Here is a 56,989-nt window from a genome sequence, read left to right as displayed (position 1 = left end):
ACCGGCCGCGAGCAGCGCGCGATGCGCGAGTTCGGCCATGCGCTGGCTGGTGGCCGGATGCAACGGATGCGCTTTGGCGATGACCGGGTTGCGCGCGGCAATCGCCGAGGCGAAATCGCTGCCGGCAATCGCATTGAACGCGAACGGGAAATTGTTCGGGCCGAACACCACTACCGGCTTGCCCAGCGGCGCCAGGTGCGAACGCAGATTGGCCGCGCTATCGATGATGGGATGGGTCCAGCTGTAGCTGCGCACCGCCTGTGCAGCCTGACGCAATTGCCCGCTGGTGCGCGGCAGTTCGTTGCCGCGCAAGCGCGTGGGCGCCGGCAACGCCGTCTCGGCATGCGCCAATGCAACCAGGGTGTCGGCATCGGCGTCCAGCGCGTCGGCGTAGCCTTCCAGAAATGCAGCGATGCGCTCGACCGGCGCAGCCGCGAGTTCCGCTGCCACTGCCTGGGCCGCAACCACTGCCGCCTCCACATCGTCCGCACTACTGATCGGAAAGTGCGGTCCGATCGGCTCGCCGGTGGCCGGGTTGGCGGCGCGGAAGCTGCCGGCGGCGGCAAGGCTGGGTTGCCATTGGCCACCCAGAAGGATCTCGGCAGTGGTCAGTGCACTGGAATGGTTCGTGTCGTTCATTACGGCACCTTCGGTGAAAGGGATGCAGTGCCTGCGCGCTGTGCGCCAGCGGCCGACCAAAAAAACGATAAGGATGCAGCATTGGATGCCACATCCACAGCGGCCAACGCAACGCACCACGCGCAGGCACGGCGCGTGGTGCGAATTCGCGCACACCGCAGGCTGCGCTCATCCGCAGGCGCAGCGTGCGATGGCAGCGTCATTGCGCCATCAAGACAGCTTGGGCGCGGTGGCGATGGCATGGTCGATCACCTTCAACGCGGCATCGCGCTCGGCTCCGGCCACGACCAGCCGCGGCGCACGCACCTGCTCGCTGCCCATGCCCACCTTCGCCTGCACCAGTTTGATCAGCTGCACGAAGGTGGGCACGGTATCCAGGCGCAGCAGCGGCAGGAACCAGTTATACAGCTCCTTGGCCGCCGGGTAGCCGCCGTCGCGCGCCAGTTCGAACAGGCGCACCGATTCTTTCGGGTAGGCATTGACCAGGCCGGCGATCCAGCCCTTGGCGCCCATGCTCAGGCCCTCGACGATGGCGTCGTCCATGCCCACCAGCAGCGCCAGGCGCTCCCCCAGCAATTCCTGCAGCGCGGCGAAGCGGCGCACATCGCCGGAGGATTCCTTCACTGCCTGCAGGTTCGGGAATTCGGCGGCCAGCTCGGCGATCTGCGCCGGGCCGAAATCGGTCTTGTAGGCCACCGGGTTGTTGTACAGGATCACCGGCAGATCGGTTGCGGCGATCACCGCGCGCACATGCGCGCCCATTTCGCGCCAGTCGGTGGAATACACGTAGGGCGGCAGCACCATCAAGCCGCCGCAACCGATGTCCTTTGCCGCCTTGGCCAGCGCGACCGCTTCGCCGGTCGCCAGGCTGGCGATGCCCGGCACCACCGGCACGCGACCGTTCAAGGCGGTGACCAGGGTGCGCAGGACCGCCAGCTTGTCTTCCACGCTCAAGGTGGCCGCTTCGCCCAACGAACCCAGCGGCACGATCGCGGTGCAACCGGCATCCACCAGCTGATTGGCGTGCTTGCCGAGGAAGTCGTGGTCGATCTCGCCGTTGGCGGTGAACGGGGTGGTGATGGCCGGCAACACGCCGTGCCAGAACGCAGCAATACTCATGGATGATTCCCTTGCGAGTCGGAAGTGAACGAGTCGGCCAGCGCCGCGAGGCGGACCGGGAACAACGGCGGCCGGCGGCCGGCGTCTGTGGAAAGATCGGGCGGGCAACGGCCCAACTCGGTCAGCGCAGTGCCGCAGATGCGGCCCTGACAGGCGCCCATGCCGCAGCGCGACACGAGCTTGGCGTCGCGTGCATCGCTGAAGTTGTCCAGTGCGCCCAGCGGTACGTCTTCGCAGCGGCAGATCAGCGTGTCCGGCTGCGCCAGCGTGCGGATGCGTGGATCTAGCGCAAAGTGCTGCAGCAGCAGCGCGGCAAACGCACGTGCGGCGTGACGCCGTGGGTGCAGGCGCAGCGCCGCGTCCGGCGCATCGGCGGCCATATGCCCGGCCATGGCACCTTCGATCAGGGCGCAATCACGCCCGCCGATGCCGCAGGCTTCGCCGGCGGCAAATATCTGGGTAACGCTGGTGCGCAACAGCGCATCCACCTTCACCTGCTGGTGCGCACCGTATGCCTGCAACTGGCAACCCAGCAATTGCGCAAGCTCGGTGTTGGGCACCAGGCCATAGCCCACCGCCAGTTGATCGCAGGCAATCCGCGTGCGGCCGGTGGGTCCTTCGAGTTCGACTTCGCGCAGCTGCGTGTCGCCATGCGCGGCAATCACCATACTGCCGGCGCGATACGCCACTGCATGCAACTGCAGGCGCAACGCCACGGCTTGTGCGGCCTTGCCCGGCCAGCGCCACAGTTGCAGCGCGAACTGGCGCAACGCGGCCGGCGAGGTTTGTTCGTGGATGCCGAGCACCCGCGCGCCATGCCGTTGCAACGTCGCCGCACTGGCCAGCAACAACGGGCCACTGCCGGCCACCAGCACGCGCTTGCCAACCAGCGGCCAGCCTTGTTTGGCCAATGCCTGCGCCGCGCCGGCACCGGTGACGCCAGGCAAGGTCCATCCCGGGAAGGGCAGCAGCAATTCGCGCGCGCCGGTGGCCAGCACCAACGCGGCGTAATGCAGCTGCAGCGTGCCGTCCGGGCCATCGGCCAGGAGCCAGCCCGGTTGCGCCAGCAGAATCTGCGTGCGTGTCAGCACGGTGATCGCTGCATGACCCGCCACCTGCTGCAGCAGTGCGCGCGCATCGGCCGGCGCACCGTGTTGCACATCGCTGCGCCACACCTGCCCGCCGGCACGCGGCTGCATGTCCACCACGCCCACCCGCACGCCCTGACTGGCCGCGGCCTGCGCCGCCGCCAGCCCGGCCGGGCCGGCGCCGATCACCAACACATCGAAATGCAGCACACGCTCAGCCATCGGTGCGCACCTGCATGCCATCGCGCGCGTCCACCAGGCATGCGCGTTGCTGTCCGATGCCATCGATGCGCACGCGACATTCGAAACACACCCCCATCCCGCACAACGGCGCGCGCGCCTGCCCGCTGCTCGACTGCCGGAACTGCAGCGTGGCCTGCGCCACGGCCGCCGCTACGCTGGCGCCGGCCGACACCTCGACCACCTGCGCATCTACGTGCAGACGCACCGTCGCGCTCATGCGGGCGCACCTTGCACGGCACGCGCCGGGGCGTACGGCGTCGGATCGATGGCCGGGGTGCGCCCGAGCAGGCTATCCACGATCACCCGTGCGCTCCCCAGCGCCGTGGTGACACCCAGCCCCTCGTGCCCTGCCGCCACCCATACATCGCGCCGGCCCGGCACCGCCCCCAGATACGGGCGCCCGTCCGGCGTGGTTGGACGCAGGCCTGTCCACACGCGAATGGCCTGCAGCTCGCGCAGCACCGGCAGGTACGCGAACGCGCGCTGCAACATCTGCTGCAGCACCGGAAGCGACGATACGCGGTCGTGCTCGCCGAACTGCCGCGACGAGCCGATCAGAATCTGCCCGGTTGGCCGCGGCTGTACATTGAAGGCCACGCTGGTGTCCTCGGCCCCATGTGCCGAATCCGCATAGCCCAGTTCCAGCAACTGATGCCGGATCAACCCCGGATGCCGGTCGGTGATGACCAAGTGGCCCTTGCGCGGGCGCAATGCCAGTTCGGGCAGCAACTGCGGCAACGCCACACCGCTGGCCACCAGCACCGGCCCCGAGAGCACCTGCCCATCGTCCAGACGCACCGCCTGTTCCTGCAGCTGCGCCACGCGGCGGCCTGCAAACAGACGCGCGCCAGACTTGCAGGCCAGGCTCACCAGGTGCCGTGCCACCCGCGGCGGATACACCACCGCTTCATCGGGCACGCGCATGCCACCAGCCAGCCCGGGCATCAGCTGTGGTTCCAGCGCGTACAGTTGCGGTGCATCGATCGCGTCGGCATGCAGACCGGCAGCGGCCAACCGCGCGATCTTGGCCGGCACCGCCGCCAGCTCGCGCGCGTCGCGGGCCACCCACAGCGTGCCGCAGCGGCTGAATTCGGCTTCGCTCAGCGTGGCGAAGCGCTCCCACAGCCGCAGCGAATACGCCGATAACGCCAGCTCGGCCGGGTCGTCGTCCATCGCGACCAGATGTCCCATCGCCGCTGCGGTGGAGCCGCCGCCGATCGGCCCCGGCTCGACGATCGCCACGCGTAGGCCCTCGCCCGCCGCGGCTTCGGCACAGGCCGCGCCGACGATGCCGGCGCCGATCACGATCAGGTCGTAACTGCGCCGCGCAGAGGGAGCGGACACTACGGATTTGGATGCGGCAGCCAATCCAGGCGCCGATGCCGACGCGGGCATCGGTGCAGATGTCCTGGCCATCGCCGCAGGCATCGCAGCGGCCGACGGCGTGGCCGACGCAACCATCGGCGCGGGCCGCTGGGATTCCATCAGGCCACGATGCCCCAGGCGAACGGATCGGCCGGGTCGATCACCAGTTGCGAGCGCGCCGTGATAGACGCCTGCCCGCTGATGCGCGGTGCAATGCCGCGCCCGCTCAGCCGATAACTGCCCTCGAAGGCGCTGCCCAGGATGCCTTGCTGCACCCAGCGCTCGCCTTCAGCCAGCTTGCCGTCGGCCGCCAGGCAGGCCAGCTTGGCGCTGGTGCCGGTGCCGCACGGCGAGCGGTCGTAGGCCAGCCCAGGGCACAGCACGAAATTGCGCGCCACGCCGCTACCGTCGGGCGCAGCGCCATTGACTTCGATATGGTCGATCTCGCCACCGGCCTCGCCGGTGATACCCGCCGCTTCCAGGGCCAGCCGGATCGCCTCGGTGTAGGCCGTCAGCTCGCGCTGATGCGCCAGATCCAGCGCACACGGCGCTTGCTCGGTGATGAAGAACCAATTGCCGCCCCAGGCCACATCGCCGCGCACTCGTCCATAGCCCGGCACGTCCACTTCCACGCCGGCAGCGGCGCGATAACTCTCGACGTTGTCGATCGACACCGTGCCGTCGTCGGCCAGCGCCACACCCACGGTGCCGACCGGAGTCTCGATACGGTGCTGGCCCGGCGCGATGCGCCCCAGCTCGGCCAGCGTACGTACCACCCCGATGGTGCCGTGCCCGCACATGCCCAGGTAGCCGACGTTATTGAAGAAGATCACCCCGGTACAGGCGCTCGGGTCGCGCGCTGGCAGCAACAGGGCGCCCACCATGGTGTCCGACCCACGCGGTTCGCAGGCGATGGCGCTGCGCCAGTGGTCGAACTCGCTGCGAAAGCGCTCGCGGCAGTGCGCCAGGTCGCCATCGCCCAGCTCGGGAAAACCGGACAGGACGACGCGGGTCGGCTCGCCGGCCGTATGGGAGTCGATGACGTCGATGGTGTGCATGTCGCATGCTCCCACTGCCGGCCTGCGCACGACTAGCGTCCAATGCGAAGTGAAAATGCGGAAATCCGCACAATCGTCAACCCGAATCACAGCCGCGCGTTTAAGCTAGGATCATTGCTGGGCTGCACCGTCGTGCAACCGTCTAATCGTGACCGCTACCATGACCCTGATGGACCTCAACCTGCCCGCCCTGGAAATGCAGACGCTGTTCGATGCGCTGCCGGACGTGGTGTTCTTCATCAAGGACAGCGAAGGCCGCTACACCCATTGCAACCTGACCCTGGTGCGCCGGCTGGGGCGCAAGCTGCGCAGCGAGATCATCGGCCGCTCGCCGCTGGAGGTCTTCCCATTGCCGCTTGGCGGCAGTTACATGATGCAGGACCGCCGCGTGCTATGTGGCGAGCTCATCGACAACCAGCTCGAAGTGCATCTGTATCCCAACCGCCTGCCCGGCTGGTGCCTGACCTTCAAACGCCCGCTGTGCGAGGCAAATGAGGTGATCGGCGTGGTTGGCATCTCGCGCGATCTGGGCCAGCCCGACAGCCGTCACTCCGCTTACGAACGCCTGAGCCAGGTGATGGAACACATGCAGGCCAACTTCGGCGACAACCTGCGCGTGCAGAGCCTGGCCGACCTGGCCGGGCTGTCGGTGGCGCAGTTGGAACGGCATTTCCGTCGCGTGTTCCAGGTCACCCCACAGCAATTGCTGACCAAGTTGCGCATCGAATCGGCGATGCGGCTGCTGTACGGTGACGACAGCATCGCCAGCATCGGGCAACGCTGCGGCTTTGCCGACCAGAGCGCCTTTGCGCGCCAGTTCAAGGCCACCGTCGGCATGACGCCACGCGATTACCGAGCGCTCAAAGGGCAGTTATAAGCACAGAATTTCGCGCTGACACATCGCTGCTGAAAATGCCGAATTCGGCAGGATTTATCGGGCATCGGCACGCCCTGACACGTTGCGATGCACGTGGCGCGGCGGGCCATGCGATGCGCTCGCTCGACGCGCTGCGCTGAAGGTCGCGTCAAGGCAGCGAAGGGGCCGGATGATAGAATTTCGGGTTTCCCCTACTGCGTTGCCAATGGCCAGCTTTTTTCGCCGCAACAAGCCAACCACGCCCGACAGCTCGCGCACTTCGCGTTACAGCCTGGAAGAACTGGCAGCCGCATTTCCCACCGCGCCGTCTGCCGCCACCCCGGCATCGCCGGTCGAGACGATGCCCACGGCCGAGCCAGGGATAGACACCGCGGCAGCACCGATTGTCGCCCCAATCACGCCTGCTCCGGCGCGCACCGAACCTGCGGCGCCCGCACCGGTCGCTGCGCCGACACCGCCGCCCACTGCCGCCACGCCAGCCGAGCAGCTTGCGCAGGAGAGCGCTGCACGCACCGGCCAAGCGCAGAGTATTGCGGCCGTCCCCAGCGCACCTGCCACCCCGGCAGCGTCAGCGCCAACGGCGTTGCAGGCGCTGCCCGACCCGATTCCCGCCAGCGCGCCAGGCACACCGGGCACCGGGGTGGTGACGCCGGTCGTGGCGCAGCCGCAGACTACGCCAACACCGTCAGCCCCGGCGCCCGCACAGCCGCTCATGCCATCGCAGAGCGCGGCTCCTGCCGTGGTCGCACCGCCGGTCGTCGCGCCGCCAGACGCACCGCCTGCATCGGTCGCTGCACCGGCCGGGGCAGCTCCAGACAGCGCTGCCCCGGCAAGCGCCGCGCCGACGGTCACCGTGCCCGCTATCGTCAGTGCGCCTCTGCCGAGCGCGCAGGACAGCGCTGGCATCGTCGGCCAGTACGACGCGCTACCGGCTGCGCCGGCAGGCAAGCCCGGCTGGCGCGAGCGGCTGCGCAACAGCACCTTCGCACGCAGCTTCGGCGGCCTGTTTTCGCGCAATCCCAAGCTCGACGACGACCTGCTGGATGAAATCGAAACCGCATTGATCACCGCCGACGTCGGCATTGGCGCCACCACCGCGCTGATCGAAGGCCTGCGCAAGCGCATGAAGTCGCGCGAATTCATCGACGCACAGGCCATGTTCAAGGCCCTGCGTGCCGATCTCATCGCGTTGCTGCAGCCGGTGTCCAAACCGCTGGTCATCGACCGCTCGGTCAAACCGTTCGTGGTACTCACCGTCGGCGTCAACGGCGTCGGCAAGACCACCACCATCGGCAAGCTGGCCAAGCGCTTCAAGGACGACGGCAACAGCCTGATGCTGGCCGCCGGCGACACCTTCCGCGCCGCTGCGGTGGCACAGCTGCAGGCCTGGGGCGACCGCAACGGCGTGGCCGTGATCGCGCAGGGGCAGAATGCCGATGCCGCCTCGGTGGCGTTCGACGCGCTGCAGGCCGCCAAGGCGCGCGGTACGGATGTGTTGATCGCCGACACCGCCGGCCGCCTGCACACCCAGACCGGCCTGATGAACGAGCTGGGCAAGATCCGCCGTGTGCTCGGCAAGATCGACGCCGCCGCGCCGCACGAAGTGTTGATGGTGATCGACGGCACCACCGGCCAGAACGCCATCTCGCAGTTGCGTCAGTTCCATGCGGCAGTCGGCGTCACCGGTCTGGTCGTGACCAAGCTCGATGGCACCGCCAAGGGTGGCGTGGTGTTCGCATTGGCGCGCGAATTCAATATTCCGATCCGGTTTGCCGGCATCGGCGAACGCCCGGAAGATCTGCGCGTGTTCGACCCGGTCGCTTTCGTCGACGCCTTGCTGCCGGACGCATTGGGCAGCTGAGTGGCCGACGCCAGCCCGCACCTTGCAGCCGCTGGATGCAAGCGCGGTGCAGGCCGGCTGCACGGTGCAGCAGGTGTCGCACGGCTGATCGCGTGCCAAACGCGTCCTGGAGTTTGCGCGCCCCATGCCCGCTGCGCTGCGCGCAACGCAGTGCGGCGATGCTGCGGTGTCTTACTACTACGCACCTCAGACGCCGCATTGGCCTGGCGATGAAGGCTTCTTCTGCAAGCAGTGCCTGGTCGGCATGGCATTTCCACTGCACTGAGGTCACCACCGCAACACTGCGCTTGTGTCCAGCACCGCCCTTCTTCACCGCCAGCAGACCTCATGCCCGCAGATCTCGCCGCTTCATCCGCTGACGCTTTCGTCGCTCCATTGCTGCACTGGTTCGACGGCCACGGGCGTCACGATCTGCCCTGGCAACATCCACGCGCGCCGTATCGTGTCTGGCTGTCGGAAATCATGCTGCAGCAGACCCAGGTTGCGGTGGTCATTCCGTACTTCCAGAAATTCGTCGCACGTTTCCCGGCACTTGCCGACCTGGCGGCAGCCGACAACGACACGGTCATGGCCCACTGGGCAGGACTGGGCTACTACGCACGGGCGCGCAACCTGCATGCCGCTGCCAAACAGTGCGTCGCCCTGCATGCGGGCGAGCTGCCACGCGACTTCGATGCCTTGCTCGCGCTACCCGGCATCGGCCGCAGCACCGCCGGCGCGATCCTGAGCCAGGCATGGAACGACCGTTTTCCCATCATGGATGGCAACGTCAAACGCGTCATGACGCGCTTCCATGGCGTTGCCGGTTACCCCGGCCTGCCGGTCGTCGAAAAGCAGTTATGGCAGCTGGCGACGACGCATGTGGCACATGTACCCGACGGCCGCCTGGCCGACTACACGCAGGCGCAGATGGATTTCGGCGCCACGCTGTGCACGCGCGCCAAACCGGCCTGCGTGTTGTGCCCGTTGCAGGATGCCTGCGTTGCCCGCAGCGAGGGTCTGGTGGAGGCGTTGCCCACACCCAAACCGGGCAAGGTCCTGCCCGAGCGCGAAGCGACCGCCCTGCTGCTGGAAAACGCACACGGCGAGATCCTGCTGCAGCGCCGCCCGCCCACCGGCATCTGGGCCTCGTTGTGGACGCTGCCGCAGGCCGAGACCGACAACGGCATGCGCGACTGGTTCGCCACGCATCTGGATGGCGACTACGAGCGCGCCGACGAGATGGCGCCGGTCGTGCACAGCTTCAGCCATTACCGCCTGCATCTGCAGCCGTTGCGCTTGCGCAAGGTCGCACTGCGCGCGGCGGTGCGCGACAATGACGACCTGCGTTGGGTCGCCCGCGCCGATCTCGGGACGCTGGGCTTGCCGGCGCCGATCCGCAAGTTGCTCGACACGCTTTAAACACGCTCCAGAGGAAACCGCATGTCACGCACCGTGTTCTGCCAGTACCAACAAAGCGACGCCGAAGGTCTGGATTTCGTGCCGTATCCCGGCGAACTCGGCCAGCGCATCTTCGCGCAGATCGGCAAGACCGCCTGGCAGGCGTGGCTGGCGCACCAGACCATGCTGATCAACGAAAACCGGCTATCGCCGCGCGACCCGAAGCACCGCGCCCTTCTCGAAGCCGAACTGCAGAAGTTCCTGTTCGAGCGCAATGCCGACAAGCCCGAGGGATATGTGGCACCGCTCGGTGAGGAATAGGTTGAAGGTGGGCCGTTGGGATTCGCAAAGGCGGTTTGCGGCTCGCGGAAGCGTTTTTGCGCATAGCAATTGCCATGCGATGCCGCTTGCAGCAACGACATCGCACGTTTTAGCGCATTAGCGCGACGCCTCACCCCACACCGGTCGGTCCATCCAGCAGCATGCGCATACGCTTGAGCAACTCTTTCTGCGTATACGGTTTGTTGACCACATCGAACTCGGCACCACCCACATCGGTGCGCTGGATGCTGGCGTCGGCATAGCCGGTGGTGAGCAGAATCTTGATCTTCGGCAACATGCGCCGCGCCTCGCGGGCGAGCATGACACCGTTGATGCCGCCGGGCATGATCAGGTCGGTGAACAGCGCATCCACCTCCGGGGTCTTTACCAACAGCTCGACCGCCTCGCGTCCGCTGGACGCGGAAAGCACACGGTAACCGGCATTTTCCAGAAACATCCGCGCGATCACGGCGACGTCCTGTTTGTCTTCCACCACCAGGATCGTCTCGTTTCCGCCCTTGTCGATTGCGCGGCTCTTGACTGTCTGCAAGTCGTTTTCGAATTCGCTGGATGCGGGAAAATACAGCCGCACCGTGGTGCCTTCACCCACCTCGCTGTACACGCGCACGGTGCCGCCAGACTGCTTGACGAAGCCGTACACCATCGACAACCCCAGGCCGGTGCCCTGCCCTTCGTCCTTGGTGGTGAAGAACGGCTCCATCACCCGGCTGACCACCTCCGGCGGCATGCCCGCACCGGTGTCGCTCACGGCGATGCTGACGTAGCGGCCGGGCGCCAGCTGGTGATACATCGCCAGATCGTGGTCGGTGATTTCCACGTTCTGGGTCTGCACGGTGACTTCCTTGCGCTCGGCCTGCGCCATCGCATCGCGCGCATTGATCAACACGTTCAACAGCGCCACCTCGGCCTGGGTGGTGTCGATCTGGCAATTCCACAGCCCTTCTTCCAGCGACTGGCGCAAGGTGATGCCTCCGCCCAGCGCGCGTCCAGCCATGTTGTTCATGCCGGCCACCAGTCCGTTGAGGTTGACCACCCGCCCACGTAACTTCTGCTTGCGCGAAAACGCCAGCAATTGCTGGGTCAAGGTGGCCGCCTTGGCAGCGGCCGCCGCCGCGTGCTCGGCACTGAAGGCGATGCGTTCGGCATTTCCGCCACCGCCGCTGGCCAACATCTGAATCATTTCCAGATGTCCGGACAGCACTTGCAGCAGATTATTGAAATCGTGCGCGATACCGCCGGTCAGCTGGCCCAGCGCTTCCATCTTCTGCGCCTGACGCAGCGCGTCTTCCGCATCGCGGCGGCGGCTCACATCCAGCTGCGAGCCGAAGAAATACACCAGGTTGCCCTTGTCGTCGAACACCGGCGAGACAAACAGCGCATTCCAGAACGACGAGCCGTCCTTGCGGTAATTCAGCACCTCGGTGGCGAACTCACACCGGCTTTCAATCGATTCGCGCACATCGCTGATGCTGGCGGGGTCGGTTTCTGGCCCCTGCAGGAAGCGGCAGTTGTTGCCGATGACTTCCTCGGCCGAATAGCCTGTCATTTCCAGGAACGCACGGTTGGCGAAGACGATGGGGTTATCCGGAAGATGCGGGTCGGTCACCGTCATCGGCATGCGGGTGGTTTCCACCGCAGCAAAAAAGATGTCCGAACGATACTTCTCGCCAGGCAGGCTGAGAGATGCGCTGATATGAGGCGCCCGTAGCTCTCCGTGACCGGGATCGTTCAAGTGATGTTCTCCGCGAGGCCATTCCCGTGTCGACAGTTTAGTTGGGCCCGGTGAGGCGTTTCGTCACATCCATGAGCCTTTCCCGTACGGGAGCTCGCGCCATCGCAACCCGATGCGGTGCGCCCTTGCAAGACGGGTTGATCCCTGCCGCAATGGCCACGATCAGCGCCATGCGCAGCATCAACTGCGCATCGGGCGCTGTCCATAAATGACGCACGCCGCCAGCGAAATCGCCATGAGGCCGGCGCCCCACAACAGGGCATAAATAAGCCAAGACCGACGGGAATGACCTGCAGCGTCGCCCCGTGGAAGAGGACCGAAATGCCGTCACCCACAGCATGCGTAGCGATGATCACATTCGCGTAACACCATCGCTGGCGTTGGGCGCTGCGGTCGCGGTGACGTCGGCACAGATGGCGACCGCCAGATAAATCCAGTTCTTCACCGATGCCACCGCGGCAACCAAGAGTCGGCGACCATCAGGCAAGAGTGGGTTCTTGCCGACATGCCGACAGCGTTGCGCCATTGCCGCCGATTGCTTGCTGAAAAGGTCACCAAGCGCGCGTGACACGCATGCGTACACAGGGTTTTGCCGTAGCATGCGCGGGCAATACGCAGCTCTTGCGCATCACGGTCGGTTCCGGCTGTGCCAGCGCGCGTTCTTTTCACGCCAGCGCCGTCGTCTGGCGACCATGCGATGTCACCATGTCCGGCTACCAGACCCAGATCCACGAGCTGACCTTCGGGCAGCTGACCTATGTCATCCGCGCACTGGCCGACAAGCAGCAATACGCCGATCCGGACCAGACCGCTGCCGCGGCCGGCATTTCATCGGCGCAATGGAGTCTGTTCGGTCAAGTCTGGCCCGCCGGCCAGTTGCTGGCCGAAGCCATGGCCGCGCGCCCCATCGAAGGCAAGCGCATCCTCGAGCTCGGCTGCGGTCTGGGCCTGGCGAGCCTGGTGTTGCGCAGACGCGGCGCCGATGTGGTCGCCAGCGACCACCATCCCCTGGCGGAAGTGTTCCTGGCCTACAACGCAGCGCTCAACGCCCTGGACTCGGTGCCGTATCGTCGCCTCGACTGGGACACCGGCGTGCCGAACATGGGCCAGTTCGACATGATCATTGCCAGCGACGTGCTCTACGAAACCCGCCACGCCACCATGCTGGCAAAACTGATCCCGGGGCTGGCCAAACCCTCCTGCGAGATCGTTATCAGCGACCCCGGCCGCGGTAATGCCAACGCGCTGTCGCGCATGCTGGCCGATATCGGCTTTTCGTTGATCACCGGCGAACGCCAGACGTCGGCACATGTGGCCAAGGCGCCACGCCTGTTCGTCTATCGGCGCAACATGGACAACGAGTGACCGTCAGGCAGCTGATCGCGCGGCGGCGTCATCACGGCGCGGGTACATCGGCCGACAGCAGCACGGGCTTACGCGGGTCGGCAGCAATTCCTTGTGCTCGCTCTGGCGCAGCGCATCGGCATCGGGCGTGTCCTGGGTGTTCATTTGCCACGCTTGGATCACGCGCTTGTCGACCACCAAGGCGCGCCGGATGCGGTCGTAGCGAAAGCTGATGTCGTCGGTCCAGTGCTGGCCGCACGCCGTACCGTTTTGCACGGTGAAATATGCGCCTTGCGCGACCAGACCCTGGTCGCTGTCCAGAAACGGATCGCACTGTGCGCTCTCATCGGCTTTGAAGATCACCCGCGTGTTGCGTGCGGCGTCGACAAAGCCACCGTCGGTGTTTGCAACCAGGACGCGCAAGGTGCGCGGCGGCGCCACGCGGCCATTGCTATGCAGCGCATCTTCTGCAGATGCGCACAACGCAACGAGATAATCCTGCCGACCATCGCCGGTCAGAGTTGCGCCAGCGACACACATCGCCGATTACCCGGGAGGCAGTAATTGGCGGCGCCTGCGGGCAGCATGGTGGTGTCGGCTGACATGGTCATGGTCATCGCGATTGCCATCGCTGCCGCTCACCAGCCGCTTCGTGTCGTCATCGCTCTGTGTTGGTTTGGATCGACGCTGCCAGCATAGGAGGTGTTGCTTTAGGCCAAGCACGCGATGAAGTCCGGCCACTGTGGGCACTGCCGCATCTGCGATATGTCATGCCTCACGCGAACCATCACCACTCCGCGCCCACCCGTCTGTTCCGCCAAACACAACGCGCTCGCAGAGGCAGAAAGCCGGCACTGCCTCAGCCGCTCTGCCGCTCGCAGCTGCGGTATTCCTTGGGGTCCAGAAAGTCTGCCAAACAAGAGCCCACGCGCAGCGCCTGCTCGCGGGCGTCGCCCCGGTACTCGCCCTGCCCTGCGCCCTCGATCGTGGCCACGGGCGCGGCACGGTCGCGGTGGTAGACGAATGCGGTCGAGAGCCACAGCGTCGCGCCAGGCGCCTGGCTTTCCAGGGTCTCTACGCGGAATTCGCCGCAGTAGCCGTGGATTAAGGTGCGTCGTAGTGTCTTGTGCGTCATGCGCGCAGTATCGCCACGCGCATTTGAAGACCACGTGGAAATCGATTGCATCGCACAGACGAAAAACCTGCAAAGACGCCTGGGCGTGCCGAACGAACACGCAGGTCTGCAATGACAAGCGATAACAGCAGCGTAACCGCCGCGCGCACAGCACGCGCGCAAATGCGCACCGTCTGTACAGTCGAGCGAGCCAGAGGACAACGGATCCGGTGATAACCAGGAAGCCTTGCGAAAGAAGGCTTGCGAGTCGCCGGAACATCTGGCGATCGACGCAGCACGCTTACCGACTTTGGCAACTGGTGCAAAATCGGATCAAGTCAACTTGAAGGCTTTGGGATCAACAGCGCATAGAAGGGGCCAAACGCTTGCGCTGCAATACTTAGAAATGGTGGACGAGGACGGAATCGAACCGCCTACACGGGGATTTTCAATCCCCTTTCAAGCGTCTTTGACAGCCCGCACGCGTCCAGGCAGACGCGCCTTACACACGTAACTAATTGATTTTTGGTGCACCATCGTCCACCCTTGTCCGAAGGTAGCCAGCGACAAACGGCAACCATACGGCAACCAGAACCGACACGGGGATAAGACGATGGGAAAGAAAGCGGCCGTGCAGGCCATGCTTACGGACAAGGCATTGCGGGCATTGAAAGCGGGCGAATGGGCTTCCGACCCAGCTGCACGCGGCGCTGGCCGATTGCAGGCGCGCAAGCTGGCTGGGGGCGACATTGCCTGGTACTACCGCCACACCACGGTAGACGGCAAGCGGGATGCGCTGCCGCTCGGCACGGGCCTTGACCTCAAAGCCGCCCGCAAACGAGCTGGCGACTTGTCCAGACGCTACCAAGCTGGCGAACGCGACTTGCGAGCAGTGCTGGAGGCAGAACAGCGAGAAGCAGAGCGGGAACGGGCCAGCGCAACCGCAGCCGAGATTGCCAAGGCGATGCGCGAAGATGGCACGTTGGGCGTGCTTCTTCTTGCCTACTGCACGCAGCTTGCGCGCGATGGGAAGGTCAGCGCGCCAAAGGTAGAAAAGTCGATCAGGCTGCACGTGGAGCAAGCCTGGCCCAAGCTATGGGCCACCCCTGCGGCAGATGTGACCCCCGACGACCTATTGCCGGTCATCTCCCGACTGGCAGACATGGACAAGCTGCGCGAAGCGGATAAGTTGCGAAGCTACCTCACTGCGGCATACACCGCTGCCGTGAGTGCGAGGCAGAACGCGCGCGCCCTACCCGCTCTGCGTGAACTCAGGATCACGGCGAACCCCGCGCGCGACCTGACAGCTATCGAAGGTGCCAGCAAGGCACGTGACCGTGCGTTGAGCGTCGCTGAACTTCGGGCGTATTGGCAGCGCATCTGCGCACTCGCCGAGCCGGATGCCGCTTTGCTCAAGTTCCACCTATTGACTGGCGCGCAGCGTGTCGAACAACTGGCGCGCCTTACGGTGGCTGATCGGGATGCAGACACCGGAAGCATTCGGATGCTCGACGGGAAAGGGCGGCGGCGCCAGGCGCGCGTGCACGTGGTCCCATTGCTTCAAAGTGCACGGAATGCGGCAGATACGATGCAGGATGGCAAGCTCGGCGTGCACGTGTTTACCGTCGATCAAGGCCGAACGGGCGCTGGTTATTACGTGTTGCAGCACCGCGTCCGTAATGTCGCCCTGGCGATGCAGGAAGCCGGCGAACTTGATGGCGCCGTTTTCACCGTAGGCGACCTTCGCCGAACTGTGGAAACGCGGCTGGCCGCCGCTGGGGTTGGTGTGGACGTGCGCGCACAGCTTCAGTCGCACGGTCTCGGCGGCGTCCAAAACCGCCACTACGACCGGCATAACTACGCGGAAGAGAAGCGCGCCGCGCTGGAAACCTTGCAGCGGATAATCCAGAACGACCAGGGATAAATATTATTATTAATCCCAATAGAACAATCTTCGGGGAGCATTAGAACAATGGAGCGCCAATCCATCACGCTGGATCATCCTGGCTAATTGCGAATCATCAAGCCAGTGCAATGGCGGGGCATTCACGTAAGGGAAGACTATCCAGCATTAACCAGCCGGTGTTCAATCCATTTGTCCGCACCAAGGCGGACTGGCGCAGACAAGAACGTCCCGCCACGGTTAATGGTGAGCCCACATGCAAGAAAAACTCTGCTTATCTGTTAAAGAAGCCTGCGCCGCACTCAGTGTAGGCAAGTCAACGTTTTACAGCCTGGTTAGCGCCGGGCAGATTCAAATATTCAAGATCGGGAAGAAAAGCCTCATCGCTCGCGACGAGTTGACCAGATTCGTGGCCGAACGTGCCGGCGAGGCCCGTGGCTAATATGCAGACCCAAAAGAAACGCCACGGGGCTAGCCGTGGCGCTCTGATCAAACCGAACCGCGAAGTTCCCTGCCAGCATGGCAACGGCAACACATCGGTGGCAGTCGCTGAATTTCCGTTAGATGTTTGGCGGACTTCAGCAGCCTATAGCCTTTCCCAAGCCTCGCGCGCGAAGAGCTCTGGCGAACTAAAATACCACCTTCGGCATTGGGTCATCCGGCATGCGTGTTACATGCGCGGCGTCCATTCCAACTGGCCTGACTACGCCTGGGCGACGTTCGCATCCGCCATCACCGCGAGTGGCCTGCAAATAAAATTCCACCGAAATGATGTTCGCGCAGTCTGCCGGATGGCTGATCGCATCGCGCGCGGTGAAGGCTGACCGATGCAGCGATTTTCTGAATTTGTGGCGGCGCGCTGGCCGACGCCGGAAGACGCTCTTTTTGAATTCTTCGCCGACGCTCAGGCTGCGGCGCTGGAAGTCGGAGCGCAGCTGACCGAACTGCCGGACCTGGACGGCGTTAGGCGCTACCTGCCCAGCCAGTCCGGCAACCGCGATAAGCGGCAGTTCCATGTTGCCAGCGTCACCACCGACCACGATGGGACTTCCTGGCCAGCGATTACGTTCAGGTCGTTTAAGCATGGCGGCGCTTCGCGCTATTGGAAGCCACGTGACTTGGCCTGGAATATTTTCCTGCGCGACGGCCGTGAAGACATTGGCGCAGATGCCGCCCGAGTGGCCGCCTACGGCGAGCGTGCGCGGCTGGCAAACACGACAGCGCAGGCGCGAGCCGTAGAGCGGGACGCTGCTGACCAGCTTGGCCGCGTCGCCGCTGCCGATGCGGCGCGTATCGCCTGGGACGCGGCTTCGCTTGACTGCGGTGCGCATGCCTATCTGTTGCGCAAAGGCGTCGCGGCATACGGTCTGCGCGTCGCGACCTCGAATCTGCGCGCACGGCTTTGGGACGCCGAGCGGGCGCGATGGATCGATGATGCGATTGTCGTGCGCGCTGGCGATCTGTTGGTGCCTGTGCGCCTGCCAGACGGGCACCTAATCAATGTGCAGCGCATTGATGCGGTTGGACGCAAGTTATTTCTGCGTGGCGGACAGAAGCGCGGTGGATTCTTGCGGATAGAAGGCGTCGGCCGCACGTGGCTGTGCGAAGGAATGGCGACCGGCGCCAGCGTCCATGAAGCGACCGGCGCCACTGTGGTCGTGGCGTTCGATGCTGGAAACCTAATTCACTTCGCTAGTCTGGCCGACGCAGTTGCGGCGGATAACGATGCCAGCGGCACCGGCCAGCGTGCCGCAGAAGCAACTGGCCTGCCGTGGGCATGCCCCACCGCCGTGGGCGAAGATTTCAACGACATACACCAACGCCAGGGCATCGAAGCCGTACGCGCTGCCCTGATGAACCTGCGCCAGCCGCCACTGCCCGAAGCGCCCGCATACGCTCGGCCGTTCGAGCTACCTGCGGCGGATGTCCCGCCGGGCCGTGCCGACGCCCTGCGCGCCCTTGGGCGCCTGACTGACGCTGACCAGGCGGCGGCCTTCGCATGGGCATTGGCTCGGCGCCTGTCGATGGGCGTCCCGGCGCGCGGTGAGAGCATCGAATCAATTTCAAAGACGCTCCGCGACGCGCTCCCCCGGCCGATCCTGGCCGGCGCCACCATCGACGCCATCGCTGCCGGCATTCGATGGATCATCGACCGACGCCGAGCCGGTGCGCTTGCGGCCGTGCGTCCGTCTGCTGGCGTTCTGGCGCGGCACACCGTCGAGCAGCGCGACAGCCTGCCGATGCTGCGCGCGGATGACTATCGCGGGGTGATTGTGCTGCGCGCACCGATGGGGAGCGGGAAGACGCAGCGCGTAGCTGCACCATTCGCTGAGTGGGCCATCCGCCAGGATGGACGCTTCGTTGCGCTTGCACACAGGCAGAGCCTGATTGCCGAGCTTGCCGACCGGCTGGGCACCAGCCATTACCAGCGTGTGGCCGGTGGTGATGCCGTGCACGTCGATGCGGTTGCCACATGCCTACCGAGCATAGTCAAAGCCGACCATGCACAGATTTTCCGCGAATGTCGCTGGCTGTTCATCGACGAGATTTCGCAGGTTGTGCGTAGCTTGGCGGCCCGCGTCACCGTGGCCGACAAAAAGCAAATGGCCGATGTACTCGTCGCACTGCGCGATCTGGTCTCACGCGCTGAGTGTGTGATCGTAGCGGATGCAGGCATCGACGACCGTACCATCCAATTTCTTGAATCATGCCTACCTGGCGAGCGCTTCCGCGTGATCGACGCCGACATCCAGAAAGTGCACGCGCAGGAAGCAGAATTCGGCTTCGGGCCGGAAGCGCTGCACCACACCTATGGCGACATGCTCGCCGAACTGGCCGATGGGCGCCGCTTGTGGGTGGCCTGTGGCGAGAAGTCACGGGCGATCGAATGCGCGCGGCTGCTAGAAACCTGCGGCCGGCGCGTGCTACTGGTGCACTCCGATAACGCCGGCAACCGCGAACAGTCGGAATTCCTCGCCGCACCCGACCGGATGAGTCGCCTTTACGATGCTGTTGTAGCCTCACCGGTAATCTCGTCGGGCGTCAGTATCGAGCATCGCGAATTCGGGGCTTGGTTCCATCGGGTGTTCGTGCTTGCGTCCGGCTCTACAGTGACCCCGGCCGACGCGATGCAGATGGCACGTCGTGTACGTTACGTACCAACCCTTTCGGTGGTGGTCACAGCTTCTAACCGCAGCGAGATTGAGTCGGCCGATGCAATTCTGTCCGGCCTGTCTGAGGCCGCGTCCCTGGAAGGCCGCGCACCGACGCCGACCGACCTGGATGGCCTCGTCGCCGACATCGAAGCCGGTGATGCTAGACAGCGGGCGGATTTCGCCGGCGGGCTGTGGTGGTTGCTGGAAGCGGCCGGATGGGCTGTCAGGCCAATGCAGATCGGCGACAGTGCGGTGAGCGCGGAGTCGATGAAACTGCTGCGCGCAGATATCAACCGCGAACAACGAGACTCACTGCTGGCTGCGCGTGATTTGACTGACTTCGAAGCGCGGCGACTGCGTGAGCGGCCGGCGTTGAGCGAGGCTGACCAGGCGGCGCTGCTGCGTCATCGGATCGTGCGCGACCTGGGGCTGACCGTCCAGCTGTGTGACGCCGACCTAGACGCGTGGGATGCAGGGCGCGGGCCACGGGCGTGGGACAGGTTCACGGCCGCGACCATGGGCACCGCCGAAGCTGCGACTGATGGCGGGGTGACCGATCTTCACCGGCTCCGGTTCGGCCGCGCTCGGGTGGTGGCGTATCGGGAATTGTTCGCAGGGTGCAAGCTGGCGCCGGGGTTCCGCGTCACTTCGGAAGTTTCGGGGGTGCTGCTGGGCCGCATGTACGCGCGGCGGCAGCTGTTGGCGGTGCTTGGGCTGGTGCCGGCCAAGTGGGCCGGGGATAGGTTCGGCATTCCGAGCGGTAGAGCGGCCACACAGGCGGTGATCGATTTATTTGAGCGCATGAGCTTGAAACTGATCCGAGCGCGCAACAACCGAAAGGCAAAAATGGGTGCCACAAGTGGCATGAAAACCTTAGGTTGTCATGTGGGTTGCGGCACCCATCGGGGCATTGTCGATGTCACGACCTGGTATGCCGTCGATTCGAACTCCTGGTCCAGAACAGCAGAGCTTTCCGCTCGCCGTAATTCCCGCCGCTTGCTGGATGCGGTGCCACGCGAGTCGGCTGACGATCGTTACTGGCACTTGGTACGTCGCGAGATTATGGCGCGAGCGATGGGCGCCGATGAGGCTGCGCGACTGATACAAGTCAGATCCCGAACTCAACCGGAAAGCAACACATGCAGGGATCATCTGGGGCGGACCTATGGCACAAAAGTGACGATCTTCTGGCTTAGAAGCATCTACGCACCTGATTGGTACCCACGAGCCGCTTAATAGATTACTGTAAAGCGTGTTCCAGATATTGCGGCAGGACAGTTGTTCTACATGGCTGAGGTCGGGGCGGACAATGACAACGATCCGGATGGGCCGTTCTGATCGCTCAATTCGCGCGGATTTGACAGCGAATCACGCAGAAGACCGTCAGACTTTTCTGACATCGGCACAGTTGGTGGAGCGCTGGAATGGCGCGGTTACGGCGGCCACGCTGGCCAACTGGCGCAGTCAAGGGCGCGGCCCGTCTTTCACGAAGCTGGGCAGCAAGGTGCTTTACCCGCTGGCCAGCCTGATCGAGTGGGAACGAGCCAACACGCACGGCCCAAATTAAATCCCATGCCCTATGCCGCGCCTTGTATGGGGCGGGGGTGGGTTGAGCTTGATCCGTCATTCGATGTGTTCTTCGATCGATCGCGCGTGATCGTGATGCCAGTGCGCTTGGTGGCGTGAGCGCGCTCGACTGATCGACACGATCGGTGCGTGCATGCCTGGCACATATGCCACGCCGATGTATTCCATTTCGATATGCCGACCGCTTCCGAACCATTCTGTGTGGCATGGCTGGCCGCCTGTTACCTGTGCTGGGCGGGCTGGGCGGGCTTGGTGGCGCATCAACCTGAACGGAGCGCTCAACCGTTCATGCCCAGACCGTATGTTAAGGCGAATGTTAAGGAATTATTAAGATACTTCCTGAGGGGGTGCCACTGCGGGGACGGAGACACCGCAGATATTCAAATGTGGCTGCCGAACAGAATCCAGTTTTCTTCTTACATCCATTCCATTTAGGAATATCAAATTACATTTTTATTCCTGTTTGGAATACTATTTCTCATGGCCGCTGTGTGTAAAAAGGCCAGCGAAAAAGACAGGCGCAGCCCTTCGCGGAAATTCTGGGCATGGTTCCGAGCGCGCCAACTCATGAAACTAGGTTCAGAAGCAAGCCAACGTGGTTTGCTCACCTGAGAACCCTACCCAGATGGACCTTTCCCAGCTTTTTCAAGCCGCACGCAATGCCAGCCCGGTGAATATTCGGCAGCCTGTCGGCTTTGCCGAGCCAACGCATTTCCTCCCAACTTCGACGCAGCAACAAAGCACGCTGCGCCTCGACCAAAGCCTCCCGAATCTAGCGAGCTATTTCAACGCAGACGGCGAGCTGCGTCGTATCCCCGAGGCACGGCCTGCTGTAACCGATGCAATGCTCGACCCCTTGTCCGCTGCCCGCGCACACAGCCGTGTCGCACAGGCAGGCTCGGTGCTGTTGCTGCGCGACCCGCACATCCAGCCGCAGCCTACCGGCCTGAGGGGCGAAGTGGTGCTGTCTCGCCAGGTGAGCGGCTTGACCGTCATCAAACCGCTTGCTCTGCGGCCTGTCGCCGATGGCGCGGGAATTCCGGACCAGACGGCGTTGCCGCTGCTGCAATCGAGCGTCGATTGGGCCGACGAACGCGCCACCCCGCTGTATGGCGCGCGCCTGGTGCTTAGCCGCGCCGACTTCCGCGACCGGCTGCACAACGGGACGCTCGAACAATCCCTACTCGCTTCGATCCTGGCCGGGATCGGCGCGATGGCTGACCAGGCGCTATTGACCGCCCTGAGTGGCGCCAACCTGCCGGAGTTCAGCCTCGCCGCTGCTGCTACCGCTGGCCTGCCCTTCAATTCGCTGCGCGCCCTGGTGGGCACCGCTGGCGCCGGTGCGTCGGTGGCCGACGACGGCACGCTGCGCGCCGCTCGTGTGCTTGCCGAACTGACCGACGCCACCGCAGGCACCTTCGTCGGTGCGTTCAACAGCGCCGCTGTCATGCTGGATCACGAAGCGCGTGTGATCGTCGATCGCGGCGCGACCGATGGCAGCCTGGTCGTGACCGTGTACGCAAGTGCGGCAGCACTCATCCCGGACCTGTCCAAATTCTGGAAGGTGGTGGCCTGATGGCCGCCCCTTTCGGCGACTCTGCGCCGGCAGAATTGCTGATCGCAGTGCGTGCCGTGCAGGCAGCGAGTGCAATGCGGTTGCAGGATGACGACGGCGTGCCGCGCGTTGCGGTGCAGGCCGAGGGCATCGGTTCGGTGATCGTTCGCTCAGACCGGCCAGACGAAACCACTGAGCGCATTCGCAAGGCCTGGCCGGCGTTGGATGGTGCGGGCGTGGATGTGGTTGCAAGGGAACTGGCCGCGCTCGCGCATGACTGCCTTACAAAGCCTGGCAAGGAAACTGCATCGCGTCGCGCCCAAGCTGCCGCAGAGGCGCGGCGCTGGGTGAACTCCTGGCGGTACGACTCGCACGACCTTGGGGGCGCGCAGTGATCGATCTGGCGCTACTGGCGTTGTTGATCGCGCAAGAACCCTCGCTCCCCTGGCTGGCCGTCCGATGCAGTGGCGGTAGCGGTGATGAAAGTTTGCCAGCGCCGCCCGCACCGCCTGTTCGCGCTCAATCCGCTGCCCAGCTGAAGCGAAAGATGAAGCGGCGTCCCGGCATGCAATCGACCGACTTGAGCGCTGGGTTCCTGGGGCGGCTGCGTTGATCGGCAGGGAATTTCTGCTGCCCGAATCGACGCGTGAACTGGCCGATATTATCGGCGTGGACAACGCGCTCGCCCTGGGCGGCCTAGTCCCCGCAAGACACTCGGGCGGAAATCGCGGGCGCCACGCTTCGATCTAAGTTTCAACGAAGGCAAGGGGCGTTGGGTTTGAACGAATGTCTGCGCTCATTGGCGCCGAGGCCGCGCAGAGAGTCGCAGCTGTTTTCGGTGGCACTCACCTACGCATCAACGCCTGTAAATCGTTTGCCGATCAGATACGCGATGCCTCTGTGCGGGACTATTGGCGGAATTCAACGCTGAGCGCTGTATGGGTCGCCTGGCTACATGCCATATCCGAGCGCCAGGTACGAAACATCACCAAGGGTGAGCCGCGCCCCGCCTTCGATGCGGCCGGCCGGCCGCTGAGAAAAAACAATCCACCGCTATGACGCACGCCTCAAACCTAATCAGCCACGCCGACACTGCCCGCCTATTGGGCTTGTGCCACAACACTGTCGCTGCGCTGGTGCGCGCAGGCGACTTCCCTGCGCCGATCCGGCTCGGCCCTCGCGCGACGTTTTACGACAGGCGAGAGGTTGTGGCATGGGCCGATTTCAAAATGCACACCAGGGGTGAAATCCGCCGCAAGCCCGGCAGGCAGAGTGCAGAGTGAAGGTCATCCGAATCATCACCCGCGCCGATGCGATCCGGCTTGGTCTGAAGCGCTACATGACTGGCAAGCCGTGTAAACGCGGCCACTTCGCGGAGCGGAGAACGAAGCAGGGTGACTGCACGACGTGCAACCAAAAGCGGACCGAGGACGTAACCGAGTGGATCGCAGCGCTATAACTGCCACGCGCGCGGGCTATGCTGACCTGCAAATCACAACGGCAACCATACGGCAACCGGATTAGAAACTGCGCAAATGAAAAAGGGCCTGCATTTCTGCAAGCCCTTGAATTCAATGGTGGCCGAGGACGGAATCGAACCGCCGACACGGGGATTTTCAATCCCCTGCTCTACCAACTGAGCTACTCGGCCACTGACCTGCAACACGATGCCTGCGTTGCGAGGACGCGCACTATAGCGAGCAGGGGCAGTTTGGGCAAGGGTTGCGACCAATTTTGTTACTGGCCGCGGTCGGCGCCACGTTTCTTGCGCCGGTTCACGCCGCGTGGCCGGGGGCATGGCCTAGCCTGCCCGCATCCACTGGAGATTGTCATGCGCCTGCCCCGCCTGCTGTTGTCGCTCATCGCCCTGCTGCCACTGACAGTGTTTGCGCAACAGCCGGTGCGTGCGGTGCCGCAGTTGGACATCTCCCGCTATGCCGGCCAGTGGCATGAGATTGCGCACCTGCCGGTGTCGTTCCAGAAAAAGTGCCGTAGCGACATCACCGCTAACTACACCTTGCGCGACGATGGCTTGGTCGGCGTGCGTAACGGCTGCCGCACCGCCGATGGCAGACTGACCCAGGCCGAGGGCGTGGCGCGACCGGTCGACGGCCAGCCCGGGCAGTTGCAAGTACGCTTTGCGCCCGAATGGTTGAGCTGGTTGCCGCTGGTCTGGGCGGACTATTGGGTGATCGCACTCGACCCGGATTACCAATGGGCGATGGTCGGTGAGCCGGATCGCAACTATCTCTGGATCCTGTCGCGCTCGCCACAGATGCAGCGCGCGCAGTTCGAACGGCTCAAGGCCCAGGCCACGCAGATGGGCTACGACCTGTCGCCGCTGATCGTGGCTGCGCCATGACTGTGAGCCTTCACCGACACCCAGGCGACTGATTCGCTACCGACGAGCGAGCGCGCAGGAGCAGCGACCGTACTGCGTAGTATTCTTGGCGCCGCCTGATTCCGCCAAGGACCCGAGTCCATGCGTCGTGCCTATCGCCTTCTTCTTGTGTGGCTGACCTGCGGGCTGTTGCTGAGCGCCTGCGGCGGCGCGGTCCGCCGCGTGTCCGAGCCGGCCGCCAGCATCCAGCAACTGACCGTGCGTGCCGACGGCTCCTGGTCGGTAGACCTGCGCCTGCAGAACTACAGCAGTATCCCCATGCAGTTCGAGCGCGTGGCGCTGGAAATCTCTGCAGGCGACCAGCTGGCCGGCAAGCTCGACCAGGCGGTCGGCATCTCGATCGGCCCGGAAACCGCCGACGTGGTCACCGTCACCTTGCAGCCGACGTCTCTGGGCCGCATCAGCGTGGCCGACGTGCTGGCGGGTGGCCGCTCGTTCCCGTACACGCTCAAGGGCACCGTCTGGGCCACCCCGCAGGACAAGAAACAGCGCGATTTCAAGGTGGAGTCGCGCAACACGCTCAGCCCGGCCCCCGGCCTCAACGGCGTGCTGCGCTGACGCGCACGTCCTCCCGCACCCGCTTCAAGGATCCCGCATGAGCAGCTATACCGCCCCGCTGACCGACTTCCGCTTCGCCCTGCACGACGTGCTGGGCGCCGAAGCCCTGTTCGCCCGGCTCGGCTACACCGAGGCCAGCACCGACATCATCGACGCGGTGCTCGAAGAAGCCGGCCGCTTCACCTCGCAGGTACTGGCGCCGCTGAACAGCGTGGGCGACGAGATCGGTTGCGCATTCGACAAGAGCACCCATGCCGTCACCACGCCACCCGGCTTCCGCGCCGCCTACGACCAGTTCGTGGAAGGTGGCTGGAACGGGCTCACCGCCGAGCCGCAATTCGGCGGCCAGGGCATGCCGCACACGCTGGGCGTGCCGCTGAGCGAAATGATCAACTCGGCCAACCTGGCCTGGGGCAATTTCCCACTGCTCTCGCACGGCGCCAGCGAAGCGCTGCGCCAGCACGGCGAGACCTGGCAGCAGGACGCGTTCCTCAAGCCGCTGACCGACGGCCGCTGGACCGGCACGATGTGCCTGACCGAACCGCATTGCGGCACCGACCTGGGCCTGCTCAAGACCCGCGCCGAACCCACCGCCGACGGTAGCTACGCCATCACCGGCACCAAGATCTTCATCACCGCCGGCGAGCACGACCTCACCGACAACATCGTGCACCTGGTGCTGGCCAAGCTTCCCGACGCCCCTCCGGGCGCCAAGGGCATCTCGCTGTTCGTCACCCCAAAGTTCAAGGTCGACCGCGACGGCGCGGTGGGCGAACGCAACGCGCTGCACTGCGGCTCGATCGAGCACAAGATGGGCATCAAGGGTTCGGTGACCTGCGTGATGAACTTCGAGGGCGCGCAAGGCTATCTGGTCGGCCAGCCGCACAAGGGCTTGCAGGCGATGTTTACCATGATGAATACCGCGCGCCTGAGCGTGGGCCTGCAAGGCATCGGCCTGTCCGAGCGCGCCTACCAGAACGCCTTGCGCTACACCCGCGAGCGGCTGCAATCGCGCGCGCTCAGCGGCGCCAAATTCCCCGACAAGCCGGCCGACCCGATCATCGTGCATCCGGACGTGCGCCGCATGCTGCTGACCATCAAGTCGCTGACCGAAGGCAGCCGCCTGCTGGCGCTGCATGCGGCCAGCCTGGTCGATGTGGCCCATCGCGGCGAAAGCGAACAGGAACGCGCCGATGCGGAGACGCTGGTGAGCTTCCTCACCCCGATCTCCAAGGCCTGCCAGACCGAATGGTCGATCGAAAACACCTACCACGCGTTGCAGTGCTTTGGCGGCCACGGCTATATCCGCGAATACGGCATGGAGCAGCTGGCCCGCGACGCGCGCATCACCACCATCTACGAAGGCACCACCGGCATCCAGGCGCTGGATCTGATCGGCCGCAAGACCGCCGCCAACCAGGCTGCAGGGCTGAAGCTGTTTCTGGCCGATGTGGAAACCTTCGCCAATGCGCAGCAAGGCAACGCCGCACTGGCCGAGTTCATCAGGCCGCTGCGCGATAAATGCAGCGAGTGGGCCATGCTGACCCGCGATGTGCTCGACCGCGCCGCACGCAACCCGGACGAACTGGGCGCTGCCAGCTTCGACTATCTGTTTTATTCAGGCTACGTGGTGCTGGCGTACTGGTGGGCACGCAGCGTGGCCGCAGCCGATGCCTCCGCGCACCACGACGACTTCAAGCGCGCCAAGCGCGAAACCGCACGCTTCTACTTCGCACGCGTGTTGCCGCGCACGCTGACCCATGCCGCCACCATCCGCAGCGGCGCCGCACCGTTGATGATGCTGGAAGCGGCGCTGTTCGGCGAAGTCTGAGCACGCGCCATGATCGCGGCGGGCTGCCGCTGTCGTAGGAGCAGCCTGGCCGCGATGAGGCGGTAGCGACCGGTCAAGCCGCGCGCGCAGGTGCGCTCCCACCGCGATCGCGAGTTTGCCGTTGGTGTAGAAGCGAACCCGGCTGCGATAAGGCAGCATCGATCGGTAAGGCCTATTGCCCAGGTGCGCTCGTACGAGTCACCAACGCCATCAACGCGTCCAAAGATCGATCCCGCAGGACGGCAGCATCGCGGCCAAGTCAGTCCTTGCGCAGCCATTAATTGCAAGACACGCGCCAAAGCCGTTCGCTGCGATACACAAACTGTCAACGATCGGGTATAAGCTGTCTTCCCGATGGAGACAGACACGCACATTCGTGATGTGATCGTCCCCGGAGGCAACTCTGCCCCGGACGCGGGCAGCGCTGTCGCTGCGATCCACAAACTCCCCACACTTCGCCTGCTGTCGCTCGATGCGCACGGCCGCGTGCTGGACTGGATCAATTGGCAAGACGCTGCCTGCCTGTACGCGCGCGACGCGGTGTCGTGGACGCTGGGCGAGCCCTGCATGCAAATTCACGGCGGCATCTCGCGGTTGACCGGCGAGCGCAGCACGCTGGAATTGCATCCCATCATCGCCGCACGCGGGCATGCCCGTTCGCGCGCACTGGACCCCACCCCCACCCTCAGCAACACCGCCCTGTTCGCACGCGATTCGCAATTGTGCATGTACTGCGGCCAGCATTTCAGCCGCCCGCACCTGACCCGCGATCACGTCATGCCGGTGTCCAAGGGCGGCCGCGACAGTTGGGAAAACGTGGTCACCGCCTGCTTCCAGTGCAACTCGCGCAAGGCCAACCGCACGCCGCAGCAGGCGCACATGCCGCTGCTGGCAGTGCCGTACCGGCCGAGCTGGATCGAGCATCTGATCCTGTCCAACCGCAATATCCTGTCCGATCAGATGGCCTTTTTGCGCGCCCAACTGCCCAAGCGCTCCAAGCTGTCGCTGTAAGCCGAGCAGCCACGCGTTGCGAATCCTGGCTACTCCGTGGCGCGCGCAGGCTTTGAATGAGCGCCGGTAGATCCAAGAGGTGGCTGACCCTGGACGTGCATGCGCGTGTCCCACTCGCGAAGCGTTGGCGCCACTATGCACAGCGCGTCCGAGGTGACGCCGAGCCCGGCCACGGCGATTCAACGCTGCCTCCCACACTTAATGACGCGGCATTTCCGCCAGCCCACGCATGCGCACGGGCGGCTAGCGCTCCAGGGACACAAGGCGCACCGGCGCATCGCCAGGTGCGGCAGATTGCCGCAGGCGTTCGTGATCGTCACGCACCCCAGCCGTGACAGCGCGCGTGCCCATCACTTCCCGCCGACAGCTGAACCGGTTGCTTGCCGGGCCTTCGCATGGGGAGGACAATACGGCTTCAGATTAATGACACGATGATGATCGACACCACCCGCTATCCGCGTCTGTCCCGTATCCAGACTCCCGACGATCTGCGCCGCTTCGACGAAGCCGAGCTGGCCGCGATCTCGGAAGAACTGCGTTCCTACCTGATCGAGTCGGTGGGCAAGAGCGGCGGTCATTTCGCGGCCGGCCTGGGCGTGATCGAACTCACCGTGGCCCTGCACTACCTGTATCAGACCCCGGTCGATCAGCTGGTGTGGGATGTGGGGCATCAGACCTACCCGCACAAGATCCTCACCGGCCGGCGCGACCAGATCCACACGGTCAAGCAGAAGGATGGCGTGGCGCCGTTTCCCAAGCGCGAAGAGAGCGCCTACGACACGTTCGGGGTCGGTCATTCGTCGACCTCGATCTCCGCCGCGCTCGGCATGGCCATCGCCGCGCAGCGCAATGGCGACGACCGCAAGGTGGTGGCCGTGATCGGCGACGGCGCGATGACCGCCGGCATGGTCTACGAGGCGCTCAACCATGCCGGCGGCATGGACCCGGAACCGAATTTGCTGGTGATCCTCAACGACAACCGCATGTCGATCTCCGAAGCGGTCGGCGGGCTGACCAAGATGTTGGGCCGGGCCAGCGGCAGCCGCACCTTCAATGCGATCCGCGAGGGCGGCAAGAAGATCCTCGGCGACAAGAAGAACAACCCCACTGCGCGTTTCGTGCGGCGCTGGGAAGAACACTGGAAAGGCATGTTTGTGCCCTCCACCCTGTTCGAGGAAATGGGCTTTCACTACACCGGCCCGATCGATGGCCATGACCTGCCCAGCCTGGTCGGCGCGTTGAAGACCCTGCAAACGCTCAAGGGCCCACAGCTGCTGCACGTCATCACCACCAAGGGCAAGGGCTACGAACTGGCCGAAGGCGACCAGATCGGTTATCACGCGGTCGGTCCGTTCGATCCGAGCAAGGGCCTGGTGGCCAAGGCCGGCGCCAAGAAGCTGACCTATACCGATGTCTTCAGCGACTGGGTCTGCGACATGGCCGCCGCCGAGCCGAAGCTGCTGGTGATCACGCCGGCGATGCGCGAAGGCTCGGGCCTGGTGCGTTTCAGCAAGGAGTATCCGCAGCGCTATTTCGATGTGGCGATTGCCGAACAGCATGCAGTCACGCTGGCCGCCGGCATGGCGACCCAGGGCGCCAAGCCGGTGGTGGCGATCTATTCCACCTTCCTGCAGCGCGGTTACGACCAGTTGGTGCACGACGTGGCGATCCAACAGCTGGATGTGCTGTTTGCGATCGATCGCGGCGGCGTGGTCGGCCCGGATGGCGCCACCCATGCGGGCAATCTGGATCTGAGCTTCCTGCGCTGCGTGCCGCACATGGTGGTAATGGCGCCGGCCGATGAGGCCGAATGCCGTCAGATGCTGAGCACCGGCGTGCAGTACCAAGGCCCGGCTGCGGTGCGCTACCCGCGCGGCACCGGCCCCGGCGCAGCAGTGGACACGTCCCTTGCCACCCTGCCGATCGGCAAGGCGCAGTTGCGCCATAGCGGCACCCGCATCGCCCTGCTCGGCTTCGGCGCGAGCGTGGAAGCGGCCGAAGCGGTGGGCCGCGAACTGGGCCTGACCGTGGTCAACATGCGCTTCGTCAAACCGCTCGACAAGACACTGTTGCTGGAGCTGGCAAAGACCCACGATGGCTTCGTCACCATCGAAGACAACGTGGTTGCCGGCGGCGCCGGTTCTGGCGTGTCGGAACTGCTCAACGCCGAAGCCATGACCTTGCCGATGCTGCACCTGGGCCTGCCGGATGCGTTCCAGCATCACGCCAGCCGCGAAGACCTGCTGGCAGAAGCCGGCATCGACCAGGCCGGCATTCGCGCCGCGGTGCTCAAGCGCTGGCCGCAGCTGATGACCGGCCAGACGCCGTCGTTGAACGCTGCGGCGGGCTGAGAACGGCTAGGGCCTGTCATCAATTGTCAGGATAGGCGATGCCGTCCTCCGCTCTTGCTCGATTTGCACCTTCCATCTGCAATGGCACGACGCTACGCGCTACGAAACGATCAATGGGATCGCATCCGCGATCTGCTCCCTGGCCGAGCTAGGCATGTTGGCGTAACCGCCAAGGACAACCGGCTGTTCGTGGAGGCCGTGCTCTACCGCTACCGAGCCGGTATCCCTTGGCGCGACTTGCCTGAGCGCTTTGGCGACTTCCGGGTGGTCCACTGACGGCATAGCCGCTGGAGCAGATCCGGCGTTTGGCAGCAGGTGTTCGAAGCGTTGTCAGAGGATGCGGACAAGCAGTACGCGATGATCGACAGCACCATCGTCCGGGCGCATCAGCACAGCGCCGAGGCAAAAGGGGGGCGGCGCAAGCCATCGAACGTAGCCGGGGCGGACTGAGCAGCAAGATCCACGCCGTCGTCGATGCACTGGGCAATCCAGTGGCCTTTCATCTGACCGCAGGCCAGGCATCGGATCTGGAAGGGGCAGATGCGTTGTTGCCGGACCTGTCATCAGTGGGTGCCTTGCTCGCCGATCGCCTACGACGCCCGGGCACGTGTCATCGAGCCGATGCAGCGGCTCGGCGCGTAGATCGTCATCCCTTCCCATCCGACACGCAACGTGCAGCGCGAATACGACCGGGCGCTGTACAAGGATCGACACCTGATCGAGAACTTCTTTGCCAAACTCAAGCAGTACCGCGCCATCGCTACCCGATACGACAAGAGTGCCCGAAACTTCCTTGGAGCGATCGATTGGATCGCATCGGTCATCCTGCTCAATTGATGACACGCCCTAGCTATGCTCGCGCTCAGCATGACGCGCCAAGCGCCCTCAACGACATCGCCTCAAGGCGCTTCCACGTCATAGCCCAGCGCCTGCAGGCGCGCCAGATAGCCATCCGGCGCGGTCAGCCGGCTGATTGACAACACCGCGAAGGTACTGCGATGACGTTGCAACGCGGCGGTGGCGATGCGCAGCCAGTGGTCGCGCATGCGCCGTTCCAGATCGTCGATGCCGCGCTTCTTGGCGGCACCGGAGCTGGCCACCGCATTCATGCAGGCGGCCTGCGGGTCTTCGCGCGGGAGCTGACGCAAGGCTTCGAGATCACCCACCGACCAGGCGTTGGCACGTTCCACCATCGTGGGAAGGTCGCGCTCCACCGTCACCAGGATGCTACGAAAACATTCGATGTCGTTCATGCCACCGGCGCGGAATTCCTTGAGCACCTGGCGCGGGTCAGCGATCTTGTAGTCAAGCGCGGTGGGCGTCGGCTTGATGCCTGCGCGCCTGGCGGCGCGCTCCACCACCGACCAGATCACCGGCGCTCGCGCCAGGCCCGAGCGCTTCAGCGCCGCCTGGTACAACTCGCCGGCCGCCAGCATCGGGCGCTTGCGCTCGACGCTTCGGTCGCTGCCGATATAGCGGGCCTTGACCACACTCCATCGCGCATACAGATCGGGCGGCAGCACCTCGCGCAATTCGCGGCCATCCTCGTTCTTCATTGCCTTCATCGCTGAGGGCAGCAACGTCAGTTTGCCGAAAAACCCCATGCCGACATCGAGCTCTATGGTCGGCGCCATCAATACCTGTTGGGACTGGCCGATGATGGTTTCCACTTCGGTCGATTGCCATTGCAGGCGTTTGGGCAGCGGCGACTGCGTGCCAAGGATCCACAATAGGTGGTCGCCCTTGCTGACTTTCCACAAGCCAGGCCCGGGCTGTACGCCGCGCACGACCATGGCCTCCAGGTCTACCACCGCCGGCTCTGGCGCCATCCTCTTGGGTGGCACAGCTTCGCCAGCGCTCGCCAACAGCGACACCACCATTAACCCTACTGCCCATCCCGCTGCCTTGCGTTGCATGGCGTGCCGCCCGCTGTTTGGGGCGCACAGTACGCGAAGCCGGCAGCGGCCGCGTTAGGGAAGCGTTCGGACGCGCTCTCGCCGTCGATGTTTAGCGTCGAAGCAGCGTCGCCAGGTATGCAGCCAGCGGCGAGCCGTCTTCGAGCAATGCAAAGCCTTCCCAGACAAATCCTGGCGATACCGTGCAGCCCACCAGGGTGAAGTCACCAAGCGAACGCGCTGCCTGCCAGCAGCCTGCCGGCACCACCTGCATCGGCTCGCCGCGCTCGGCGGCATCCACAATCACCCGCTGCAATTGCGCGCTGAAGGCGTCGTAGATCAACAATTCCAGCGCATCGCCCTGCTGCCAGTGCCACGTCTCCTCGGCATCCACGCGGTGCCACGCACTGCATTCGCCTGCACTGAGCAGAAAGCGGATGGCGGTCAACGCCGGGCGCGTCTGGCCATTGTCGGTAACCTGGCGTGCGGAGGCATACACGCGGCGATAGTGCCCACCTTCCGGATGCGGGGCGAGCTCCAGCGAGCGGATCAGGGCGGCGGCGGTCGGATGCATGCGTGCATGCTAGGCCAGACGCGCCACCGCTGCATCAGGGCAGCTGTTTGCCCGCGCGCTGACAGGTACGGAAGAACACCAGCAGATCCCAGCTATAGCGCTTGAGCAAACGGCGTGGCTCGTTGAGCAGCCGATACATCCATTCCATATGCAGGCGCCGCACCCACTCGGGTGCACGCTTGGCGGTGCCCGACAAGAAATCGAGCAGCGCGCCCACCCCGAAGACCAGCGGCACGCTCAGCGCATGGCTGTGGTCGAGGATCCAGCGTTCCTGCAGCGGGTTGCCGAACGCCACCAGCAGCACATCGGCACCGGAGCGATTGATGCGCTCGGCCAGGCCCTCGCCCGCCGCCGCGAATTCGCCATAGCCGTCGCACATACCCACCACCTGCTGCCCCAACGTCCCGGTCAGCGTGGCTGCAGCGGTCTTGCCGACCCCGGGACGACCGCCCAGGAGAAAGAACTTGAGCGGCTGCGCACTCTCACGGCACAGATACGGAATCAGGTCGGTGCCATTGAGGTTACCGGCGAAGCGGCGGCCGTGGATCAGCCGCGCGGCCAGATCCATGCCGATCCCGTCGTTCACGATGCGCACGCTGGGCTCACGCATGCGCTTGCGTAGCGCCTGGCACTGCACGATGAAATTGGTATTGGCGAAGAACACCCGCCGCGGCTGGCGGGCCACCAACGCATGGAACAGATCCAGCGCGAAGGCTTCCTGCGTGGTGGACAACACCGGAAAGCCACCTAACGGAATCACCACACCCGGCGGCGTGGTGCCGCTGGCAATTCCGGTTGTTTCCATATCCACGCGCTGGCCCTGCATCATCGAGTCACCAAAGGTCGTAAGGGAAGGCGGCCAACAGGCCGGCCTGCAGGTTTTCCAAATCGAAATCGCCGTTGCCGCCCAGCTGCAGACACTCTTCCACGCTGTTGCCGGAATGCCACTGCATGCGCCCGGTGCCGTTGTAGTAGTCGTCGTACTTGAAGCGATCTTCGCCGTTGCCCCAGTCCAAATACACCGCAGGGATTCCGTAGGCCTCGGCAAGGATCAAGCCATGCAACGAGCTGCTGATCACCAACTCGGCACCCAGCAACGTACTCATGAAGGCTGCGGGCTTGACGTTGGGGAACACCAAGTGATCTTTGTAAGCGCTGTACTTTTCGACCGGCTCGTTGAAGTGCGGGACGATGGCGAAGGGTCGCTTGTTGATCGGGCCGAGCGCGTCGGCCGGAAAGAACATCGGCGTCAGCAGCCCGGGATCGCCGTACACTTCCGGCACCGCAATGCCGCGATCGAGCAAAAACTTGCGCGTCTTCGGCCCACGCACTGCACGGACGTCGAGCGTACTGAAGGTGTTGCGCTCGGCAGGAATCTTGCCATTGATGCCACTGCCCCAGACGGTGTCACCGTCTTTGGCGAAGTGCAGCACCGAGCCGATCGCAATCAGCTTCTTGCTTAGATCCTGCTTTTCGATCAGCGTCTTGTCCCGCAAGGACAGCACGCAGGAGACGATCACCTTGGACAGGTGATCTCCCATATTCACGCCAGCGTTCTTGGGCTGCCACCAGAACAGTGCACGACGTTCTGCATGTTCTATCCATTTCTGCAGCAAGGCGTTGGCCATAACGTATGAGTCTCCTATAGAAAAAGGTGCGCCGCATCAGAGCGAGAGCGCAGCCTCCGACGAAGCAAGCGCCGCTGCGCTTTGCTGTGGATACAAACGGGTTTCCGGATACGCACCGGGATTCAGCACGCGATCGGTGGTGTCGGACCAATTCAGGCACTGGCGATAACGTACGTGCGGTGCTTCCAAGGCGCGGCCAATTGCCGCAATGACAGAATCAGCGTTGCCCGGCGTGTAGCCGAAACGCGACTGATACGGCCCGACCACGGCATTCGGACACACCGCAGGCAGTCCGAAAAAGTCGTATTGCAGCAACTTCATCGAACTATCGGCCAGATAGACCGGCACTTGCTCGGATGCATACGGCGCAATTCCGAAACGTGCGTGCTTGATGTAGCCGATCGTCTCGGCATGCTTCATCTCGCCATAGACCACCACGTTATCGCCGTAGCCCGGATGCCGCCCCATGCCAGAGCCGATCACATGAAACGTCACTTGCGGGAAGGCCTTGCTGGCGACCACGAAGAACTCCGGATCGAACAACATAGAACCGACCGCCACGGCGTGGATGCCCTCGCCGTACGGCGACGGGTCGCCGAGCTGGTCCAGGTTGTGATCCACGCCGTGGCCAACGTGATAGACGTTCTCGCGGCTGGCGATTTCTTCGGCCATGGCGGGCGATACCAGCGCGATGACATCAAGCGTGGGCGCGACGCGGTCGAACTCGCGTTCGATATAGGACGCCACGTTGATGGTGCTCAGCCCGTCGGACGCGCGATAGACCAGCTTGGCCGCCGGATTAATGCGCTTGGCCAGCTCGATGAAAGCGACCGCAATGCCGCTTTCGAACACGATCACATCCGACTCGCGCATCCAGTCGAGCAACTGGCGTGGCGGGTGCGCGGCGTACCAGCGAAACATTGCATCCTCGACTGAGCGCAGCCACGGACGACGCGTATTGAACGGGTGCACCGTTGTCCGCCACAGGTAGCAGTCGACGCCCTTATGCGAGACGACCGTGTTTGCGGTCTCGTCGAGCGGCAGGCGCATATCGCCCTTCATGCGCGACAACCGGCTATAACGCAGCGAGAAAAACCGCGTGGTCCCGCGCAACGCAAGTTGATCGGTGATGAAGTGGATATTGGCGCGACGCGGCGTGCGGTAATCGTGGGCGGACAAGACCAGATAGCAAGGCCGGCGGATGCCGGAAGCGGCGGCGGGTGTGTCGCTCATGGGCCGTGTCCTATGAATGAGTGAGAGAAAGCATGACCGACGGCAAGCGAAGACAATGTCGACTCATCGACGTGCCTTGGCCTGCGTCAGCAGCTTGCGGATATTGGCGATGGCAATTACATCGCGACGGAATGCAGGCCAGATCGCCAGGGTGAGCAGGCAAACCGCGAGCATCGCCGCTGCGCCGACAGCCAGTTGCTCCCAGAGCGGGCCGCCAACCGTGATGGATGCGTAATACGCGCATCCGCCCGCAATGCCGTACGCGGCCATGGCGCGCAGCGCATTGGTGAAGAGCGCTCCGACCGGCGCATCGGAAATCTTGCCGATCCATATCAGCGACAGCGGCCAGGTCAGCAATAATCCGAACGAGTAGCCGATTGCCACACCCATCGCGCCCCAGCGCGAGCCGACGAAGATGCAAGCGATCAGTACGATGCGGCTGACCAGCGAATACACCAGCTGCGCGCGCATCAATCCCCGCGCAAGGAACACCCAGTACGTCGCATAGGATGCCGTCTGGAAGATACCGCCCAATGTCAGCACCTGGAACAGCGGCACTGCCTCGCGCCATTGTTCGCCCAACACCAACACGATCAGCGGCATCGCCAGTGCGCAAGCGAACGCGAACAGCGCAAAGATCAGATGCACCATCACCGTCTGCCCACGCAGCAGGAACGCGCTGAAGCGTTCGCGGTCGTCTTGCAGTTGCGACAATACCGGCAACGCCACACTGGTCGCCGGCGCATTGATCTGATTCAACGGCATCATCAACAACTGGAATGCGCGGTTGTACAAGCCCAGCGCGTCGGGTCCGGTCCGCCAGCCGATGATCACCTGCCCTACGTTGCGACTGGCATAGCCTAGCAACTGCGCAGCCATGAGATTCCAGCCGAAGCTCATGAAATCGCGCATCGGCGCCGACCGCCGATAGCCACCTGGCAACCAGCGTGCGCAGCTCGCGGCGATGACGAAATTGACGATGGCCTGCACGACCTGCTGTACCACTAGCGCCCAGTAGCCCCAACCCAGCAACGCAGCGGCAACCGCGGCGCCCAGCCCCAATACCTGCGAACCGACGTCACTGAGCGCCACCTGCCCGAAGCGCAGCCCGCGGCTCAGGTGCGCGCGGTACTGCGTGGTCATGCCATTGATCAGGAAGGTGACTGCCAGTGACTGGGAAATCATCACCAGGGCCGGCTCTTTGTAGAAATTCGCAATCAGATGCGCCGACGCGAACACCACCAGCGACAGCAGAAAACCAATGCCGCTATTGATCCAGAACAGGTTATCGCGTTGCTCGCGGCTGACATGCTTGGCTTGCACCGCGGCAGCCGACAGGCCGAAATCGCGCAGGATCTCGGCAGCGCCGACGATGGCGGTGACCATTGCCATCAGACCGTAGTCGTAAGGCGTCAGCAAGCGCGCCAACAGAATGATGCCGCCGAACTGCACCACCATCTTGGCCGACTGCCCAAGCATGGTCACCGCTGCGCCCCCTGCAGCGCGCGAGCCCAGGCTGCGTTGCGGCGGCGGCGGTGTGGGAGATGTCATCGTAGGTGTCTCTGCAGTCACAGCGCGGCATCTCCATCCTTGCCCAACGCTTCCAGATAGGTGCGGTAATGCAATTGCCCGATCCGTGGCCAGTCGCGCTGCGATAGATCCGGCACCGGCCCGCGTGGCGCGGCACGTACCTTGTCCAGCATGCCTGTCAGCAGCGCCGCATCGAACTCGCCTTCATACAGGAAGACCCAACCGGGGCCGACTTCCTCGGCAATCGCTGCGTTGGATTCGCTCCACGGCGCCAGCACCGGACGCGCCAACGACAACGCCAGCAGCAAGGTGCCGGAGTTATGCATCTGTCGATACGGCAACACAACCAGTTCAGCCGCGCTGACTTCGCGCGCCAGCACCGGCTCTTCCACATATGCCAGCAATGCGGTGATGCGTGGGTCCTGCGCGCAGGCATCCTCGACCAAGGCACGCATCTGCGGCGTGGCCGGGTTGCCCACGATGCGCAGCGTAACGCGCGCATCGTGGACCTCACGCATGACGTCCAGCAAGGTTTCGACACCCTTATAGGGGCGAATCAGCCCGAAGTGCAGCAACCGCCCGGGAACCGTGCTGCCCTGCTCCATCGTCGCGAACCAGTCGCGATAGTGGCCGTGCAGGATCGTATCGGTGAACGGCGGACGCGACGGTGTGGTCGCATTGATGCGGATCCAGCGCCGTGTCAGCCGGTCGATCCAGCGCAGCAGGCGACGTTCGCGCCAGCCACGGTCTTCATGTGGCGCGAGATTGTGCAGGGTGCGCACCACCGGCGTACCGGTCAGTTGCAGCTTGAGCAACAACAAGGCAGCGCAGACCTGCTTGGCCAGGGTGCCGGCAGCGCTGGGATGGCGCAGCAGGTATTCGGGCCAATGCAGATGCAACACGTCGTAACGCGACAGCAATGCATCGCGCATCGAAAAAAAGCGCGGATGCACCGCGGCTGGTAGCGCGTCGTAAAGCTGTGTCAGGTACGGGTTGGTGCTGGCATTGGGTTTTTCGGTGGAAAACAGCACCGTGATCTGTGGCTGCGTTGCCGCACGCGTCATCGACGGAGAGGCCAGCGCGCTCATCGCACAGCCTCCTGCACGCGCGGGATGCCCAACGCATCGTGGTATTCGTCGATGTAGCGCCCGACCACATGCTTCCAGTCGTAACGGCTCACATAGGCCATGGACACCGTACGACGGGTGTCGAAATCGCTGTCGGCCTGCAGCGCAAGCGCCTGTACCTGGTCGGCTGCCGCTTCGATCCTGTCGCGACTGACGATCACGCCCTGGCCGGATTCGCTGGCAAGCCGCACGAACGGCGGAATATCGCTGAGGATCGGAATCAGCCCTGCACTCATCGCCTCGACCGCCGCAATGCCGAAGCCTTCATGCTGCGACAGGCAGACGAAGAACTGCGCTTGCCGCATCAGCGCGCGCAACTGTTCCTGCGAGGGCGACATGCTCAGCTGCACCTTGTCCTGCAGCCCACGTTCGGCAATCGCCTTGCGCAAATCGGCCTCGTTCAGATCGTACTCGCGGCCGGCGATGATCAGCCGCCATTGCGGGTCGCGCTTGAGCGCGGCTTGCAATAACTCAAGTGTTTCGATCAGTCCCTTGTTGACCGACCAACGCCCGAAATACAGCATCGTCCGGCCGGGCGTGGTCGCACCCTGCGCTGCATATTTCTGCACATCCACACCGTTTTCGATCACCCGCAGCCGCGAAGGCGACACCACCTTGGCGAAGAGATCGCCATCGTTTTCGCTGGTGGCGATCACACGTGCATACGCCAGTGCCGAGGCACGCGTGAGCGTTTGGAACCACAGCTGCTTCATCCGTGATGCGTAGGCGGTATGGAAAAAACCGCCATGCGTGGACACCACCATCGGCTTGCCGTGCAGTGGCTTGGTCAATGCCAGATAGTCGTAAAAAAAATCGATGCCGTGCAGATGTACGACATCGGCCGAACGAATCGCGCCAAGTACCGACGGCGCCAGTGGATAGCGCGACGATCCGCGATAGGAAATCCGCCGGATCGGCAGCCCTTGGTGCGTCTCTTGCGCCGCAAGCCGCGCACCGGGATCGGTGAACACGCGATCCAGCGTCACGACATCAACCGTATCGGCACTATTGGCTTGATGTTGGCGGGCAACATTGAGAACGACCTCCTCCATCCCTCCGATCGAAGGATGGAATTGGCGGACGACATGCACCACTTTCATTACGCCAATCTCCTTTGCCAGCCACGCGCACTCAGTTGCTGCGACGGCTGATGATTCTGAAAACTCGTCATTTGCGTTTCAATCCCAACATCCACGGCGCCACACGCACCAGCACCGCGCGCATCGGCACGCTTGTCGCGATCGCGAAAACGCTCAACCCCAACGCCCAGGCGGGCGTTCCGATTGCGCTGCGTGCGATCACGCCCGTACGTGCCACCAGGCTGGTGATCACCAAGAAGACCAACGTATGCGTGCACAGGATCAGCAAGGTATTGGTGCCAATCCACTGCACCCAGCGCAGGCGTCGAATGAAGTACGCGACGCAAAACGTCATCGCCGTCCCCAACAGGCTGACCAGCAGAAAGACGGCGGACGACTGCCCGAACTGCAGGTTGTTCACGTCCACCTGCCCGTTCCACCCGGCCAGCCACCACCACACTGCGGCCAACGGCACCAACGCCAGTGCCCACACGTGCGCGCCCAGCGATCGCAATGCATCGGCAAAGCGCGACAGCCAGCCGCCTATCGCAATGAAGAACAACGCGACCGGCAACACATCCAGCGCGAGCGGCAAACGCAACTGCAACGACGGGAACCAACTGGCCCATACCAGCGCCAGTGGCAAACTGATCGCCGCTACCGCGGCCGCACTCAATCGCGCACGCAGCGCAATGTAAGCGAGCGTTGTGACAAACAGCGCAGGTAGAAACCACAGCGCCGGAAGCACATACAGGCGTGAACCATTGGCCCACAGCAATCCCGTGAACGGGTGCCATAACGGACGCGCCTGTGGATGCCCCGCATGCCCGTCGATCGCAGCAGTCAACAACCACAGCGCATAGGCAACCATAAAGAAAGCGAGATACGGAACCAGCAACGTGCGCGCCAGCTTCGCAACCGTTGCACCCGTCAATGCCCGATGTCCAAACCGTTCGCCAACCCAGCCCGACAACACGAAAAACAGCGGCACATGGAAGCTGTAAGCGAACAGCTTGTAGGCTGGCGGCATTCCGCTGGCATGGCCCAGCACCACCAGCGCGATGGCCACCGCCTTCGCGGCGTCGATCTGCCAATCCCGCGTCGGCCGGGCATCTGCCGGGCTGTGCGCCTGCGCACCGTGCGGTGAAGAGAGTGCGCTTGTCATGCTCGAATGCCGCTCATGCCGCCACCCGGCGCGCACCCAGCGTCCACGGGGCGAAGCGCATCAATATCCAACGCAGCGGCACGCAGGCGACCAAGGCAAACAGTGTGACAAAAACCGCCCAGCCAAGCCCCGGACGCCCACTGCCGAATCCACCGGCCAGGGCCGCAACCCCGGACAACACGAAGAACACCAGCATATGGGTGCAAAGAATCAGCAACGTATTGCGGCCGATCCACTGCAGCCACGCCCAGCTCTGCACCAGCCGCGCTGCGCAGATCACCATCAACGAACCAAGCAACGCGCTCGCCAGGAACAGCGCGTGGTTGTGTCCGAATTCGAGCATATTGACGTCGATTCGTCCGTTGGCAGCGGCCAGCCAGGCCACCGCCAATGCCAGCACGACCGTTGCCAGCGCGCTGCCAGCCAACGACGTCGGCAGGCGCGGCGACACATAGATCAGCAAGGCGCCCAATGCATAGAAACACAGCGACACCGGCAGCACGTCCAAGCCGAAAAAAATCCGCACGTGCTGGGCAGGAAACCAGTTCATCCAGAACCACGCCACGATCAATGCCAGCACTGCGATCACTATTGGCGACAGCCAGCGGCGCAGCACCACATAACTCACCACGGTCACCAACATCGCCGGCAGAAACCACAGCGGCGGCTGTACGTACAGATCCGGGCCGATACCGGTGAACATCGCAACGATCGGCTCCCACCACGGATGACTGCCCCAGCGAGCGGCCTTCTCGCCGATGTTGCGTGTCAGCAACCAGTACGCGTAGCCCAACAGATAAAAGGTAACGTATGGCAGCAGCAGACTCCGCGCCTGCTTGCTGATCGTCTGCGTCAAGCCGGTATTGCGCGAGGCATAACCCGCCGCCAGCCATCCCGACACCAGGAAAAACAGTGGCACGTGGAAGCTGTAGGCAAACAAGGTCATGCCATGTGGAACGCCCTTGGCATGGCAGAACACCACCAGCAGGATCGCGATCGCCTTGGTGGCATCGATGCGCGGGTCGCGAGCGCGACCGGTGATGGCCACCTCCGCGCCGGCGGCCGGCAAGGCCGACAACGACGCCGGCGTTGCCGACACGCTCATCGTGATGCTCCCGCAGGCAATGGCAACTGCGCGCCATCTACCGTTGGATCGTCCTTGATCAGAGCAGTCGGCGTACCGGACGCAGACCAGGCCGGCAGCATGTGCCACATGCAACCACAAACGAACCACCATAATGCCGACGTCTTGATGGAGAAGTAGCCGTTGGACACCAGCAGGCTCAATGCGAACGCAAAAATCGCCAGGTTCTTGAACAGCTGTCCTTCCTTGCTCGGCATCAGCAGCAGGAACGAATAGGCCAGCAGAAAGGCCAGTACGCCCACGATCGATTGCGATGCGATGAAGTAGGAAATGCCGCTGTCGAAGTAGCGGTACGCCTGGTCGAAATCCAGGCCCATCCAGGACTCGAACGAGAGGTGATTCATCGAATACACGGTGAAGAACACTCGCCCCATTGTGGTGTCCTGATACGCGGTGATGCCGGTGACCCAGACCAGCAACCACGCGCTCACGATCACCAGCAGAAACACCAAGAACGCCAATCGCTGATCCAGCCGTTTCAATAGCGGCGACAGCAACACCATCAAGACACACGTGCCCGCCGCCAATCGTCCGTCGGAGGCCACTATCATGAACCCGATCAACCCCACCGACAGGATCAGCGCCGCCGGCCGCATCCATCGCCAGAACACGAGCAAGATTGCGGTAAAGAAGCAGATGTAGTTACCCATCGTCACCGGCTCGATGAACATCGAGGAGGCGCGTGGCAGGTTGGAGCCCGGCAGAAAATTGCGCTCGCCCGGCCGCGTGGCGCTGACGAACAGATTGCTGTCTTCGTTCCAGAAACCTTCGGCGCTCATGCCGCGCGCATTAACGAAGAAGCTCTTCGGATTGATCAGATCGCCGTACTTCACTGGCATCGCCAGCTCGAAGGCGGCAACCAGCGAAACGATGATCGTCATGCGGATGAAGAGTTTGGGCACCGAACCGGTGTAAGCCGAGCCAAGCACGACGAACGCGAACACCACCAGCGCATCGCGGAAGAACTTGGGGTCGATCTGCCAGTTCACCAAAAAACGCACGAACATCAGCGTGATGATCAAGCCGAGTCCGCTGATGATCAGCGCAATGCGCTTGCGACTGAGCGAGCCCATGCCCAGCACGAAGCAGGCCGCGTAGACCATGAACTCGACCGCATAGGTGATTACCGGTCGCACGGTGAATACGTTCGCGTTGATGAACGCCAGCACCAGGTTGTAACCCACGCCGACCAGCAATGTCAGCTCGATCAGCAGGTTGTGCCAGCGAACGCGGGTCTCTTCGCTCATTCGGATCAGCATGCAGACGCCTGCCTGAAAGGGGCGGCTGCCATGCAGCCGCCCGCGGCGCCGGACGCGCCAGGTCGCACGCTCCCCACCATCATCAGTACGCGGTCTTCTGTCCGAGCACGCGCACCGCAGTCAGCACGATGATGCGGATATCCAGCCACAGCGACCAACGACGGATGTAGTCGAGGTCGTACTGGATGCGCTTCTTCATCGTCCGCAGTTCCGGGGTCTCGCCGCGGAAGCCGTTCACCTGCGCCCAACCGGTGATACCAGGTTTGACGTAGTGACGCTGCATGTAATGGTTGATCAGCTTTTCATAATGGGTGTTGTGCTGCGCAGCGTGCGGACGCGGGCCCACGATCGACATGTTGCCGCACAGCACGTTGAAGATCTGCGGCAATTCGTCCAGGCTGCTGCGGCGCAGGAACGCACCGAAACGCGTGATACGTGCGTCGTTCTTGGTCGCCTGCTGGATCGCAGTGCCATGGTCGTCGTGCACACGCATCGATCGGAACTTGAACATGTAGAACTCGCGGCCACCCAAGCCATGACGGCGCTGGCGGAAGAACACCGGACCCGGCGAACTCAACTTGACGCCCACGGCGATCGCGGCCATCAGCGGCCACAGGCCCATCAGCGCGATCACGGCCAGGATCTTGTCCTGCAACGCCTTGGCCACCACGAAGTAATTGTCGCGGTCCACACCGCCCTGGCGCAGGTTGATCACCGGCACGTTGCCGATCTGCTCGCCGGACTGGTTTAGCAAACCGAAATCGAACAGGTCCGGCACCAGCTTGACGTTGATCGGGTAACGGTCCAGGCGCTGCAGCAGTTGCTTGATGTGGTCGCGCTCACCCAGCGGCAGCGAGATCCACACTTGCTCGACCTGGTTTTCCTTCAGATAGTCGATCAACGCCTCCGGCTCGCCGAGGCACGGCAGCGACTGGCGCTGTTCTGTCACGGCAATGTCGTACGGCGTGCGGAAGTAACCGACCAGGTTCATGCCGACCCACGAGTTGCGACTCAGATAATGGTTGATCTTCATCACCGGGTGACGCAGACCCACCACCACCACACGTTGGACGTCCACGCCCTGGGTACGCAGATGGTTCAAGAAGCCGCGCAGCACCGTGCGCGCCGCTACCAGCGAGGCCAGGCCACCGACGAACCACAGGCCGATCCAACCGCGCGACACATGTTCGCCCACCTGCACGATCAGCGCATGCACGGCGAACAACGCAAAGACGCCGCCGAACGCACCACCCAGCACCATCAATTCGCTCAACAGGCCACGGCCGCGCCAGCTGCGATACAACGGAAACAGCGCAAAGCAGATCACCGAATACAGCAGCGTGGTGGCGATCGCCAGACGATACGGCGCCGCCGGCACCCAGGAACCGAACACGATGCGGTAAGCGACCAGGCCGGACACCACCACCATGGTCAGGTCGAAGACGCGCAAAACCAGATCGGCCGCAGCCGAATATTTGGACAACAATCGCGGCGAGGAAGTTGTGTAAGTCGCGCTACTCAAGTCTGCCAAAAGCATGGGGATGTCCTCCAAACTCGATACGACGTATGCGGGGGAACATACAAATCGCACGCGAGCTTTCAATCATCTCCGTCAAGCGATCACCGCGGTAACTTACCGACCCCAGATCACTCGACAGCCCTTTGTTTCAACAGATACAAACCTTCAAACGAGGGAATCCAGAACATACTGGATCCCACCTTTTCCACGCTGAATCAGTTGTCACTTTAATTAACCATCGTTTTGCAACATCACGATGTCAGTTCAACCGCGTCTGCGGTCCATTGCCACGCAAGAAGTACCGCACAAGCGCCACGGCCAGACCTAGGAATACGCCAAAGATGAGTCCCAAAGCGAGGTTCAATTTCAGTTTCGGCGAAGTCTTCGACGTAGGCACATCTGCGGTATCGACGATGGTCACGTTGTTGGCGCCGACATTGCCAGCAACGCCGATTTCCTTGTAACGCTGAAGAAGCGCATCGTAGAGCTGGCGGTTGGTGTCGACGTCGCGCTTGAGCATGTTGTAACGGATGCTGCGACCCTGCAGATCGAGCTCGTTATTCCGCAACCCGGCGATGCGTTCGTTGAGTAACTGCTCCTGGTGCACCGACGCGTCGTAGGTCGCCTTCAACGACTGACGGACATTGATGACTTCACCATTGATCTGCCGACGCGACTCTTCAATCTGCGCCTTCAGACGCTGCATCTCCGGGTAGTCTGGCTTGAAGGTCGACAACTTTTGCTGGTATTCGGCGGTGAGACGCGCCTGCTCGCTGCGCAGGCTCTGAATCAATGGGCTGCTGAGCACTTGCGGCAACGACATGCCATCGCCGCTTTCTGCCTGGCGCCAGGCAGCCTCGGACTTGATGCGGGCATCCTGCGCGGACGCCAGCAACGCGTTGAGGTCAGTCAGGTTCTGCGCAGGCAGCGAAGGTTTGTCGTCGCCCACCGACACGATCTGCTCATCGGTCGAGTACGCAACCAGCGACTTTTCCGAATCCTCCACCTTGCCACGCAACTGCTCCAATCGCTCTGCAAGGAACTTGGTCGCGAAGGAGGACGCCCTCATGCGGCGCTCTTGCGTACTGATGATGAACATCTTCGCGTACGTATTGGCGATCTTGGCCGACAGCACCGGGTCCGGCGAATCGTAATTGACGTAGACCAGACGGGAATTGAGGATGGGCTCGACCACCAGGCCGGCCAGCAACGTATCGGTCAGGCTGCGCTCGATGATCGCCTGACGCGAATCCACCGACTTACCCGCCTCTGGATTCTTCGCCGCCGCCTTCTCCAAGGCCTCATCCACCTGCTCCTTGAACGCCGGCTCCTTGTCGAGCTTGGCTTCGCGGATCACCGCACGCGCCAGCGAACGGCTCTGCAGCAACTGATACTGGGTCTGGTAGAAATCGCGATCCTGCGGCGATTCCACCGGCATGAGGTTGTCGACATTCACCACATTGAGCGAATCGCGCTCGATCTGCAACGTGCTGGTCGCGCGGTACTTCTCCGGCATCAGCAGCGTGATGCCCAGCGCCAACAGAAAAGCCGCCACGGTGATCGCGATGATCAGCCAACGCTGCGAGACCAGGGCGCGCCAGTAGTCGAGCAAGCTCACATCGGCAAGTTCGAGATGCCCGTGACGATGCGACGAAGAGGAACGATTGTCGGAATTCATACTCATCGGTAAGCGCGCCACACCATCACAAGAGGAGTCAGTTCCAGCATGGTGCGCAACCACACACGCGCATCCGAGCGGTACACCACGACGATGTCGCCGCCGTAAATCTCAGGATCCGGATTGGTCCCCTTTTCGATCTCGGCCAGGTCGAACCGCGCGATCATCTTTTGCCCATTGACCACACGGAACACGATGACGTTGCCGCGGCTGGCTACGGTACTAACGCCTTTCGCCTGCGCCACGGCCTGCTGGAGGGTCAGATTGGCCCCGATGACCGGGTAGATCCCGGGCTCAGTGACAGCGCCCGTCACGGTGACGCGGCGACCGTTGGATTCCTGCACGAACACCGAGACCTGGGGATTTTGCAGGTAACCATTGTGATACCGGTCGGCCACCATCTTTTCCAGCTCGCCGACGCCCATGCCCGCCGCATTCACATCGCCGATGAGCGGCAACGAGATGTGGCCGTTCTGATCGATACGGACCTGTCGTTCCAGGTCGTCGATCTGGAACACCTTGACCAGCAGCAGATCGCCTGGAGAGAGCCGATACTCGGGCTGCACTGCAGACATTGCGAGCGGATCGGGAAGCGGCAACGACGTCGCCATGTCTTTCCCGGTGCTGCAAGCGCCGAGTGTCATCGAGCAGATCAACGCCAAGCTGAGCGTTTGGCAAAATCGTCCGATCAGTTTCTTCATGCGTGTGGCTGGCTGCCTCGGTTGGGTGGGACAGGAGCTCGCGCAGCATTCGACCGGCCAAACACGCCAGCAAGAACGTACGACGGAGAGTTCATCCCAAGACATCGGGATCACGACAGGGTAAGGCGTGTTGCACTGCACTATGGCACAGAAAGATTGCACTGCAAGACACTACACGCCATTTTTTTGACGGCGTTGGCCTATTGATTCAAGTTCGTCGATGCCGCGTTAACGGTCTGTGATCCACGTTGTGGTCTGAACCGGATGTTTCGGAGCAATTTCGGGCACTTAGCACCATTTCGTAGCCCTAGTCCATAGCGAACTGGACTGCAAAAATCAGGCGCTAGCTGAGCGTTCATACTTCAGCACCAATATGCCGATCTACATATACAGCGTAGCAAGCACTGACATCAAAACGTAATGTTGCCCTGCAACAAAAAAGCCCACGACGTGCCGTCATGGGCTTGAGGTTTGGTCGGGGTAGCCGGATTCGAACCGACGACCACTAGTCCCCCAGACTAGTGCGCTACCAGGCTGCGCTATACCCCGAAGATGCTGCATCCGCCGCGAGGGCGGCCTGCGATTATAGCGGCTTTGTGAAACGTTTTCCTAGCGCCGCAGCAGTTGCAGGACTTCTTCCAGTTCCATCCGCACCTGCTTGATGATCTGATTGCTCAACGCAGACTCGCTCTTGGCGCCATCGCCTTCCAGGCGCAGTCGCGCGCCGCCGATGGTATAGCCCTGTTCGTACAACAGACCGCGGATCTGCCGCACCATCAGCACGTCATGACGCTGGTAGTAGCGCCGGTTGCCACGCCGCTTGACCGGCTCCAGGCTGGGAAATTCGGTTTCCCAATAGCGCAGCACATGCGGTTTGACGTCGCATAGCTCGCTTACCTCACCGATGGTGAAGTAACGCTTGGCCGGGATCGGCGGTAGCTCGCGATTACTGCCCGGATCCAGCATATGCCTCCACCCGTTCCTTGAGTTTCTGGCCGGGGCGGAAAGTCACCACCGTCCGTGCCGAAATCGGAATTTCTTCGCCGGTCTTGGGATTGCGACCGGGCCGTTGATTCTTGCGCCGTAGATCGAAGTTGCCGAAACCGGACAGCTTCACCTGACGACCCTGCTCCAGCGCATCGCGCAGCACATCGAAGAACGCGTCGACAAATTCCTTTGCCTCACGCTTATTCAGACCGACCTCGTCGAACAGACGTTCGGCCATCTCAGCTTTCGTCAATGCCATGCCAATCCCCTGGTTACCGCCTCAACTCCGGATCCGGGCGCGATGCTCGCGCTCGATCACGGCCACCACATCGGTGACGACCGCATCCACGTCCCGGTCGGTGAGAGTGCGCGAGTTATCCTGCAAAATCAAGCCCATAGCCAGACTCTTGAAACCTGGCTCGATCCCCTGCCCGACATAGCGGTCGAACAACTGCACCTCGCGCAACAACGGCCCGACCGTGGTCCGCACACTGGTCGATACTGCCGCCCAGCTCACCTCTTCCGGAACCAGGAAGGCCAGATCGCGGCGTACCGAGGGGAAGCGCGACAGCTCGCCGGCACGCGGCAGCGCCCGCTGCACCAACGGCGCCAGCTGCAGTTCAAATGCGATCACGTTCACGTCGATATCCAGCGCCTTGGCCAGGCGCGGGTGCACCTGTCCGATCCAGCCGATGCAGCCACCGTCACGGTAGATATCGGCCGACCGGCCCGGATGCCCGAAGGGCTGCGTCGACGGATGGAACTCCAACTGCGCACCGCTGGCCGCCGCCAGTGCCATCAGGTCACCCTTGAGATCGTGGAAATCCACCTTGCGCGCGGCCTCACCCCACTGCAGCGCCAGCGCATCGCCGCACACCGCTGCGGCAAGGTGCTGCGATTCCTGCGGTGCGGCGCCGGCATCAGCGGCAGCCGCGAACACCTTGCCCAACTCGAACAAGCGCACCCGCCCGGCCTGACGGGCAGCGTTGCGGCCCAATGTGGCGACCAGGCCCGGCAACAAGCGCGGGCGCATGATCGCCAGCTCCGCACTGAGCGGATTGGCCAACGGCACCAAGCCATCGGTGAACTGCCAGCGCTCCAGCAATCCGGCATCGACGAAGGCGTAGTTGATGGTTTCCTGCAGCTCGCGCGCCACCAGCTGGCGACGCACACTGAGTTCGTCCAGTTGGGTCTCGCTCGGCATCGCGATGCGACTGGCGCCACCGGGCAGCGTGGTCGGCACCCGGTCGTAACCGTGGATGCGCGCCATCTCTTCAATCAGGTCTTCTTCGATCGCAATATCGAAGCGCCGGCTCGGCGCCATCACTTCCCAGCCGTCGGCAACTGCATCGACTTGCATGCCAAGCGCGCGCAACATGCGCACGACATCGGCATCGTCGATGTGGATGCCGAGCACGCGTGCAATGCGCGCGCGACGCAGCAGAATGCGCGCCGGCTGCGGCAGATGCTGCGGCAGTTGCGCATGCACCACTGGCCCGGGCGTACCACCGGCCAACTCCAGTACCAGACGCGTGGCGACCTCGATCGCTTGCGGCGGCAATGCCGGATCCACGCCACGCTCGAAACGATGCCCGGCATCGGTATGCAGGCCGAGTTTGCGGCCACGGCCCATGATCGCGGCCGGATCGAAATACGCCGACTCCAGAAACACATTGCGCGTGGTGTCGGTGACGCGCGTGTCCAGCCCGCCCATCAATCCGGCCAGCGCCACAGGGCGGTCGGCATCGGTGATGGTCAGGAAGCTATCGTCCAGCGTGGCCTGACGCCCATCCAGCAGCGCCAACTGCTCGCCGGCACGCGAGTGGCGTACGCCGATGGGGCCGTGCAACGTGTCCAGATCGAAGGCATGCATCGGCTGGCCAAGTTCCAGCATCACGTACTGGGTGATATCCACCAGCAACGACACCGGGCGCACGCCACTGCGGCGCAGCCGCTCGGCCAACCACACCGGCGTTTTCGCGGCCGGGTCGATCCCTTCGATCACACGCCCGCAATACCGCGGCGCCTCCTTGCCGGCATCCAGCTCGACTGCCAACGTGCGCGTTGACGCCGGCGCCACGACACCGGCGTCGAATGCCACCACTTCGCTGGCGCACGCGGCGGCCACGTCGAAGGCGATGCCGCGCACGCTGAAGCAATCGGCGCGGTTTGGAGTGAGTTTGATCTCGATGCTGGCATCGGGCAGCCCCAGATAGTCGGCAAGCGCCTGCCCCACCGGCGCATCGTCCGGCAGTTCGAACAGGCCGGAGGCATCGCTATCCAAACCAAGCTCCTTTGCCGAACACAACATGCCGTTGGACGCCACACCGCGCAGCTTGGCAGCCGTAATGGTCAGCTCGCCGATCTTCGCCCCGACCAGTGCCAACGGCGCCACCAGACCGGCACGCGCATTCGGCGCGCCACACACGATCTGCAGCAACTCGCCCTGCCCTGCATCGACGCTGCAGACCTGCAGACGATCGGCTTCAGGATGGCGCACCGCCTCGACGATACGCGCCACCACCACCTGGCAAAGCGACTCGCCCAGCGGCGTGACCTCTTCGACTTCCAGACCGATCGCCGTCAGCGTCGTGGCCAGTTCGTCGCGCGTGGCCTGGATCGAAACGTGGCTGCGCAACCAATTTTCAGAGAATTTCATGAGGAGCCGGGATTCGGGAATCGGGATTGGGGATTCGTACAAAGCAGCAGGTCGGAACGGTGCGGAACAGGGTCGCTGTTGCAAATCCCCAATCCGAATCACCAATCCCCGCCGTCAAGCAAACTGCCGGAGAAAACGCACATCGTTCTCGAAGAACGCGCGCAGGTCGTTGACGCCGTAACGCAGCATCGCAAAACGCTCCACGCCCAGACCGAAAGCGAAGCCGGTGTAACGCTCCGGGTCGATGCCGACGCTGCGCAGCACGTTCGGGTGCACCATGCCGCAGCCCAATACTTCCAGCCAGCGCGTGCTGCCGTCGGGCTGCTGCCAGGCAATGTCCACTTCCGCACCCGGCTCCACGAACGGGAAATAGCTGGGGCGGAAACGCATTTCGAAATCGCGCTCGAAGAACGCACGCACGAACTCGGACAAGGTGCCCTTGAGGTCGGCGAAGTTGGAGTGCTCGTCCACCAGCAGGCCTTCGACCTGATGGAACATCGGCGAGTGGGTCTGATCCGAATCGGAGCGATACACCTTGCCGGCCGCAATCATGCGCAGCGGTGGTTTGTGCGCATCCATGTAACGCACCTGCACGCCCGAGGTATGGGTGCGCAGCAGACGTCCATCGCCGAAATAGAACGTGTCGTGCATCGCGCGCGCGGGATGGTGCAGCGGGAAATTCAGCGCTTCGAAGTTGTGCCAGTCGTCTTCGATTTCCGGTCCGTCCGACAGCTCGTAGCCGAGCCGCGCGAAGATTTCGACGATGCGCTCCAACGTGCGCGTCACCGGATGCAGACCACCGCGCTCGCTGCGGCGGCCCGGCAAGGTGATGTCGATGCGTTCGCCGGCAAGACGGGCGTCCAGCGCCGCGGTTTCCAGCGTGCTCTTGCGCTCGGCCAACGCCGCCGTCAGCGCGTCGCGCGACAGATTGATCGCCTCGCCTGCCGCCTTGCGTTGATCGGCTGGCAACGTGCCGAGCTGCTTGAGTTGGGCGGTGATGCTGCCGCTCTTGCCCAGCAAGGCGACACGCAAGGCTTCCAGTTGGTCCGGCGTCTGTGCGGCGGCGACATCGGCCAGCGCGCGCTCGGTCAGGGATTGAATCTCACTCATTGCACTTGCGCCTCAACTGCTAGCCGAACGGTGTTTCCGGGTGCACCGGAACGCATTGTCACTGCATTGCTCTGCCATCGCCCACTTGGCCGCTTCGCAAAAACGCAAAAGGGGAAGGACTCGCGCCCTTCCCCCTGCATCTATGCGTTTCCACGCATCGAAAGCATCCGCACCGAGGTGCGACTACTGACGATGACCCGCTTCTGTCAAAAGTCCGCACATGGATATGCGGGCTCTTGCGAGGGACTCGCACTATGCCGCCAGCGCGCCCTTTGCCTTCTCGGCCAGCGCGGCAAAGCCGGCGGCGTCGTGCACGGCGATATCAGCCAGCACCTTGCGGTCCAGGGTGATGCCAGCCTTGAGCAGGCCATTCATGAAACGGCTGTAGCTCAGGCCGTTGATGCGGGCAGCCGCGTTGATGCGGGTGATCCACAGCGAACGGAAATTACGCTTCTTCTGCTTACGACCAATATAGGCGTACTGCTGTGCCTTGATGACCGCCTGCTTGGCAACGCGGAACACCTTGCGGCGAGCGTTGTAGTAACCCTTTGCCAGGGTCAGAATTTTCTTGTGGCGGCGACGCGCCTGTACGCCACGCTTTACTCGTGCCATGGGTCAGTCCTCAGAGGTAGGGAAGCATACGGTCAAGACGGCCAGCGTCCTCGGCACGGACGTGATTCGTCTGCCGCAGGTTGCGCTTCCGCTTGGTCGCTTTCTTCGTGAGGATGTGGCTACGGTTGGCATGGCCGCACTTGTACTTGCCGGAGGCGGTCTTGCGGAAACGCTTGGCCGCCGCCCGGTTGGTCTTGATCTTGGGCATTGCAATGTCCTTGATGGTGTTTTGTCACTGACACGGGCGGCAGTCTTGCGACCACACTTTCCATCCTTGCCCTTGCCTGCTTGTAAGTCCTTGATCGAACACGATCCGGACAGGTCCTGTGCCGCTTGCACGGCTCCCGGCAAAACCGGGCCGCGCAGTCTACCCGTTGCCGGGAATTCTTGCAAATCGATGGACTCGCAACCATGGCGGACCCAGTCGGGCCCAGCATGGTGCGGAATCAGATCTTCTTCTTCGGCGCGATCATCATGACCATCTGACGCCCTTCCAGGCGCGGACGGGATTCGATGACGATGTCTTCGCCCAAGTCGGCCTCGATGCGTGCTGCCATCTCGCGGCCGAGCTCCTGGTGGCTCATCTCACGGCCACGGAAGCGGATGTTGACCTTGACCTTGTCGCCCTCTTCCAGGAAACGGCGCATGTTGCGCAGCTTGATCTGGTAGTCGCCCTCGTCCGTGACCGGACGGAACTTGAGTTCCTTGATCTCGACCTGCTTGGTCTTCTTCTTGGCCTCGTTGGCCTTTTTCTGCTGCTCGAACTTGAACTTGCCGAAATCCATGATCTTGCAGACCGGCGGATCGGCCTGCGGCTGGATTTCGACCAGATCCAGGCCTTCTTCTTCGGCCTTGGCGAGCGCTTCGTCGCGCGACAACACGCCGACCATCTCACCGTCGCTGCCGATCACGCGAACGCGCGGCACACGGATTTCTTGGTTCTTGCGGTTCTGTTTGTTGTCAGGGGTACTGATATTGCAATCTCCCAGGGGAATCGAACCGGCGCATCCGGATCATCCAGACCGGCCGGGGTTGGCTCACGCTGCCTGCTCTGCCTGCAGGCGTTCGATGAAGGAAGAGACCGTCATGGTCCCGAGGTCCTCCCCCGAACGCGTCCGCACGGCGACTGCGCCATTTTCCTTCTCGCGGTCACCGACGACGAGCAGGTACGGCACGCGTTGCAGCGTATGCTCGCGGATCTTATAACCGATTTTCTCATTACGCAAATCGGCGTTGACACGGAAGCCTTGATTTGCAAGGGTTTTCCGAACCGAATCCACATAGCCTGCCTGTGCGTCGGTGATATTTGCGACAACGACCTGGACTGGAGCGAGCCATGACGGGAAAGCGCCGGCGTGGTGTTCGATCAGGATGCCGATGAAACGCTCCATCGAACCGACGATGGCCCGGTGCAGCATCACCGGATGCTTCTTCTGGCTGTTTTCGTCCACATACTCGGCGCCGAGGCGGCCCGGCATCATGAAATCGACCTGCATCGTGCCCAACTGCCAGGTGCGGCCGATCGCGTCCTTGAGGTGGTACTCGATCTTGGGGCCGTAAAAGGCGCCCTCGCCCGGCAGTTCCTGCCACTCCACCCCACACACGCCCAGCGCACTGCGCAGCGCCGCTTCGGCCTTGTCCCAGGTGACGTCGTCGCCCAGGCGCTTTTCCGGGCGCAGTGCGATCTTGATCTCGATGTCGTCGAAGCCGAACGCGGTGTAGACCGCCAGCGCCTGCTGGTGGAAGGCGGTGACTTCCGCTTCGATCTGCGATTCAAGGCAGAACACGTGCCCGTCGTCCTGGGTGAAGCCGCGCACGCGCAGGATGCCGTGCAGCGCGCCGGAGGGCTCGTTGCGGTGGCAGGCACCGAATTCGCCGTAGCGGATCGGTAGGTCGCGGTAGCTGTGCAGGCCCTGGTTGAACACCTGCACGTGGCCGGGACAGTTCATCGGCTTGACCGCGTAGGTACGCTTCTCCGACTCGGTGAAGAACATCGCGTCCTGGTAGTTGTCCCAGTGGCCGGATTTCTGCCACAGCGACACGTCCAGGATCTGCGGGCAGCGCACCTCGCCGTAGCCGCTGTCGCGGTAGACCTTGCGCATGTACTGCTCGACCACCTGCCACAGCGACCAGCCCTTCGGGTGCCAGAACACCAGACCGGGCGCTTCTTCCTGCAGGTGGAACAGGTCCTGCGCCTTGCCGATGCGGCGGTGGTCGCGCTTGTCGGCTTCTTCCATGCGCAGGATGTAGGCATCGAGCTGCTTCTTGTCGGCCCAGGCGGTGCCGTAGATGCGTTGCAACTGCTCGTTCTTGGCATCGCCGCGCCAGTAGGCGCCGGAAATGCGGGTCAGCTTGAACGCCTTGAGGAAGCGCGTGTTGGGCACGTGCGGGCCGCGGCACATGTCCACGTATTCCTGGTGGTAGTACAGGCCCATCGCGGTGACGTCATCGGACATGTCCTCGATCAGGCGCAGCTTGTACTCCTCGCCGCGCTGGGCGAACACATCGATCACTTCCGCGCGCGGAGTGACCTTTTTGATCACGTCGTAGTCCTGCGCGATCAGTTCCTGCATGCGCTGCTCGATCGCCGCCATGTCTTCGGGCGTGAACGGGCGCTCGCTGTAGATGTCGTAATAGAAGCCTTCGGCGATGACCGGGCCGATCACCATCTTGACCTTTGGGTACAGCTGCTTGACCGCATGCCCGACCAGGTGGGCGCAGGAGTGGCGGATGATTTCCACGCCTTCGGCGTCCTTGGCGGTGATGATGCGCAGGCTGGCGTCATGGTCGATGACGTCGCTGGCGTCGACCAGCTGGCCATCGACCTGGCCGGCGATGGTGGCCTTGGCCAGGCCGGCGCCGATCGACTGGGCGACCTGCATGACCGAGACGGGGGATTCGAATTCGCGGCGGCTACCGTCGGGGAGCGTGATGTTGATCATGGGCAAGAATGAGGTCTGGGCTGGCTGCAGCGGTCGGCTGCCATGAGAGCTCTGGCCATTGCTGGACAGGCTCGGAAAGAACGTACGAAAAGTGCTGCGGAAACCAACGGCACGCGGGCGCTAGCTGCGCTGGGGCCGGTCCGGGCAACGATGGGCGGTGGTAGTGCTCATGTCGCACGCTGGGCCGGCGCGGAGCGCGGGCCACCTTCTCGCAAGGGATCTTGGACGTGAATGGTAAACCAATCAGACGGCTGCTGCGTGCAGTGGAACGGCACCAGCGGGCACATGGCATGATGCCGGCCACTTGTCCTGCCCGTCCGACCACGACCATCAGGGTTAAAGCAACCTCGCTGGATATCGCCTACGTGGTAATCCCCCCGCCTTTAGCGTTCGCCAAAAGTGGAGCTACGCGGCCATCGCCAATTTCATTGCTGGGGTGAACCGCCCCGGGATTCCTGGAGGCTCCAACTCTTGAGAGGATGGATTGATGACCAAGCCAGTGAAGTATTCCCAGGAAGTCCGGGAGCGCGCGGTGCGGATGGTGCTGGTGGCGCTCAACACCGGCATGCGCCGCGGCGAGCTGCTTGCCTGGACTGGGCAGACGTCAACCTGCCGGGCAAGCTCGTCACCGTCATGGTGGCCAACGCGAAGAGCCGCAAGGCCCGCCATATCCCGCTCAACAGCGAGGCACACGACACGCTCGCGCGCTGGGCCCAGCAAGACGCCGGCACCGGGCTGGTGTTCCCTTCGCCCAGGACAGGCCTGCGCATGGACAACATCAGCAGCAGCTGAGAGGAACTGTGCGACGCGATCGCCCTGCCCGGCTTCCGCTTCCACGACCTACGCCACGCATTCGCCAGCCGCCTGGTGATGGCCGGCGTCGACCTAAACACCGTGCGCGAGCTGCTCGGGCACTCCGACATCCGCATGACGCTGCGCTATGCACACCTGGCGCCAGACAAGCTGGCCGAGGCAGTAGGACGGCTACAGAGTTGACAGGCACGCAACCTGCGCGTACATTTTTCTGTACATACAAGGACCACCCCCATGGACACCATCTCCTACACCGCCGTACGCGCCTCCCTTGCCGACACCATGGACCGGGTTGTCAACGATCACGAGCCGGTAATCATCACCCGTAACAGCCGCGAGCGAGCGGTGGTCATGCTTTCCCTTGAGGATTTCAAGGCAATGGAGGAAACCGCCTACCTGCTGCGCAGCCCTATCAATGCACAGCGGCTGCTTGAGTCCATCACGCAGCTCGACGCCGGCAAGGGTCAGGCGCGGGAACTGCTTGAGTGACGATCCAGTTCTCGGATCATGCCTGGGACGACTACCTCTACTGGCAACAGACCGACAAAAAGACCTTGAAGCGAGTTAACGAGCTCATCAAGGCAATTCAGCGCGAGCCGTTCGCCGGCATCGGCAAGCCCGAGCCTTTGCGACACGCACTGGCAGGCTATTGGTCCCGTAGGATCACCGACGAGCACCGGATCGTCTACAAGGCCGAAAATGGTGCTGTCGTGATTGCGCAGATCCGCTACCACTACTAACGCTGAATTTCGGGCTTCCTCAGATTGAGAAAGCCGACCCCATTACCTGCACCGCAGGGAATTTCCGCCGTAGGCAGGAA

Annotated in this window: 54 protein-coding genes, 3 tRNA genes and 2 pseudogenes (1 of these 59 cut by a window edge); 24 read left to right on the top strand and 35 right to left on the bottom strand. The window is 63.3% G+C overall.

All coding sequences use genetic code 11. The features are described from left to right. From XBLMG947_RS07325 to XBLMG947_RS07300, 6 genes are all read right to left on the bottom strand, one after another. Nucleotides 1-639 carry the 5' end (the start) of an aldehyde dehydrogenase family protein gene (locus XBLMG947_RS07325; protein WP_065467312.1) on the bottom strand. Its footprint begins 978 nt before the window's first position, so 639 of the gene's 1,617 nt are visible here — the first part of the coding sequence; it begins with the start codon at nt 637-639; the stop codon falls past the left edge of the window. 210 nt (nt 640-849) lie between these two features. Continuing rightward, entirely contained in the window at nt 850-1,758 is a 909-nt protein-coding gene (locus XBLMG947_RS07320) for a dihydrodipicolinate synthase family protein (protein ID WP_065467310.1), read from the bottom strand. Further along, entirely contained in the window at nt 1,755-3,068 is a 1,314-nt protein-coding gene (locus XBLMG947_RS07315) for an NAD(P)/FAD-dependent oxidoreductase (RefSeq protein WP_181093260.1), read from the bottom strand. The genes XBLMG947_RS07320 and XBLMG947_RS07315 overlap by 4 nt, the downstream gene beginning before the upstream one ends. Further along, a complete protein-coding gene (locus tag XBLMG947_RS07310) occupies nt 3,061-3,306 on the bottom strand; it encodes a 2Fe-2S iron-sulfur cluster-binding protein (protein WP_065467306.1) in 246 nt (81 codons plus the stop codon). The genes XBLMG947_RS07315 and XBLMG947_RS07310 overlap by 8 nt, the downstream gene beginning before the upstream one ends. Beyond that, complete coding sequence (locus XBLMG947_RS07305; RefSeq protein WP_083992933.1) at nt 3,303-4,484, bottom strand: NAD(P)/FAD-dependent oxidoreductase; 1,182 nt, start codon at nt 4,482-4,484, stop codon at nt 3,303-3,305. The genes XBLMG947_RS07310 and XBLMG947_RS07305 overlap by 4 nt, the downstream gene beginning before the upstream one ends. An 89-nt stretch (nt 4,485-4,573) precedes the next feature. Then, nucleotides 4,574-5,512 (bottom strand): proline racemase family protein, encoded by a 939-nt coding sequence (locus tag XBLMG947_RS07300; RefSeq protein ID WP_065467302.1) that lies wholly within the window; start codon nt 5,510-5,512, stop codon nt 4,574-4,576. Between the two features lie 160 nt (nt 5,513-5,672). On the opposite strand from XBLMG947_RS07300, the gene XBLMG947_RS07295 reads away from it, so the two are divergent. The 5 genes from XBLMG947_RS07295 (at nt 5,673) to XBLMG947_RS07275 (ending at nt 9,951) form a co-directional block, all read left to right on the top strand. Next, on the top strand, nt 5,673-6,389 hold the full coding sequence (locus XBLMG947_RS07295) for an AraC family transcriptional regulator (RefSeq protein ID WP_007965956.1): 717 nt from the start codon (nt 5,673-5,675) through the stop codon (nt 6,387-6,389). A gap of 205 nt (nt 6,390-6,594) precedes the next feature. Next, nucleotides 6,595-8,250 carry a signal recognition particle-docking protein FtsY gene (gene ftsY / locus XBLMG947_RS07290; protein ID WP_065467300.1) on the top strand — a complete coding sequence of 552 codons (1,656 nt, stop codon included), beginning with the start codon at nt 6,595-6,597 and terminating at the stop codon, nt 8,248-8,250. Between the two features lie 124 nt (nt 8,251-8,374). Further along, nucleotides 8,375-8,515 carry a hypothetical protein gene (locus tag XBLMG947_RS23565; protein WP_245228127.1) on the top strand — a complete coding sequence of 47 codons (141 nt, stop codon included), beginning with the start codon at nt 8,375-8,377 and terminating at the stop codon, nt 8,513-8,515. A 62-nt stretch (nt 8,516-8,577) separates the two neighbouring features. Next, on the top strand, nt 8,578-9,651 hold the full coding sequence (gene mutY / locus XBLMG947_RS07280; RefSeq protein WP_065467298.1) for an A/G-specific adenine glycosylase: 1,074 nt from the start codon (nt 8,578-8,580) through the stop codon (nt 9,649-9,651). Nucleotides 9,652-9,672: 21 nt separating this feature from the next. After that, entirely contained in the window at nt 9,673-9,951 is a 279-nt protein-coding gene (locus XBLMG947_RS07275) for an oxidative damage protection protein (protein WP_065467296.1), read from the top strand. Between the two features lie 130 nt (nt 9,952-10,081). On the opposite strand, the gene XBLMG947_RS07270 is transcribed toward XBLMG947_RS07275, so the two are convergent. Together XBLMG947_RS07270 and XBLMG947_RS22520 are read right to left on the bottom strand one after the other, a co-directional pair. Then, a complete protein-coding gene (locus XBLMG947_RS07270) occupies nt 10,082-11,704 on the bottom strand; it encodes a hybrid sensor histidine kinase/response regulator (protein WP_065467294.1) in 1,623 nt (540 codons plus the stop codon). A 352-nt stretch (nt 11,705-12,056) separates the two neighbouring features. Next, the gene (locus XBLMG947_RS22520) at nt 12,057-12,275 is read right to left on the bottom strand and encodes a DMT family transporter (RefSeq protein WP_139074372.1); all 219 of its coding nucleotides are present in this window, start codon (nt 12,273-12,275) and stop codon (nt 12,057-12,059) included. A gap of 134 nt (nt 12,276-12,409) precedes the next feature. Here XBLMG947_RS22520 and XBLMG947_RS07265 point away from each other — a divergent pair, with 134 nt between their 5' ends. Further along, entirely contained in the window at nt 12,410-13,069 is a 660-nt protein-coding gene (locus XBLMG947_RS07265; RefSeq protein ID WP_065467323.1) for a class I SAM-dependent methyltransferase, read from the top strand. A 31-nt stretch (nt 13,070-13,100) separates the two neighbouring features. Here XBLMG947_RS07265 and XBLMG947_RS07260 read toward each other — a convergent pair. The 3 genes and pseudogenes from XBLMG947_RS07260 to XBLMG947_RS07250 form a co-directional block, all read right to left on the bottom strand. After that, nucleotides 13,101-13,653 (bottom strand): annotated as a pseudogene (locus tag XBLMG947_RS07260) (hypothetical protein). A gap of 254 nt (nt 13,654-13,907) precedes the next feature. Then, a complete protein-coding gene (locus XBLMG947_RS07255; protein WP_065467292.1) occupies nt 13,908-14,183 on the bottom strand; it encodes a hypothetical protein in 276 nt (91 codons plus the stop codon). Nucleotides 14,184-14,569: 386 nt separating this feature from the next. After that, nucleotides 14,570-14,651, bottom strand: a tRNA-Ser gene (locus XBLMG947_RS07250). 124 nt (nt 14,652-14,775) lie between these two features. On the opposite strand from XBLMG947_RS07250, the gene XBLMG947_RS07245 reads away from it, so the two are divergent. The 8 genes from XBLMG947_RS07245 (at nt 14,776) to XBLMG947_RS07215 (ending at nt 23,645) form a co-directional block, all read left to right on the top strand. Continuing rightward, a complete protein-coding gene (locus XBLMG947_RS07245; RefSeq protein ID WP_139074371.1) occupies nt 14,776-16,086 on the top strand; it encodes a site-specific integrase in 1,311 nt (436 codons plus the stop codon). Nucleotides 16,087-16,321: 235 nt separating this feature from the next. After that, complete coding sequence (locus tag XBLMG947_RS07240) at nt 16,322-16,507, top strand: helix-turn-helix domain-containing protein (RefSeq protein WP_065467288.1); 186 nt, start codon at nt 16,322-16,324, stop codon at nt 16,505-16,507. Between the two features lies 1 nt (nt 16,508). Next, nucleotides 16,509-16,889, top strand: coding sequence for a hypothetical protein (locus tag XBLMG947_RS21280; protein ID WP_083992926.1), 381 nt, complete (start codon nt 16,509-16,511; stop codon nt 16,887-16,889). A 3-nt stretch (nt 16,890-16,892) separates the two neighbouring features. Further along, nucleotides 16,893-20,456 carry a plasmid replication protein, CyRepA1 family gene (locus tag XBLMG947_RS07235; protein WP_065467286.1) on the top strand — a complete coding sequence of 1,188 codons (3,564 nt, stop codon included), beginning with the start codon at nt 16,893-16,895 and terminating at the stop codon, nt 20,454-20,456. An 88-nt stretch (nt 20,457-20,544) separates the two neighbouring features. After that, the gene (locus XBLMG947_RS07230) at nt 20,545-20,787 is read left to right on the top strand and encodes a MerR family transcriptional regulator (RefSeq protein ID WP_245228126.1); all 243 of its coding nucleotides are present in this window, start codon (nt 20,545-20,547) and stop codon (nt 20,785-20,787) included. 864 nt (nt 20,788-21,651) lie between these two features. Further along, entirely contained in the window at nt 21,652-22,383 is a 732-nt protein-coding gene (locus XBLMG947_RS07225) for a hypothetical protein (RefSeq protein ID WP_065467282.1), read from the top strand. A 74-nt stretch (nt 22,384-22,457) separates the two neighbouring features. After that, nucleotides 22,458-22,757, top strand: a complete 300-nt coding sequence (locus tag XBLMG947_RS07220) for a hypothetical protein (protein WP_139074370.1) — start codon at nt 22,458-22,460, stop codon at nt 22,755-22,757. Nucleotides 22,758-23,417: 660 nt separating this feature from the next. Next, nucleotides 23,418-23,645: a helix-turn-helix transcriptional regulator gene (locus XBLMG947_RS07215; RefSeq protein ID WP_065467278.1), complete on the top strand. Its 228-nt coding sequence runs from the start codon at nt 23,418-23,420 to the stop codon at nt 23,643-23,645. Nucleotides 23,646-23,937: 292 nt separating this feature from the next. Here XBLMG947_RS07215 and XBLMG947_RS07205 read toward each other — a convergent pair. After that, nucleotides 23,938-24,013, bottom strand: a tRNA-Phe gene (locus tag XBLMG947_RS07205). A gap of 180 nt (nt 24,014-24,193) precedes the next feature. Here XBLMG947_RS07205 and XBLMG947_RS07200 point away from each other — a divergent pair. From XBLMG947_RS07200 to XBLMG947_RS21270, 6 genes and pseudogenes are all read left to right on the top strand, one after another. Next, nucleotides 24,194-24,724, top strand: a complete 531-nt coding sequence (locus XBLMG947_RS07200; RefSeq protein ID WP_065467274.1) for a lipocalin family protein — start codon at nt 24,194-24,196, stop codon at nt 24,722-24,724. 120 nt (nt 24,725-24,844) lie between these two features. Continuing rightward, on the top strand, nt 24,845-25,321 hold the full coding sequence (locus XBLMG947_RS07195; RefSeq protein ID WP_065467272.1) for an LEA/WHy family protein: 477 nt from the start codon (nt 24,845-24,847) through the stop codon (nt 25,319-25,321). Between the two features lie 37 nt (nt 25,322-25,358). Then, nucleotides 25,359-27,152, top strand: coding sequence for an acyl-CoA dehydrogenase C-terminal domain-containing protein (locus XBLMG947_RS07190; RefSeq protein WP_065467270.1), 1,794 nt, complete (start codon nt 25,359-25,361; stop codon nt 27,150-27,152). A 354-nt stretch (nt 27,153-27,506) separates the two neighbouring features. Continuing rightward, entirely contained in the window at nt 27,507-28,163 is a 657-nt protein-coding gene (locus tag XBLMG947_RS07185) for an HNH endonuclease (protein WP_065467268.1), read from the top strand. 434 nt (nt 28,164-28,597) lie between these two features. After that, nucleotides 28,598-30,514, top strand: a complete 1,917-nt coding sequence (dxs, locus tag XBLMG947_RS07180) for a 1-deoxy-D-xylulose-5-phosphate synthase (RefSeq protein WP_065467322.1) — start codon at nt 28,598-28,600, stop codon at nt 30,512-30,514. Between the two features lie 81 nt (nt 30,515-30,595). After that, nucleotides 30,596-31,351, top strand: a pseudogene (locus tag XBLMG947_RS21270) (IS5 family transposase). Nucleotides 31,352-31,413: 62 nt separating this feature from the next. Here the strand turns inward: XBLMG947_RS21270 and XBLMG947_RS07165 are convergent. The 23 genes from XBLMG947_RS07165 to thrS form a co-directional block, all read right to left on the bottom strand. Next, on the bottom strand, nt 31,414-32,430 hold the full coding sequence (locus XBLMG947_RS07165; RefSeq protein ID WP_065467266.1) for a TraB/GumN family protein: 1,017 nt from the start codon (nt 32,428-32,430) through the stop codon (nt 31,414-31,416). Nucleotides 32,431-32,521: 91 nt separating this feature from the next. Next, a complete protein-coding gene (locus XBLMG947_RS07160; RefSeq protein WP_065467264.1) occupies nt 32,522-32,983 on the bottom strand; it encodes a cupin domain-containing protein in 462 nt (153 codons plus the stop codon). A gap of 34 nt (nt 32,984-33,017) precedes the next feature. After that, entirely contained in the window at nt 33,018-33,812 is a 795-nt protein-coding gene (locus tag XBLMG947_RS07155; protein ID WP_065467262.1) for a WecB/TagA/CpsF family glycosyltransferase, read from the bottom strand. A gap of 4 nt (nt 33,813-33,816) precedes the next feature. After that, a complete protein-coding gene (locus XBLMG947_RS07150; RefSeq protein WP_065467260.1) occupies nt 33,817-34,611 on the bottom strand; it encodes a polysaccharide pyruvyl transferase family protein in 795 nt (264 codons plus the stop codon). A gap of 36 nt (nt 34,612-34,647) precedes the next feature. Continuing rightward, nucleotides 34,648-35,844 (bottom strand): GumK N-terminal domain-containing glycosyltransferase, encoded by a 1,197-nt coding sequence (locus XBLMG947_RS07145; RefSeq protein WP_065467258.1) that lies wholly within the window; start codon nt 35,842-35,844, stop codon nt 34,648-34,650. A gap of 63 nt (nt 35,845-35,907) precedes the next feature. Beyond that, nucleotides 35,908-37,395 (bottom strand): lipopolysaccharide biosynthesis protein, encoded by a 1,488-nt coding sequence (locus tag XBLMG947_RS07140; protein ID WP_065467256.1) that lies wholly within the window; start codon nt 37,393-37,395, stop codon nt 35,908-35,910. A 17-nt stretch (nt 37,396-37,412) separates the two neighbouring features. Beyond that, nucleotides 37,413-38,462 (bottom strand): glycosyltransferase, encoded by a 1,050-nt coding sequence (locus XBLMG947_RS07135; RefSeq protein ID WP_065467254.1) that lies wholly within the window; start codon nt 38,460-38,462, stop codon nt 37,413-37,415. Next, a complete protein-coding gene (locus XBLMG947_RS07130; protein WP_065467252.1) occupies nt 38,459-39,601 on the bottom strand; it encodes a glycosyltransferase family 4 protein in 1,143 nt (380 codons plus the stop codon). The genes XBLMG947_RS07135 and XBLMG947_RS07130 overlap by 4 nt, the downstream gene beginning before the upstream one ends. A 67-nt stretch (nt 39,602-39,668) precedes the next feature. Continuing rightward, nucleotides 39,669-40,745, bottom strand: a complete 1,077-nt coding sequence (locus tag XBLMG947_RS07125; RefSeq protein WP_065467321.1) for an acyltransferase family protein — start codon at nt 40,743-40,745, stop codon at nt 39,669-39,671. Between the two features lie 13 nt (nt 40,746-40,758). Beyond that, entirely contained in the window at nt 40,759-41,850 is a 1,092-nt protein-coding gene (locus tag XBLMG947_RS07120) for an acyltransferase family protein (protein WP_065467250.1), read from the bottom strand. Continuing rightward, a complete protein-coding gene (locus XBLMG947_RS07115; protein ID WP_065467248.1) occupies nt 41,847-43,136 on the bottom strand; it encodes a polysaccharide biosynthesis protein GumE in 1,290 nt (429 codons plus the stop codon). The genes XBLMG947_RS07120 and XBLMG947_RS07115 overlap by 4 nt, the downstream gene beginning before the upstream one ends. A gap of 94 nt (nt 43,137-43,230) precedes the next feature. Beyond that, nucleotides 43,231-44,685, bottom strand: coding sequence for an undecaprenyl-phosphate glucose phosphotransferase (locus XBLMG947_RS07110; RefSeq protein WP_065467246.1), 1,455 nt, complete (start codon nt 44,683-44,685; stop codon nt 43,231-43,233). Between the two features lie 241 nt (nt 44,686-44,926). Further along, entirely contained in the window at nt 44,927-46,366 is a 1,440-nt protein-coding gene (locus tag XBLMG947_RS07105) for a GumC family protein (protein WP_139074369.1), read from the bottom strand. Next, a complete protein-coding gene (locus tag XBLMG947_RS07100; protein ID WP_065467242.1) occupies nt 46,348-47,046 on the bottom strand; it encodes a polysaccharide biosynthesis/export family protein in 699 nt (232 codons plus the stop codon). Before XBLMG947_RS07100 ends, XBLMG947_RS07105 begins: the two co-directional genes overlap by 19 nt. Nucleotides 47,047-47,518: 472 nt before the next feature. Continuing rightward, nucleotides 47,519-47,595: transfer RNA gene (locus XBLMG947_RS07095), tRNA-Pro, on the bottom strand. A gap of 60 nt (nt 47,596-47,655) precedes the next feature. Further along, complete coding sequence (locus XBLMG947_RS07090) at nt 47,656-48,012, bottom strand: MerR family transcriptional regulator (protein ID WP_005995911.1); 357 nt, start codon at nt 48,010-48,012, stop codon at nt 47,656-47,658. Then, a complete protein-coding gene (locus XBLMG947_RS07085; RefSeq protein WP_002811076.1) occupies nt 47,993-48,292 on the bottom strand; it encodes an integration host factor subunit alpha in 300 nt (99 codons plus the stop codon). The genes XBLMG947_RS07090 and XBLMG947_RS07085 overlap by 20 nt, the downstream gene beginning before the upstream one ends. A gap of 21 nt (nt 48,293-48,313) precedes the next feature. Continuing rightward, on the bottom strand, nt 48,314-50,692 hold the full coding sequence (gene pheT / locus XBLMG947_RS07080; RefSeq protein ID WP_065467239.1) for a phenylalanine--tRNA ligase subunit beta: 2,379 nt from the start codon (nt 50,690-50,692) through the stop codon (nt 48,314-48,316). 114 nt (nt 50,693-50,806) lie between these two features. Then, nucleotides 50,807-51,802: a phenylalanine--tRNA ligase subunit alpha gene (gene pheS, locus XBLMG947_RS07075; protein ID WP_065467237.1), complete on the bottom strand. Its 996-nt coding sequence runs from the start codon at nt 51,800-51,802 to the stop codon at nt 50,807-50,809. A gap of 252 nt (nt 51,803-52,054) precedes the next feature. Then, nucleotides 52,055-52,414, bottom strand: a complete 360-nt coding sequence (gene rplT, locus XBLMG947_RS07070; protein WP_003484828.1) for a 50S ribosomal protein L20 — start codon at nt 52,412-52,414, stop codon at nt 52,055-52,057. A 10-nt stretch (nt 52,415-52,424) separates the two neighbouring features. Beyond that, nucleotides 52,425-52,622 (bottom strand): 50S ribosomal protein L35, encoded by a 198-nt coding sequence (rpmI, locus tag XBLMG947_RS07065; RefSeq protein ID WP_002811096.1) that lies wholly within the window; start codon nt 52,620-52,622, stop codon nt 52,425-52,427. Nucleotides 52,623-52,860: 238 nt separating this feature from the next. Next, a complete protein-coding gene (gene infC / locus XBLMG947_RS07060) occupies nt 52,861-53,403 on the bottom strand; it encodes a translation initiation factor IF-3 (RefSeq protein WP_070690874.1) in 543 nt (180 codons plus the stop codon). Between the two features lie 48 nt (nt 53,404-53,451). Then, nucleotides 53,452-55,356 (bottom strand): threonine--tRNA ligase, encoded by a 1,905-nt coding sequence (gene thrS / locus XBLMG947_RS07055; RefSeq protein ID WP_065467235.1) that lies wholly within the window; start codon nt 55,354-55,356, stop codon nt 53,452-53,454. 633 nt (nt 55,357-55,989) lie between these two features. On the opposite strand from thrS, the gene XBLMG947_RS23155 reads away from it, so the two are divergent. The 4 genes from XBLMG947_RS23155 to XBLMG947_RS07045 are packed head-to-tail and all read left to right on the top strand — an operon-like array spanning nt 55,990 to nt 56,909. Next, entirely contained in the window at nt 55,990-56,148 is a 159-nt protein-coding gene (locus XBLMG947_RS23155; protein WP_167352008.1) for a hypothetical protein, read from the top strand. 6 nt (nt 56,149-56,154) lie between these two features. Further along, the gene (locus tag XBLMG947_RS23560; protein ID WP_083992923.1) at nt 56,155-56,352 is read left to right on the top strand and encodes a tyrosine-type recombinase/integrase; all 198 of its coding nucleotides are present in this window, start codon (nt 56,155-56,157) and stop codon (nt 56,350-56,352) included. A gap of 51 nt (nt 56,353-56,403) precedes the next feature. Next, entirely contained in the window at nt 56,404-56,658 is a 255-nt protein-coding gene (locus XBLMG947_RS07050) for a type II toxin-antitoxin system Phd/YefM family antitoxin (RefSeq protein WP_065467233.1), read from the top strand. Then, a complete protein-coding gene (locus XBLMG947_RS07045; protein WP_065467231.1) occupies nt 56,655-56,909 on the top strand; it encodes a Txe/YoeB family addiction module toxin in 255 nt (84 codons plus the stop codon). Before XBLMG947_RS07050 ends, XBLMG947_RS07045 begins: the two co-directional genes overlap by 4 nt. Nucleotides 56,910-56,989: the final 80 nt, after the last annotated feature.

Source organism: Xanthomonas bromi (assembly GCF_900092025.1).
GTDB lineage: Bacteria > Pseudomonadota > Gammaproteobacteria > Xanthomonadales > Xanthomonadaceae > Xanthomonas > Xanthomonas bromi.
Note: the sequence above shows the minus strand (reverse complement) of the source record. Positions and strands in the feature narration are given on the sequence as shown.

Bases quoted from the DNA above. Each gene is read 5' to 3' on its own strand.
- XBLMG947_RS07295 (WP_007965956.1), top strand. From the start codon at position 5,673: ATGACCCTGATGGACCTCAACCTGCCCGCCCTGGAAATGCAGACGCTG.
- XBLMG947_RS07200 (WP_065467274.1), top strand. From the start codon at position 24,194: ATGCGCCTGCCCCGCCTGCTGTTGTCGCTCATCGCCCTGCTGCCACTG.
- XBLMG947_RS23565 (WP_245228127.1), top strand. From the start codon at position 8,375: ATGCCCGCTGCGCTGCGCGCAACGCAGTGCGGCGATGCTGCGGTGTCT.
- XBLMG947_RS07255 (WP_065467292.1), bottom strand. From the start codon at position 14,183: ATGACGCACAAGACACTACGACGCACCTTAATCCACGGCTACTGCGGC.
- XBLMG947_RS07185 (WP_065467268.1), top strand. From the start codon at position 27,507: ATGGAGACAGACACGCACATTCGTGATGTGATCGTCCCCGGAGGCAAC.
- XBLMG947_RS07110 (WP_065467246.1), bottom strand. From the start codon at position 44,685: ATGCTTTTGGCAGACTTGAGTAGCGCGACTTACACAACTTCCTCGCCG.
- pheT (WP_065467239.1), bottom strand. From the start codon at position 50,692: ATGAAATTCTCTGAAAATTGGTTGCGCAGCCACGTTTCGATCCAGGCC.
- XBLMG947_RS07245 (WP_139074371.1), top strand. From the start codon at position 14,776: ATGGGAAAGAAAGCGGCCGTGCAGGCCATGCTTACGGACAAGGCATTG.
- ftsY (WP_065467300.1), top strand. From the start codon at position 6,595: ATGGCCAGCTTTTTTCGCCGCAACAAGCCAACCACGCCCGACAGCTCG.
- XBLMG947_RS07195 (WP_065467272.1), top strand. From the start codon at position 24,845: ATGCGTCGTGCCTATCGCCTTCTTCTTGTGTGGCTGACCTGCGGGCTG.
- XBLMG947_RS07050 (WP_065467233.1), top strand. From the start codon at position 56,404: ATGGACACCATCTCCTACACCGCCGTACGCGCCTCCCTTGCCGACACC.
- XBLMG947_RS07275 (WP_065467296.1), top strand. From the start codon at position 9,673: ATGTCACGCACCGTGTTCTGCCAGTACCAACAAAGCGACGCCGAAGGT.
- pheS (WP_065467237.1), bottom strand. From the start codon at position 51,802: ATGAGTGAGATTCAATCCCTGACCGAGCGCGCGCTGGCCGATGTCGCC.
- XBLMG947_RS07150 (WP_065467260.1), bottom strand. From the start codon at position 34,611: ATGGCCAACGCCTTGCTGCAGAAATGGATAGAACATGCAGAACGTCGT.
- XBLMG947_RS07305 (WP_083992933.1), bottom strand. From the start codon at position 4,484: ATGCCCGCGTCGGCATCGGCGCCTGGATTGGCTGCCGCATCCAAATCC.
- XBLMG947_RS07235 (WP_065467286.1), top strand. From the start codon at position 16,893: ATGCAGCGATTTTCTGAATTTGTGGCGGCGCGCTGGCCGACGCCGGAA.
- XBLMG947_RS07165 (WP_065467266.1), bottom strand. From the start codon at position 32,430: ATGCAACGCAAGGCAGCGGGATGGGCAGTAGGGTTAATGGTGGTGTCG.
- XBLMG947_RS07215 (WP_065467278.1), top strand. From the start codon at position 23,418: ATGACGCACGCCTCAAACCTAATCAGCCACGCCGACACTGCCCGCCTA.
- rplT (WP_003484828.1), bottom strand. From the start codon at position 52,414: ATGGCACGAGTAAAGCGTGGCGTACAGGCGCGTCGCCGCCACAAGAAA.
- XBLMG947_RS07230 (WP_245228126.1), top strand. From the start codon at position 20,545: ATGGGCCGTTCTGATCGCTCAATTCGCGCGGATTTGACAGCGAATCAC.
- XBLMG947_RS07310 (WP_065467306.1), bottom strand. From the start codon at position 3,306: ATGAGCGCGACGGTGCGTCTGCACGTAGATGCGCAGGTGGTCGAGGTG.
- XBLMG947_RS07240 (WP_065467288.1), top strand. From the start codon at position 16,322: ATGCAAGAAAAACTCTGCTTATCTGTTAAAGAAGCCTGCGCCGCACTC.
- XBLMG947_RS07315 (WP_181093260.1), bottom strand. From the start codon at position 3,068: ATGGCTGAGCGTGTGCTGCATTTCGATGTGTTGGTGATCGGCGCCGGC.
- XBLMG947_RS07135 (WP_065467254.1), bottom strand. From the start codon at position 38,462: ATGAGCGCGCTGGCCTCTCCGTCGATGACGCGTGCGGCAACGCAGCCA.
- XBLMG947_RS23155 (WP_167352008.1), top strand. From the start codon at position 55,990: ATGGTGGCCAACGCGAAGAGCCGCAAGGCCCGCCATATCCCGCTCAAC.
- thrS (WP_065467235.1), bottom strand. From the start codon at position 55,356: ATGATCAACATCACGCTCCCCGACGGTAGCCGCCGCGAATTCGAATCC.
- XBLMG947_RS07300 (WP_065467302.1), bottom strand. From the start codon at position 5,512: ATGCACACCATCGACGTCATCGACTCCCATACGGCCGGCGAGCCGACC.
- XBLMG947_RS07140 (WP_065467256.1), bottom strand. From the start codon at position 37,395: ATGACATCTCCCACACCGCCGCCGCCGCAACGCAGCCTGGGCTCGCGC.
- XBLMG947_RS07160 (WP_065467264.1), bottom strand. From the start codon at position 32,983: ATGCATCCGACCGCCGCCGCCCTGATCCGCTCGCTGGAGCTCGCCCCG.
- XBLMG947_RS07120 (WP_065467250.1), bottom strand. From the start codon at position 41,850: ATGAGCGTGTCGGCAACGCCGGCGTCGTTGTCGGCCTTGCCGGCCGCC.
- XBLMG947_RS07320 (WP_065467310.1), bottom strand. From the start codon at position 1,758: ATGAGTATTGCTGCGTTCTGGCACGGCGTGTTGCCGGCCATCACCACC.
- XBLMG947_RS07225 (WP_065467282.1), top strand. From the start codon at position 21,652: ATGCTCGACCCCTTGTCCGCTGCCCGCGCACACAGCCGTGTCGCACAG.
- XBLMG947_RS07145 (WP_065467258.1), bottom strand. From the start codon at position 35,844: ATGAGCGACACACCCGCCGCCGCTTCCGGCATCCGCCGGCCTTGCTAT.
- XBLMG947_RS07130 (WP_065467252.1), bottom strand. From the start codon at position 39,601: ATGAAAGTGGTGCATGTCGTCCGCCAATTCCATCCTTCGATCGGAGGG.
- dxs (WP_065467322.1), top strand. From the start codon at position 28,598: ATGATCGACACCACCCGCTATCCGCGTCTGTCCCGTATCCAGACTCCC.
- XBLMG947_RS07085 (WP_002811076.1), bottom strand. From the start codon at position 48,292: ATGGCATTGACGAAAGCTGAGATGGCCGAACGTCTGTTCGACGAGGTC.
- rpmI (WP_002811096.1), bottom strand. From the start codon at position 52,622: ATGCCCAAGATCAAGACCAACCGGGCGGCGGCCAAGCGTTTCCGCAAG.
- XBLMG947_RS07265 (WP_065467323.1), top strand. From the start codon at position 12,410: ATGTCCGGCTACCAGACCCAGATCCACGAGCTGACCTTCGGGCAGCTG.
- XBLMG947_RS07100 (WP_065467242.1), bottom strand. From the start codon at position 47,046: ATGAAGAAACTGATCGGACGATTTTGCCAAACGCTCAGCTTGGCGTTG.
- XBLMG947_RS07115 (WP_065467248.1), bottom strand. From the start codon at position 43,136: ATGAGCGAAGAGACCCGCGTTCGCTGGCACAACCTGCTGATCGAGCTG.
- XBLMG947_RS07190 (WP_065467270.1), top strand. From the start codon at position 25,359: ATGAGCAGCTATACCGCCCCGCTGACCGACTTCCGCTTCGCCCTGCAC.
- XBLMG947_RS07125 (WP_065467321.1), bottom strand. From the start codon at position 40,745: ATGACAAGCGCACTCTCTTCACCGCACGGTGCGCAGGCGCACAGCCCG.
- XBLMG947_RS07090 (WP_005995911.1), bottom strand. From the start codon at position 48,012: ATGCTGGATCCGGGCAGTAATCGCGAGCTACCGCCGATCCCGGCCAAG.
- XBLMG947_RS07155 (WP_065467262.1), bottom strand. From the start codon at position 33,812: ATGATGCAGGGCCAGCGCGTGGATATGGAAACAACCGGAATTGCCAGC.
- XBLMG947_RS21280 (WP_083992926.1), top strand. From the start codon at position 16,509: ATGCAGACCCAAAAGAAACGCCACGGGGCTAGCCGTGGCGCTCTGATC.
- XBLMG947_RS07220 (WP_139074370.1), top strand. From the start codon at position 22,458: ATGCGGTTGCAGGATGACGACGGCGTGCCGCGCGTTGCGGTGCAGGCC.
- mutY (WP_065467298.1), top strand. From the start codon at position 8,578: ATGCCCGCAGATCTCGCCGCTTCATCCGCTGACGCTTTCGTCGCTCCA.